Annotated in this window: 50 protein-coding genes and 1 pseudogene (1 of these 51 running past the window's edge); 26 read left to right on the top strand and 25 right to left on the bottom strand. The window is 46.0% G+C overall.

The genetic code is table 11. The annotated features are described in order from the left end of the window. Positions 1 to 99 precede the first annotated feature (99 nt). From ASG02_RS15030 to ASG02_RS15005, 6 genes are all read right to left on the bottom strand, one after another. On the bottom strand, positions 100 to 633 hold the full coding sequence (locus tag ASG02_RS15030) for a DUF420 domain-containing protein (protein WP_056064864.1): 534 nt from the start codon (positions 631 to 633) through the stop codon (positions 100 to 102). Positions 634 to 636: 3 nt separating this feature from the next. Continuing rightward, complete coding sequence (locus ASG02_RS15025) at positions 637 to 2,064, bottom strand: NAD(P)/FAD-dependent oxidoreductase (protein WP_035412058.1); 1,428 nt, start codon at positions 2,062 to 2,064, stop codon at positions 637 to 639. Further along, positions 2,061 to 2,438, bottom strand: a complete 378-nt coding sequence (locus ASG02_RS15020) for a DUF1499 domain-containing protein (RefSeq protein WP_056064860.1) — start codon at positions 2,436 to 2,438, stop codon at positions 2,061 to 2,063. Before ASG02_RS15020 ends, ASG02_RS15025 begins: the two co-directional genes overlap by 4 nt. A gap of 93 nt (positions 2,439 to 2,531) precedes the next feature. Further along, positions 2,532 to 3,917 (bottom strand): cell wall metabolism sensor histidine kinase WalK, encoded by a 1,386-nt coding sequence (locus ASG02_RS15015; protein ID WP_056064858.1) that lies wholly within the window; start codon positions 3,915 to 3,917, stop codon positions 2,532 to 2,534. Beyond that, positions 3,914 to 4,606, bottom strand: a complete 693-nt coding sequence (locus ASG02_RS15010; RefSeq protein WP_035412051.1) for a response regulator transcription factor — start codon at positions 4,604 to 4,606, stop codon at positions 3,914 to 3,916. The genes ASG02_RS15015 and ASG02_RS15010 overlap by 4 nt, the downstream gene beginning before the upstream one ends. 20 nt (positions 4,607 to 4,626) lie before the next feature. Then, positions 4,627 to 5,886: a hypothetical protein gene (locus tag ASG02_RS15005; RefSeq protein WP_235514052.1), complete on the bottom strand. Its 1,260-nt coding sequence runs from the start codon at positions 5,884 to 5,886 to the stop codon at positions 4,627 to 4,629. 124 nt (positions 5,887 to 6,010) lie between these two features. Between ASG02_RS15005 and ASG02_RS15000 the strand changes: the two genes are divergently transcribed. Further along, positions 6,011 to 6,841, top strand: coding sequence for a Cof-type HAD-IIB family hydrolase (locus tag ASG02_RS15000; RefSeq protein ID WP_056064851.1), 831 nt, complete (start codon positions 6,011 to 6,013; stop codon positions 6,839 to 6,841). A 52-nt stretch (positions 6,842 to 6,893) separates the two neighbouring features. Here ASG02_RS15000 and ung read toward each other — a convergent pair whose 3' ends face one another. Next, positions 6,894 to 7,553, bottom strand: coding sequence for a uracil-DNA glycosylase (gene ung, locus ASG02_RS14995; protein WP_197026245.1), 660 nt, complete (start codon positions 7,551 to 7,553; stop codon positions 6,894 to 6,896). Between the two features lie 80 nt (positions 7,554 to 7,633). On the opposite strand from ung, the gene ASG02_RS14990 reads away from it, so the two are divergent. Next, complete coding sequence (locus ASG02_RS14990) at positions 7,634 to 8,359, top strand: WecB/TagA/CpsF family glycosyltransferase (RefSeq protein ID WP_035412042.1); 726 nt, start codon at positions 7,634 to 7,636, stop codon at positions 8,357 to 8,359. A 56-nt stretch (positions 8,360 to 8,415) separates the two neighbouring features. On the opposite strand, the gene ASG02_RS14985 is transcribed toward ASG02_RS14990, so the two are convergent. Next, positions 8,416 to 9,048, bottom strand: a complete 633-nt coding sequence (locus ASG02_RS14985; RefSeq protein ID WP_023469709.1) for an NAD(P)H-dependent oxidoreductase — start codon at positions 9,046 to 9,048, stop codon at positions 8,416 to 8,418. 145 nt (positions 9,049 to 9,193) lie between these two features. Continuing rightward, positions 9,194 to 9,652 carry a MarR family winged helix-turn-helix transcriptional regulator gene (locus ASG02_RS14980; protein WP_035412039.1) on the bottom strand — a complete coding sequence of 153 codons (459 nt, stop codon included), beginning with the start codon at positions 9,650 to 9,652 and terminating at the stop codon, positions 9,194 to 9,196. Between the two features lie 171 nt (positions 9,653 to 9,823). On the opposite strand from ASG02_RS14980, the gene ASG02_RS14975 reads away from it, so the two are divergent. Further along, positions 9,824 to 10,084 (top strand): hypothetical protein, encoded by a 261-nt coding sequence (locus ASG02_RS14975; RefSeq protein WP_035412036.1) that lies wholly within the window; start codon positions 9,824 to 9,826, stop codon positions 10,082 to 10,084. 14 nt (positions 10,085 to 10,098) lie between these two features. Then, positions 10,099 to 11,052 carry a LacI family DNA-binding transcriptional regulator gene (locus tag ASG02_RS14970; RefSeq protein WP_035412034.1) on the top strand — a complete coding sequence of 318 codons (954 nt, stop codon included), beginning with the start codon at positions 10,099 to 10,101 and terminating at the stop codon, positions 11,050 to 11,052. Positions 11,053 to 11,106: 54 nt separating this feature from the next. Here the strand turns inward: ASG02_RS14970 and ASG02_RS14965 are convergent, their stop codons facing one another. The 5 genes and pseudogenes from ASG02_RS14965 to cbpA form a co-directional block, all read right to left on the bottom strand. Beyond that, positions 11,107 to 11,760, bottom strand: coding sequence for a C40 family peptidase (locus ASG02_RS14965; RefSeq protein ID WP_056064848.1), 654 nt, complete (start codon positions 11,758 to 11,760; stop codon positions 11,107 to 11,109). A gap of 220 nt (positions 11,761 to 11,980) precedes the next feature. Further along, positions 11,981 to 15,207, bottom strand: a pseudogene (locus ASG02_RS14960) (efflux RND transporter permease subunit). A gap of 14 nt (positions 15,208 to 15,221) precedes the next feature. Further along, positions 15,222 to 15,779 (bottom strand): TetR/AcrR family transcriptional regulator, encoded by a 558-nt coding sequence (locus ASG02_RS14955; RefSeq protein WP_035412025.1) that lies wholly within the window; start codon positions 15,777 to 15,779, stop codon positions 15,222 to 15,224. 170 nt (positions 15,780 to 15,949) lie between these two features. Further along, complete coding sequence (locus tag ASG02_RS14950; protein ID WP_035412024.1) at positions 15,950 to 16,720, bottom strand: pyrroline-5-carboxylate reductase; 771 nt, start codon at positions 16,718 to 16,720, stop codon at positions 15,950 to 15,952. A gap of 59 nt (positions 16,721 to 16,779) precedes the next feature. After that, a complete protein-coding gene (gene cbpA, locus ASG02_RS14945) occupies positions 16,780 to 17,418 on the bottom strand; it encodes a cyclic di-AMP binding protein CbpA (RefSeq protein WP_035412021.1) in 639 nt (212 codons plus the stop codon). Positions 17,419 to 17,759: 341 nt separating this feature from the next. On the opposite strand from cbpA, the gene ASG02_RS14940 reads away from it, so the two are divergent. The 9 genes from ASG02_RS14940 (at position 17,760) to queF (ending at position 23,917) form a co-directional block, all read left to right on the top strand. Beyond that, positions 17,760 to 18,377 carry a DUF47 domain-containing protein gene (locus ASG02_RS14940; RefSeq protein WP_035412018.1) on the top strand — a complete coding sequence of 206 codons (618 nt, stop codon included), beginning with the start codon at positions 17,760 to 17,762 and terminating at the stop codon, positions 18,375 to 18,377. Positions 18,378 to 18,393: 16 nt separating this feature from the next. Then, positions 18,394 to 19,398: an inorganic phosphate transporter gene (locus ASG02_RS14935; RefSeq protein WP_035412015.1), complete on the top strand. Its 1,005-nt coding sequence runs from the start codon at positions 18,394 to 18,396 to the stop codon at positions 19,396 to 19,398. A 131-nt stretch (positions 19,399 to 19,529) separates the two neighbouring features. Next, positions 19,530 to 20,345 (top strand): pyridoxine/pyridoxal/pyridoxamine kinase, encoded by an 816-nt coding sequence (pdxK, locus tag ASG02_RS14930; protein WP_056064846.1) that lies wholly within the window; start codon positions 19,530 to 19,532, stop codon positions 20,343 to 20,345. Between the two features lie 61 nt (positions 20,346 to 20,406). Further along, complete coding sequence (locus tag ASG02_RS14925; protein WP_056064842.1) at positions 20,407 to 20,775, top strand: YojF family protein; 369 nt, start codon at positions 20,407 to 20,409, stop codon at positions 20,773 to 20,775. Beyond that, the gene (bshB2, locus tag ASG02_RS14920) at positions 20,772 to 21,422 is read left to right on the top strand and encodes a bacillithiol biosynthesis deacetylase BshB2 (RefSeq protein ID WP_056064839.1); all 651 of its coding nucleotides are present in this window, start codon (positions 20,772 to 20,774) and stop codon (positions 21,420 to 21,422) included. The genes ASG02_RS14925 and bshB2 overlap by 4 nt, the downstream gene beginning before the upstream one ends. 171 nt (positions 21,423 to 21,593) lie before the next feature. Beyond that, the gene (gene queC, locus ASG02_RS14915) at positions 21,594 to 22,250 is read left to right on the top strand and encodes a 7-cyano-7-deazaguanine synthase QueC (RefSeq protein WP_023469723.1); all 657 of its coding nucleotides are present in this window, start codon (positions 21,594 to 21,596) and stop codon (positions 22,248 to 22,250) included. Further along, entirely contained in the window at positions 22,247 to 22,702 is a 456-nt protein-coding gene (gene queD, locus ASG02_RS14910; RefSeq protein ID WP_023469724.1) for a 6-carboxytetrahydropterin synthase QueD, read from the top strand. The genes queC and queD overlap by 4 nt, the downstream gene beginning before the upstream one ends. Continuing rightward, entirely contained in the window at positions 22,699 to 23,415 is a 717-nt protein-coding gene (gene queE / locus ASG02_RS14905) for a 7-carboxy-7-deazaguanine synthase QueE (RefSeq protein WP_035412005.1), read from the top strand. Before queD ends, queE begins: the two co-directional genes overlap by 4 nt. A gap of 13 nt (positions 23,416 to 23,428) precedes the next feature. Next, positions 23,429 to 23,917: a preQ(1) synthase gene (gene queF / locus ASG02_RS14900; protein ID WP_035412002.1), complete on the top strand. Its 489-nt coding sequence runs from the start codon at positions 23,429 to 23,431 to the stop codon at positions 23,915 to 23,917. Positions 23,918 to 23,970: 53 nt separating this feature from the next. Here the strand turns inward: queF and ASG02_RS14895 are convergent, their stop codons facing one another. After that, a complete protein-coding gene (locus ASG02_RS14895; RefSeq protein ID WP_056064836.1) occupies positions 23,971 to 24,258 on the bottom strand; it encodes a helix-turn-helix domain-containing protein in 288 nt (95 codons plus the stop codon). Positions 24,259 to 24,518: 260 nt separating this feature from the next. Between ASG02_RS14895 and ASG02_RS14890 the strand changes: the two genes are divergently transcribed. The 5 genes from ASG02_RS14890 (at position 24,519) to ASG02_RS14870 (ending at position 30,544) form a co-directional block, all read left to right on the top strand. Further along, a complete protein-coding gene (locus tag ASG02_RS14890) occupies positions 24,519 to 26,180 on the top strand; it encodes a PTS transporter subunit IIBC (RefSeq protein WP_056064873.1) in 1,662 nt (553 codons plus the stop codon). Between the two features lie 86 nt (positions 26,181 to 26,266). Next, complete coding sequence (locus ASG02_RS14885) at positions 26,267 to 27,070, top strand: endonuclease/exonuclease/phosphatase family protein (protein WP_035411996.1); 804 nt, start codon at positions 26,267 to 26,269, stop codon at positions 27,068 to 27,070. Between the two features lie 171 nt (positions 27,071 to 27,241). Continuing rightward, the gene (locus ASG02_RS14880; protein ID WP_056064833.1) at positions 27,242 to 28,654 is read left to right on the top strand and encodes a sucrose-specific PTS transporter subunit IIBC; all 1,413 of its coding nucleotides are present in this window, start codon (positions 27,242 to 27,244) and stop codon (positions 28,652 to 28,654) included. 110 nt (positions 28,655 to 28,764) lie between these two features. Then, a complete protein-coding gene (locus tag ASG02_RS14875) occupies positions 28,765 to 29,622 on the top strand; it encodes a PRD domain-containing protein (protein ID WP_069201508.1) in 858 nt (285 codons plus the stop codon). Further along, positions 29,609 to 30,544 (top strand): carbohydrate kinase, encoded by a 936-nt coding sequence (locus ASG02_RS14870; protein ID WP_056064831.1) that lies wholly within the window; start codon positions 29,609 to 29,611, stop codon positions 30,542 to 30,544. Before ASG02_RS14875 ends, ASG02_RS14870 begins: the two co-directional genes overlap by 14 nt. 95 nt (positions 30,545 to 30,639) lie before the next feature. On the opposite strand, the gene ASG02_RS14865 is transcribed toward ASG02_RS14870, so the two are convergent. Further along, positions 30,640 to 31,335, bottom strand: coding sequence for an alpha/beta hydrolase (locus tag ASG02_RS14865; RefSeq protein WP_069201507.1), 696 nt, complete (start codon positions 31,333 to 31,335; stop codon positions 30,640 to 30,642). Between the two features lie 158 nt (positions 31,336 to 31,493). Between ASG02_RS14865 and ASG02_RS14860 the strand changes: the two genes are divergently transcribed. Continuing rightward, positions 31,494 to 32,765 carry a purine/pyrimidine permease gene (locus ASG02_RS14860; RefSeq protein WP_056064828.1) on the top strand — a complete coding sequence of 424 codons (1,272 nt, stop codon included), beginning with the start codon at positions 31,494 to 31,496 and terminating at the stop codon, positions 32,763 to 32,765. A 45-nt stretch (positions 32,766 to 32,810) separates the two neighbouring features. Here the strand turns inward: ASG02_RS14860 and ASG02_RS14855 are convergent, their stop codons facing one another. The 4 genes from ASG02_RS14855 to ASG02_RS14840 all read right to left on the bottom strand — a co-directional run bounded on the left by ASG02_RS14855 (position 32,811) and on the right by ASG02_RS14840 (position 36,724). Further along, positions 32,811 to 34,304: a peptide MFS transporter gene (locus ASG02_RS14855; protein ID WP_035411982.1), complete on the bottom strand. Its 1,494-nt coding sequence runs from the start codon at positions 34,302 to 34,304 to the stop codon at positions 32,811 to 32,813. Positions 34,305 to 34,542: 238 nt separating this feature from the next. Then, positions 34,543 to 35,178, bottom strand: coding sequence for a hypothetical protein (locus ASG02_RS14850; RefSeq protein WP_056064825.1), 636 nt, complete (start codon positions 35,176 to 35,178; stop codon positions 34,543 to 34,545). Continuing rightward, positions 35,175 to 36,398 (bottom strand): glutathionylspermidine synthase family protein, encoded by a 1,224-nt coding sequence (locus ASG02_RS14845; protein WP_056064822.1) that lies wholly within the window; start codon positions 36,396 to 36,398, stop codon positions 35,175 to 35,177. Before ASG02_RS14845 ends, ASG02_RS14850 begins: the two co-directional genes overlap by 4 nt. Continuing rightward, a complete protein-coding gene (locus ASG02_RS14840; protein WP_035411974.1) occupies positions 36,395 to 36,724 on the bottom strand; it encodes a hypothetical protein in 330 nt (109 codons plus the stop codon). The genes ASG02_RS14845 and ASG02_RS14840 overlap by 4 nt, the downstream gene beginning before the upstream one ends. 147 nt (positions 36,725 to 36,871) lie before the next feature. On the opposite strand from ASG02_RS14840, the gene ASG02_RS14835 reads away from it, so the two are divergent. From ASG02_RS14835 to ASG02_RS14825, 4 genes are all read left to right on the top strand, one after another. Next, positions 36,872 to 37,315, top strand: a complete 444-nt coding sequence (locus tag ASG02_RS14835; RefSeq protein ID WP_056064819.1) for a hypothetical protein — start codon at positions 36,872 to 36,874, stop codon at positions 37,313 to 37,315. Between the two features lie 86 nt (positions 37,316 to 37,401). Beyond that, positions 37,402 to 37,575, top strand: coding sequence for a hypothetical protein (locus ASG02_RS15745; RefSeq protein WP_023469740.1), 174 nt, complete (start codon positions 37,402 to 37,404; stop codon positions 37,573 to 37,575). Between the two features lie 31 nt (positions 37,576 to 37,606). Further along, positions 37,607 to 39,163 carry an ABC-F family ATP-binding cassette domain-containing protein gene (locus ASG02_RS14830; RefSeq protein ID WP_023469741.1) on the top strand — a complete coding sequence of 519 codons (1,557 nt, stop codon included), beginning with the start codon at positions 37,607 to 37,609 and terminating at the stop codon, positions 39,161 to 39,163. 132 nt (positions 39,164 to 39,295) lie between these two features. Continuing rightward, on the top strand, positions 39,296 to 40,081 hold the full coding sequence (locus tag ASG02_RS14825) for a S9 family peptidase (protein WP_056064817.1): 786 nt from the start codon (positions 39,296 to 39,298) through the stop codon (positions 40,079 to 40,081). A 210-nt stretch (positions 40,082 to 40,291) separates the two neighbouring features. Here ASG02_RS14825 and ASG02_RS14820 read toward each other — a convergent pair whose 3' ends face one another. From ASG02_RS14820 to ASG02_RS14800, 5 genes are all read right to left on the bottom strand, one after another. Beyond that, positions 40,292 to 41,524, bottom strand: coding sequence for a DEAD/DEAH box helicase (locus tag ASG02_RS14820; protein WP_056064814.1), 1,233 nt, complete (start codon positions 41,522 to 41,524; stop codon positions 40,292 to 40,294). Between the two features lie 104 nt (positions 41,525 to 41,628). Then, positions 41,629 to 41,928 carry a DUF3817 domain-containing protein gene (locus tag ASG02_RS14815; protein WP_035411945.1) on the bottom strand — a complete coding sequence of 100 codons (300 nt, stop codon included), beginning with the start codon at positions 41,926 to 41,928 and terminating at the stop codon, positions 41,629 to 41,631. 78 nt (positions 41,929 to 42,006) lie between these two features. Further along, a complete protein-coding gene (locus ASG02_RS14810) occupies positions 42,007 to 42,972 on the bottom strand; it encodes a ring-cleaving dioxygenase (protein ID WP_035411942.1) in 966 nt (321 codons plus the stop codon). 119 nt (positions 42,973 to 43,091) lie between these two features. After that, entirely contained in the window at positions 43,092 to 43,292 is a 201-nt protein-coding gene (locus tag ASG02_RS14805; RefSeq protein ID WP_023469752.1) for a cold-shock protein, read from the bottom strand. Between the two features lie 274 nt (positions 43,293 to 43,566). Continuing rightward, the gene (locus ASG02_RS14800; RefSeq protein ID WP_056064811.1) at positions 43,567 to 45,954 is read right to left on the bottom strand and encodes an immune inhibitor A domain-containing protein; all 2,388 of its coding nucleotides are present in this window, start codon (positions 45,952 to 45,954) and stop codon (positions 43,567 to 43,569) included. A gap of 256 nt (positions 45,955 to 46,210) precedes the next feature. On the opposite strand from ASG02_RS14800, the gene ASG02_RS14795 reads away from it, so the two are divergent. From ASG02_RS14795 to ASG02_RS14785, 3 genes are all read left to right on the top strand, one after another. Continuing rightward, complete coding sequence (locus tag ASG02_RS14795) at positions 46,211 to 47,698, top strand: HD domain-containing phosphohydrolase (RefSeq protein WP_056064808.1); 1,488 nt, start codon at positions 46,211 to 46,213, stop codon at positions 47,696 to 47,698. 19 nt (positions 47,699 to 47,717) lie between these two features. After that, a complete protein-coding gene (locus tag ASG02_RS14790) occupies positions 47,718 to 48,149 on the top strand; it encodes a GyrI-like domain-containing protein (protein ID WP_056064803.1) in 432 nt (143 codons plus the stop codon). 173 nt (positions 48,150 to 48,322) lie between these two features. Further along, a protein-coding gene (locus ASG02_RS14785; RefSeq protein WP_056064800.1) for a M4 family metallopeptidase crosses the window boundary here: on the top strand, positions 48,323 to 49,800 show its 5' portion. 58 nt of this gene lie beyond the right edge of the window; the window shows 1,478 of its 1,536 coding nt (coding positions 1-1,478); the start codon lies at positions 48,323 to 48,325; its stop codon lies beyond the right edge, outside the window.

Genomic DNA, 49,800 nt, shown 5'->3' with positions numbered 1-49,800 from the left:
TATTCAGAATCGGTTTTTCGTCATAGAACAAGGCCCTCGAAACGACTACACGTTTCGAGGGCCTTTCGTTTGTGAAACTGAGTTATGTCCCAGCCTCTTTCAATAATACGGACGAATCATGATATAGACGATGACGCCAGTGAAGCTGACGTATAACCAAAGCGGCATCGTAAAGCGTGTCCATTTTTTATGCTTTTCGAAATTTTGATTCACAGCATGTGCAAGTGACATCAAGACGAGCGGGACGATGACTGCAGCTAGAATGATGTGCGTAATCAAGATGAAGAAATAGATCGGACGAACAAATCCTTCTCCACCAAACTTCGTCGATTCACTGACTGCATGGTACGTGACGTATGAAATCAAGAATAGCGTCGTCGTCGTCATCGCACCACCAATGAAGCGGCGATGATTCACGCGGTTACCGCGACGAATCGAAATCCATGCGCCGAGCAACAGCATGAAGGTAAAACTATTAAAGATGGCGTTCAAAAAAGGAAGTAACGTCCAATCGAATCCTGAGTCGACTTGTACAGGTGGCGCAAAAAATAAGAGAGCCACGAGTAGGTTGATGACAAGAGTCAACAGGATGACGAGTGGGACAAAATTCCGTTTAGTAGCAGGTTGTTGCATGAATCATTCTCCTTGTTTCCAGTCGAAATAACGTTTCAACCATTTTGGGATCGGACCAGCGAATAAACGCTCACGCCAGTAGACATCAGCAGCACGCTGAACAGCAGCACCACGAATCGGATACGGATGCACGACACGTGACAGTTGACCGACCTTATCTTTACGTGCCATTGCATAGACGACTTCTTGCATCCACTCGCCGGCTTGTTCTCCGATCGCATGTGCCCCGATCAGTTTCCCGCGTTTATCGGCGATGAGCTTGACGCGCCCTTCCGTCTGACCATTGATGACGAAACGATCCACTTCATCGAGACCCGTCTGGTAGACTTTGATGTCACCGTGTTTCTTACGTGCTTCTTCTTCTGTCAAACCGAGATGGAACAATTCAGGCGTTGTGAATGTTACCCACGGGACCGCTCGATAATCAGGTTTCGTCCGTAAACCGAACAAAGCATTTGTGACGACGGTTTTTCCTTCTAGTCCTGCGACGTGCGTAAACGGTAAGGAATCAATCGTATCTCCGACGGCAAAGATATGCCGCTGACTTGTCCGGAGCGAACCGTCGACTTGGACGAATCCTTTTTCGACATGAACACCAGCCCGGTCAAGACGTAACGCCTCGATGCGTGGCTTACGACCGACCGCGACAAGAACGGCATCCGTTTCGATGACACGTGATTCCCCATTTGCTTCGACCGTCACTTCGATGCCTCCAGCTGACTTGCGGACATGCGTGACCTTCGTATCGAGATGCAACGTCAATTCTTGCTCGAGCTGACGTTGAATGACTTCGACCATGTCACGATCTTCTTTTCCGAGCAGCGTCTTCATGCCCTCGATAACTGTGACTTCCGTTCCGAGGTGCGCGTAAGCTTGCGACAGCTCAAGACCGATCGCCCCACCACCAATAACGAGCAGCCGCTCAGGACGCTCTGTTAATTCAAAGATCGTCTCGTTCGTTAAATAATCGATCGTATCTAGTCCATCAATCGGTGGAATGATCGGTTGGGATCCTGTTGAGATCGCAAACTTTTCACCAACGACAAGCTGTCCCGCTACTTCGACTTCATGTGCACTAAGGAATGTCGCTTCTCCGATATAGACATCGACACCAAGATCTTCAAATCGTTTCGTTCCATCATGTGATTGAATGATGTTACGCGCACGATCAACGCTTGCTTTCGTTTTGGAATAGACCGCGTCTCCGTTCAGCGTCACGTTGTATTTTTCAGCCGTCCGCTTCATGACGTGCACGTCGTGTGCGGCTTCAATCAAAGCCTTTGAAGGAACACAACCATAATGGAGACAATCTCCACCTAGATGTGCATGACGTTCAATCAGGGCAACATGTGCACCAAGACTTGCTGCACCGGCAGCAATCGTCATTCCGGCTGCACCACCACCGATGACAACTAATTGATAGGTCTTCATCGCAAACCCTCCTCATACCGACGTGTGATGTCTTCCATCCGTTTACGGTTGACGCCCCAGTCAGAGTATCCGACACGTGATGCCGAACGGAAATGAATCACTTGCGCGGCTTCATCGAAGTAAAATTCGACGTCATCCTTGAAGCGAAAGACTTTACTCGTGAAGATGGCATGGATGTATGTTCCTTCCTCCTTAACGATTTTGACTCGGTCGAGGCTTTGTAGAATACGTAAGAGGTGGAACTTCGAATCCGCAAGCGTTCCTTTGAACGGGAGCGGACGCATTTTCATATCCTGTAGATCGGTTTGAGTAGATACCGCATTCGGTTTTCCGGAGAGCGGTTGAAGCGTACCATTTGAAACACCAAGTGCCATGACTGATTCCTCCGTTTCCTATCATCTGATCCATTTCGTACTATAATCCACTTTACTTTACCAGTTTCTGTTTCACTCTGCCTGTCTGAGTGTTTACGCTTTCGTGACAGGGAGCAGAATCGTCGCGATGACGCCGCCTTCTGGCTGATTGTCGATGAATAGCTTGCCTTCATGTGCTTCAACAAGCTCTCGACAAATCGATAGCCCGAGTCCCGTTCCGCCCTTTCCTTTTTGCACTTGATAAAACTTTTCCGTGACATGACGTAGGTGTTCTTTCGGAATACCAGGTCCTTCGTCACTGAAAGAAAGGAATAACACACGCTCGGAACGAACGAGTCGAACCGTAATCGCTCCTCCAATTGGTGAAAAACGGATTGCATTATCAAGCAGGTTCAAGAAGACTTGTTTCAATCGGTTTTCGTCGTATAGACCAATGACTTGCGCCGGTAACTTTTGCACAATCTGAACATTTTTCTCTTCCAGCTTTTGACGTAGTTGCGCTGCGACGGTCTCGATGATTTCCGTTAAGTTGACTTCCTGACGGTATAGGACGAGACGACTCGTCTCGAGTTTTGAGAAATCGAGTAACTGTTCAACGAGCGAAATCAAACGCTCCGTCTCTGAATGAATGATGCCTATCCCAAGCGACGCCTCTTCCGGCAACTGATCCTGTTCGACGAGTAACGTCTCACTCCAGCCTTTGATCGATGTCAACGGTGTCCGTAACTCATGGGAGATACCCGAAATGAATTCATCTTTCAATGTTTCCTGTTGTTTGATCTGTTGCCCCATATAATTGATCGTCCGTGCTAGTTCTCCAAGTTCGAACGAATACTCCTCGTTCACCTTAACGTCGTAATGTTGTTTCGCGATTTGGTCCGACGCACCGATTACCTCTTGGATAGGTCGAACGATCGAAGACACCAGACGTGAGGAATAAATGAAGGCAAGTCCCCAAACTACTGTACCCAAGAGGACGATCGCTAAACAAATTTCAATCACACGTCGGTCGATTCGTTCAAGCGATGTCGTATAACGGAGCGCTCCCGTCGTCTGACCGAATGACACGACAGGTTCCGTCACTTCCAGCAAATGCTCTCCCGTCGCCTCATCGTCATATCGTTTCGTGACGGTTTGACCCGCTCTTACTTGATTGACTGCCTCTCGCGTCAATTTACGTTGCGAAATGAACCCTGTCGAGGAATAACGCGGAATGCCTGTCGCATCCAACACTTCGATTTCTGCATCTGGATAGGCATAAGAATCGAGTACATCATGAATCGTCGCTTCTGAATCCGTGTAATCATAAGCGAGACCACTATTTGCAAACAACACCGCACTCGCATTCGCATGACGTTTCAAGACATCCGTCGCCGTCACGTAATAATAGTTATAGGTCACGAATGAGAGAATCCCGATGACAAGTAGGACCGTCACCGTGATGATCGTCATGAACCGCATTAATATCTGGCGCTTCATTCTTCGTTACGCCACTTGTATCCATGTCCCCACAGTGTCTCGATGAACTTCGGTTCCGCTGGATTTTCTTCGATTTTTTGACGAAGACGGCGAATGTTGACATCGACTGTCTTTCGATCGCCGAAATAGTTCTCGCCCCATACCGCATCGAGTAGTTCATCTCGCGACATGACTTGATCCTCATTTTTAATGAAATGACAAAGTAAATCATATTCAGTCGGCGTCACTTCGACGTCAATGCCGTCTTTTTGGACACGCTTCGCTCCTAAATCAATTCGGAACGGTCCAGAAACAAGTTCACGCGGCTGTTTTCTGCGGCGTAATGTCTCTACCCGTCGTAACAGCGACTGGATACGTGCGAGTAATTCTGCTGGACTGAACGGCTTCGCGATGTAGTCATCCGCCCCTACGCTTAGTCCCATGACTTTATCTTCTTCTCGCGTCCGTGCCGTCAGCATGATGATCCCGACCACTTCATCCTTCGCCCGCGCCTGTTCACAGACAGCGAAACCATCGACTTCCGGCATCATGATATCCAGTAACAGAATATCAAAGGTTTGTTGATCAAATTGCGCGAGTGCCTCTTTTCCGTTTTCCGCTTCAATGACGTCATAGCCTGCCCGTTTCAAATTGATGACGATGAAACTGCGAATCGCGTGTTCATCCTCGGCTACTAGTATTTTGGTCATTCTTTTCTCCCCCTGATTCTTTATTCCACGAGTGTGACACGATTGACGAACATTTCATAATCCTTCGTCGCATCGATCACATAGACATAATCGATGCCCTCTTTAATTTTTCGTTTTTGGTCACTAGCAATGTATTGATTCTTTGGAATGATCTCTAATTCAAAATCAACCTGCTTCGTATCCCGATTGATGAAACGAACGCGATTTTCACGTTTTTCGATCGTTTCCCGTGTCGCCCAATTGGCCGGGAAACGCATAACGAAATTGTATTCCTGATCAATGTACTGCTCTTCCCGTAGTTCGAATCCACTCTCAAGAAATGGCGGATTGTCCGATCCATTCCATGTGTAGTACGCGGTGATACGTGGCTTCGGCTCACCTTCACGCCCTTCACTACCGCCCGGCGTATATTGATGACCGAACTCGACGATTCCGTCTTGATCGACATCCTTCGGAAACGTATACATCGGTTCAACGATCTCATCGACTTGACCGAAGCGCACTTGTTCCAACGTATCGTTCGCTAAACGGAATAATGCGATGTGCATCTTAGCATCACGTGTATAAGAGACAATCAAGCCTTTATTGCGCGCAGCATTGATCGTATCGACTTCAAATAAATCATGTTCTGCGAATAAATCGCCATCTTTTGTCGCTAGCGTCGTCTCTTGACGCTTTTTCGACAAGATATCCTTATAATAGATCAAACGAGATGGACTTCCCTTTTGTAGAAGCACCATATCTCGCTCGCGATCTTGATTCAAATCATCCACCGACAGGCGGTCATACCGATCCACCTTCGTGACATCTCGTTGCTTCGACAACAGCTGTTCAATGATATATAACGTGTTTTCACCATAACTGGTAATCCCGATGACTAAATGGTTTTGTTTATGTTGCGCGTCAGATACGACTTCGAGTCGATCGATGGCTCGCCCATCAGCAACTGTCTGCCGTGTCACAAGTCGCCATTTTTCACCTTGTCGTTCATGAACGAGAAGATGAATCGTGAAACGTCCATCCTGCTCACTACGGTAGAAGGTGATCGCCTCATCCTTACCGTTTCGATCTAAATCAACGAGTTCGTATAGACGGGATACTGCTTGATTTCGTGGCGCCACGATTTCTGCCTGTTTCGGCAAATCGCGGTCAATCCGCTCTTTCAACGACTGCTCCCATGCCGGAAGGGACGGATGTTGGAGTAGAGAGGCGGGATGCGGAAACATCGTACTGCATCCTGCTAATAATAGACTTGATATGATCATGAAGAGATATTTCATAAAGTTGGAATCCTTTCCGTACGGGCTCTGTTTCCACTTTATCATACTCTCTCAATGGAGAGTATATTGTCGAATGGGACACAAGTTGTTACGATATACAGATAATTGAAAGGGGTTTGAATGTATGACGTACAAAATGATTGTTCTCGATTTAGATGATACCTTGTTGACAAGTGATCATACGATTTCACCACGTACGAAAGAAGCCTTACTTGCTGCGCAACGTCGCGGGAAGAAAGTCGTTCTTGCAAGCGGTCGTCCGACATATGCGATGCTTGATCTTGCAGAAGAACTAGAACTCGCACGATACGGAAGCTACATCCTGAGCTTCAACGGAGCTTCGATCATCGATTGCAAAACGAACGAATCACTTTTCCTCAGTACCCTCTCTCCGGAGACGGTCCATCGTCTTTATGATGTAAGTAAACGGGAGGATGTCTACATTCACACGTATGTCGGACATGAGATTCTGACAGAACAGCCGAATGAGTATACGACACTCGAAGGACAATTGACTGGTATGGACATCATTCCCGTCGCTGATTTTAAAACAGCGATTCAAACACCTGTCGTCAAGTGCTTAATGATGGCAGAAGAGACACACCTCGCGCGGGTCGAGCAGACGCTTCAACAAGAGCTTGCAGGGGAACTCGCGGTTGCTCGCTCAAAGCCATTTTTCCTTGAATTCACGGAAGACGGTGTCACAAAAGGCACAAGCCTTGCCTTACTGTCTGAGAAGCTTGGTATCGCTCAGGAAGAAGTCATTGCTTGTGGAGACGGCAACAACGATCTATCGATGATCGAATGGGCAGGTCTTGGCGTCGCGATGTCGAATGCAGCCGATACCGTTAAAGAAAAAGCTCAGTATATGACTGCTTCAAACGATGAAGATGGTGTCGCCCTCGTCGTCGAAAAGTTCATGATGGATGAAGAACCGACTATCTCAAGTCACTGAGTAACTCAAAAAAGCGTGTGTTCCGCATTCAACGGAACACACGCTTTTGATTTTACGATAAACACCAGTCAATTGGTTCTCTTCCCTGCTCTTTCAGCCAAGCATTCGTTTGCGAATAAGGTTTGCTACCGAAAAATCCTCGGCTCGCTGATAAAGGACTTGGATGAACGGCTTCGAGAACAAGATGACGATTCGTATCAATCAGCACCTTTTTACTCTTCGCGTGATTTCCCCATAGGATGAACACGATCGGTTGTGTCTGTGTTCCTAGGACTTCAATGACCCGATCCGTGAATGATGCCCAGCCTTTTTTAGCATGCGATCCCGCTTTTCCTTCTTCAACCGTGAGCGACGTATTCAGTAAAAAGACACCTTGTCGTGACCAAGCTTCGAGATTTCCGGATGTAGGAGCCGGACAACCGATATCCGCGACGAGTTCCTTATACATGTTTCGAAGGGACGGCGGGATCGGAACTCCGTCATGGACAGAAAAGCTGAGTCCGTTCGCTTGTCGTGGACCATGGTAGGGATCTTGTCCTAAAATGACGCACCGGACGTCTTCCGGTGCGACCGCATCAAACGCATGAAAGATCCGCTCTTTCGGAGGATAGACGGTCGTCGTTTGATAGGCTTCCTTCAAAAAAGCCCACAACTCCTGAAAATAAGGTTTTTCCTTTTCTTCTTTTAACACCGTTTGCCAAGATGGATGCACATGGATCCGCTCCTTTTTCAGTCTCAAGTCGCTGTTCGTACGTCTTGATTCTGCTATGATGGATGATGAGGTGGGAAACTATGATTCAGACAAAACAATTATTTGGACTACCATTCGTCGATGCGACACCTTCGCAATGGTATACCCATATTAAAACAATCTTACACGACCGCGGAAAAGCCTTTCTTGTCACGGCGAATCCTGAGCTCGTGTTGCGTGCATTGCGCGAACCTTCTTACGAAGCCATTTTACGGCAGGCGACGTTTATCACACCAGATGGAATTGGTGTGACCGCTGCCAGTAAACGAATGGGAGCGCCCCTCACTGCGACATTGCCAGGGATCGAGACGGCACGTGAACTATTGCGGACGGCAGATGCACTGAAGAAGCGTGTCTTTTTGCTTGGTGGACGCCCGGAAGTTATGAAATCGTTGATCCATCAGTTATCGATTCGTTTTCCGAACATCCGCTTCGTCGGAACGTTTCACGGTTTTGGAAAGACAGAGGAAGCAACGCAAGCGATCGCAGAAGCACAAGCTGATCTTATCCTCGTCGCACTCGGTGCGCCAAAACAGGAGGAATGGATCGCTTCTGTTTATGATCAAGTCGATCACGGCATCTTCATCGGTGTCGGTGGTGCATTCGATGTCTGGTCCGGACATAGTAAGCGTGCTCCAAAATTATTCCGTCGCCTCAAGCTAGAGTGGCTCTATCGTATCTCGACGCATCCCCGCGGCTTTGAGAAATTAAAAGATTTGTTGCTCTTCCTGACGCTTGTGCTTCGCAAAAAATCAACGCTCTCTTAACTCAATACAAATACAAAAAGGCTCCCGACACGGCGGGAGCCTTTTTTACGCTTATCTTATGCGTTGACAGTCGAGAATGAACGACCGAGTTCTTTCGCTTTTGCGATTGCTGCTTCTTTGATTTCTTCTGCTTTTTCTGGGTTCATCGCCATACCTTCGATGAAGAGGGCATCGTAGTCTGTTACACCAGTGAAAGCAAGTGCTTGACGGAGGTAGTCATCACCGAAGTTAAGACCAGATCCTGTGTACACGCCACCTGTCGCTTGGATGTGGAGTGCTTTTTTGCCTTCCATCAAACCTTTAGGACCTTCTGCAGTGTAAGCGAATGTTTTACCTGCAAGAAGTACGCTGTCGATGTACATTTTGAGACGTGCTGGGAAAGAGAAGTTCCACATTGGTGTGACGAAGACATACTCATCTGCTTCCATGTATTGTTCGAGATGTTTTGTCATCGTACCAACTTTTGCGATCTCCACTTCTGTTAATTCTTCGCCTGTTGCGAATTTGCCCCATGCGCTTAACACGTCTGTGTCGATTTCTTGGACTGTTTCGTTATATAGGTCAAGAACTTCTACTTCAGCTGAAGGATTCGCTGCTTTGTAGCTTTCGAGGAATGCTTCACCGACTTGAAGGCTGAAAGAGTGTTCTGTAGCTTTTGGGTTAACAGTTACATAAAGTAATTTAGTCATTATTATTTCTCCCTTTTATTTAAAGTAAATTCTGTAACTAAACATACCAACCGCCTTTTCGTTTGTCAATTAGTTTGACTTCTGATTGTAGAAAAAAAGCTCAAGTCCGTGACTTGAGCTTTTTCCATCATATGAGTGCTAATCCTTATGCATTTTCGAGCGGCGTATAATGTTCGGCTCGTAAACCGATTCGTTTCAATTGATCAATCAACTGTTCCTTTTCCGACACTGACAAATCCTTGAACAAGTCTGCTAAAAAGGCTTCATGCTTCGGGAATGTCTCTTCCATCAGTTCGCGTCCAGCTTCCGTTAATGTTCCAAACGTGACACGACGATCCGTCGCACATGATTTTCGCGCAATCAATCCACGCTTTTCGAGTTTATCGACGACATACGTCACACTGCCGCTCGTTAACAGAATTTTATCGCCAATCTGTTGTAAAGGCGTATCCCCTTTGTGGTAAAGCAATTCCAGGACTCCGAATTCCGATAAATTCAACTGATGTGTTTTGATGTCTGCCTTTACTTGCTCCGTCACCGCATGCATCGTCCGAGATAGAACAACGAGCATTTTTAATGCCAGCTTCGAGTCTGTCGATTCCATTTTACGTTCGCCCCTCTTTGTGTTGTATCGTCACAATCATAGACTTCTTTGTCTACTCGGTCAATTCTTGCTGAATTTTCTCAATCAATCCATTGCTCAAAAATAGTTCTTGCCGTGAAACGCGTTTCATACCCTATCGTCTTGATATACACTAAAAAGGAGGTAATCATCATGTCGATCCATACTCGGTTAACCCAGCTATTCAAGCGGAATGTTGCTTTTGAATGGGCGATTGAACAATTGCACACACCAGCAGGCTATTATTTGTGTCAACACACGTTGGTTGATCAATATCCTGATTTGTCTCCTCAAGAAAAAACACGACTGCTCTCAAAAATCAATGAATTGGCTGAACAGACATCTCCATTCTCGGCTCCCGTCTCCCGACAGGATTGGCGCCGACTTGAACAACGATTATCTCGCCAGACCTAAAGGAGGGATGCGCGATGACGAACATCCGAGACTTGGCACGTGAAGCAAACGTGTCCGTCACGACAGTCTCACGTGTACTAAATGATCACCCATACGTGGCGAACGAGAAGCGACAAGCTGTCCGAGAAGCGATAGTAAAACTTGGCTATATCCGTAATCAAACCGCTGTCCATCTTTCGACGGGCATGACGAAGACGGTCGGTGTCATGCTCCCATTCGTTGATCATCCATATCACGCCGCCATTCTCCAAGGCATCGCACAAGCGGCTTTTGACGCCAGTTATCGTTTCTTGACATGGCAAACGAATTATGTGGAAACGCATGAGCAACTCGCTCTTGATGCGCTAGCGCAACAGGAGATCGACGCACTCATCGTCGTGTCGCACAGCCTTCCGTTATCAGCGATTTTACCGTACGAACGCTATGGACCGATTGTCTTTTGTGAACACCACGAAGACGTCGCTGCTGTCTATATCGATCACTATACGGCCTTTCAACAGGGACTTGCACATCTACGACAACAAGGACATACAAGCATTGGTATTTGTCTCTGGCGCCCCGACAGTACGAATAGTTTGGCGCGTAAACATGCGTATCAAGAAGTTGTCAGTGACGCGTTCGTCTATGAACAGACCTTGACGATCGAAGATGGTGCGAACGTCGCAAGGCGCTGGATGCAACAGAAACAACGACCGAGCGCCATCTTGACTGCCAGTGATCACGTTGCCGCGGGACTGATCTTGGAACTACGAAAACAAGGCTATCAGGTCCCGGGAGATCTCTCTGTCATTGGCTTTGATGGAAGTGAACTCGCTGAAGTCTTATCGATGACAACGATCGCGATTCCGTATGCCACGATCGGACGACATGCTTTTCAGCTAACAGTTCGAAACGATATGAATATTCGTCCGCAAATCGAAGTACCGTCAACGTTCATTGCTGGAACGACCGTTCTTCCTTATACCTGAATCCATATAAAAAAGCGACGAGTTCATCGATTTGAATTCGTCGCTTCATTTCGTTTAAAGTGCCCCTGCTGCTACATACCGTGATCCCCAGTAGCCTCCACGGAACGATTCTTTGACAACTCTTCCATAATACGAGTTCGCATTGATCATCGTACTCCCATCGACAGCGATCCCAACGTGCTGAATGCCACTACCGTGTGTAAAGAAGACGAAATCTCCGGCGCCAGGAGCTGTACGTTTCGTCGATGAATACTGAGCAGCTGCTGTGCGCGGAAGTGATTTTCCTAGTGCTTGATAGACGTAACGTGTAAATCCAGAGCAATCGAAGCTAACTGGTCCTGTCGCGCCAAAAACATAAGGACGTCCTTTAAGACCTTCCGCTACCGATACGATTGTTGACCCTGTTTTGCTCAATCCTTTTGTTGCTTTTGCATTGTATGCTTTCGTATACATCGAAGCGATATACGCTGTTTTTCCTTGATGACGAATTTGGTACCAATCTTTCACTTTTCCGCTCACTTCCACGGACTGTCCAAGTTTCAATTGACCGACTCGCTTACTCGATGCTGTCGCTTTCGCTCGGATATTTAACACATCCACGGAGATCGTGACTTTCTTACTCGTTGCGGCTTGTGTTGATGACGGAACGAGTGTCCAGCTACTGATTAGTAACGTTAAGGTTAGCAAAACGCGAGTGACAGTTTTCATCGATTCATTCTCCTCTTATGTATGAGTATAATATGCACTTGAATTGTCAGATAATTTCTGTTTTTATCCTATCACGTTCCAGATTTTCATCATGTTACAATTATTTAACGCGAATTCTTTCTTGTAATACTTTTGTAACAAAACAAAAAAACAGATATGCTGAATGGCTTATTCTCGCCATTTCTGCATATCTGTCCGTTTTAGTGATTTAATCGTTTTTTCAAGAATCAATTGACTTCTTTTTTCGGAAACGTGCTAAGAATTCGTACACGATTGGAACGATAAGAAGTGTCAACAATGTCGAACTTGTAAGTCCACCGATGACCGTCACGCCTAATCCTTTTGAAATTAATGCGCCACCTTCGAGTCCAAGGGCGAGTGGTGCAAGGGCACCGATCGTCGCAAGGGCTGTCATCAAGATTGGACGTAAACGTGTACCTGCTGCATCGAGTAGTGCTTGACGCGTCGATAAACCTTCTGCTTCTTTATGAATGACACGGTCGATCAAGACGATCGCATTTGTCACGACGATCCCAATCAACATCAAGGCACCGATTAAGGACGATACAGAAATCGTCTCGCCTGTAATCAGAAGTGCAACGAGCCCACCGATGATTGCGAATGGAAGTGAGAACAAGATGACGAGTGGCGTCAATGCTCCTCCGAACGTAATGACAAGGACGAGATAGACGATGGCTACAGCTGCTGCCATTGCTAGACCGAGTTGTGTGAATGATTCTTGGATCTGTTCAGTAACTCCGCCTTGCTCATATGAGACACCCGTTGGACGATCGATATTCTTGACGGATTTTTCAATCGCTTGAGAAGCTTCTGTTGCTTTATCCGTTTTCAGTTCTGCTGTCACAGTAGCAACGAGTTTTCCATCGCGTTCGTTGAGTGAGTCAGGTGTCGTTCCTTTTTTCACTTCAACAAAATCGGACAGTTTACGAACACCAAGTGGTGTCACGACATCTGTCTCTTCCAAGTCTCGTATCGAATCATATGTCGTTTGTTCGTTTGGAACGATGACATCGAGTTCCTTCCCATCCACCTTAATAGTAGAAAGTGGTTTTTCCTCACCTTGGACATTCGCGATACCTTGTGCGAGTTGTGCTGTTGAAACACCGAACTCAGCCGCTTTTTGCTGATCGACTTCGAACGTATACTGCGTATAAGCTTCTTTTAAATCTGTCGTTACTTTTCGAACATATTTCGTTTCGCCTTCGATCGCATCGACGAATTTCGGTGTAACTTTTTCTAAATCTTCAATGTTATTCGCGAAGATCGAGTACGAGACACCTGACGACGCAGCTCCACCACTAAAGTCTTGCTCTTTCCATTCTCCTGTCGGAATGTCGGCATTCAACTGCTTGATTGCTGTCTGTTTAACATCTGCGAAATCTTCTGTGTCTGGATCATACTGGACGATGAAGACACCTTGTTTTGTATTCCCTGGGTTCAATGGATTTTCTCCACCGACGGTAAACTGAAGATTGTCGATATTTTTTTGTTTGTTGAAATAATCTTCTGCTTGATCAGCTGCTTTTAACGAATCATCCAACGTTTGTCCTGGTTTTGGATTGTACGTGACATATAGTGTTTTTTCTCCTTCTTGATTCAAGAAGTTGACACCAATTGTTGGTACAAGTGCAAAACTTCCGATCAATAGTAGGACGGATAGTCCAAAGACGATGAATTTATGGTTCAACGACCAATTCAGCATACGACGATAACCGTTCGCTAACTTCCCACCTTCTTCTTTTTCTGGTTTTGGTGCCTTACCGCGCTTAAAGAGCGAGTCCGCAAACATCGGAACGACCGTGACCGCTACGATCAAGGACGCAAATAGTGCAAAGACGACTGTCAATGCGAACGGTAAGAAGAGTTCTCCGACGAATCCCGTAACAAATCCGAGCGGTAAGAATACAGCAATCGTAACGACCGTTGACGATGCGATTGGAATGAATACTTCTCGTGTTGCACTGATGATCAGTTCTTTTCCTTTTAACTTTTCTGTCGGATCCGTCAAACGACGGTAAATATTTTCGATGACGACGATGGAATCATCAACGACTCGACCAATTGCGACCGTCATTGCCCCAAGCGTCATGATATTTAAAGAAATATCCATCTGCTTCAGCACAAGAATCGCCATCAGAAGAGATAGTGGAATCGAAATGACTGCGATGATCGTTGATTTGATGTTTCGAAGGAACAGCAAAATGATGACGATGGCAAATAATGCACCAATCAGTGCCTTACTAATCATCGTTGAAACGGATTCCTCGATTGGTTTTCCTTGATCAAGTGTCACAGATGCATTGACCGAACCGTTTTCTTTTTCAAAGTCTTTAATCGTCTGCTTGACGCCATTGACGACATCAACCGTATTTGCGTCCTGCGATTTCGTCACTTGAACACCGATCGATCTTTCGCCATTCGAACGAGAAATCGATTCTTCAATCCCTTTGTCTTCAATCGTCGCGACTTGCGACAACGTGACAGTTGGTACTTGTGTTGGTACTTGTGTTGGTGCTTGAGTTGCTTGTCCCGACGTAGCACCTGTCAACGGTGTCGTTTGGGATGCCCTGCTTGCCCTGCTTGCCCTGCTTGCCCTGCTTGCCCTGCTTGCCCTGCTTGCCCTGCTTGCCCTGCTTGCCCTGCTTGCCCTGCTTGCCCTGCTTCAGGAGTATTCGCTTCTGGCGGTGTATATGGAAGACGAAGATCTTTTAATTCTTTGACCGTCGTTGCTTTTCCATCTAGTACAACTGCCTGTTCTTTATCTCCTAGCTCGTACAAACCAAGCGCTAAACGTGAATCATTAGCTTGAATTAATTGTTTCGCATTCTCTTCTGTTAAACCGTAACGTTCGAGTTTTTTCTCATCAAATTGAATCTCAATTCGACGAATTTCTTGACCTGCAACTTGAACCGTTTGAGCACCTTCGATTCCCTCAAGCTTCGGTTGAAGTTCGTTTTCGACGAGTTTCGTCAACTCAGACAGAGAGCGTTCCTTGTCTGAGACAGCGAATCCGATGACTGGAAATGCATCAAAGGAAATCCGTGATACTTGTGGCTCTTGGACACCTTCTGGTAGTTCTACGTTTGAAAGAGCTTCTTTTACCTTTTGCTCTGCTTCTTCCATGTCTGTACTGAAGTTGTAGTCAATTTGTAAGTTCGATGCATTTTGGAAGGACGTCGAACGTACAGTATCGACACCTGGTAAATTTTCGACCTTACTTTCAAGTTCTCGACTGACTTCATCTAAAACCTGTTCTGGTGTAGCACCCGGATAAATCGTCGTCACGGACACGGTTGGTGTCGTGATGTCTGGCAATGTCTCAAGCTTCATCGATGTTCCCGCATAAATACCGGCAACTGTGATGATGATCGTCATAAGCCAGAGGGCAAACTTATTGTTCACCGAAAACTGGATGATCTTTTTCATCGTATGGTTCTCCTTCACTCTTCAATTTGCTTGTCTAATTGTCGTGCACGTTCTATTAATTGCTGAATCAATCGTTGTCGGATAGTCGGAGAAGGTGCACCGAACTGAAAATGCTCCGACAGTTTCAAACCGTCTAATGTAAAACGAATCGATAACACCTCAACCGGATCCATCTGTTCTGTCAGTTGGCGGAAGAAATGCTCAACTTGTCGCTTTCGTTCCTCGACGAACGTCGCGTGATCCTTTAACAAGGACAATAAGTAAAGAAGCGCATCCATGTCGAGGTGGAATTCCTCTTGCTGCTGGATTTGCAACGTCACGAACGCTTCCATCGGTCCCATCGTCAACTGATGCTGTTCGTACAGTTCAAATTGACGTGCTTCTTGCGCTTCGATGACTCCCATCAGCAACGCTTCTTTCGAAGCAAAATGATACAATAGTCCACCTTTCGAGACATTTGCCTGTTTCGCGACTTCATCGAGCGTTAGCTGAGTAAAGCCTTGTTGCAATATGATCGCTGTCGTTGCTTCAAGAATCCGGCGACGTGTCTCTTGTGCTTTTGCACTAGCCAAAAGCCTCCCCCTTTTCCTATCTATTTTACTGTACCGTCTGGACGGTTTCTTTTTATAGTGTACGGATTCTCATTTCGAGATGCAATCGCTTTGCTTATGTTTCACGTGAAACTTTCGTGAACAAAAAAAACGCTTACGCATTTTATTATACGTAAGCGTTCTGAAGTGGATTATTCGTTTGCTTCACGTGCACTCTCTCGTAGCGCCGCTTGCATCGTTTCGAACAGGTGACGCTCCCGTAACACTTGGACACCACGATCCGTCGGTCCACCAGGTGCTGCAACGTCAGCAATGAGACGATCTGTGCTCTCATTAGAACGCATGAGAATTTCAGCTGAACCTTTCATCGCTTGAGCAACGATTCGACGTGCATTTCCCTCTTCAAAACCGGCATCCGTCAAAACTGGTACCATACCAGCTACGATTTCATAGAAGAATGCTGGACTACATCCAGCTGCCGCCATGAACGCTGGCATCGTTGTTTCATTTGCCTCCGCGATTTCTCCGACACGTTCAAATAATGCCTCGACTACACTTCGGATCTCTTCGTTCACGCGTGAGCCGAACCATAGTCCAGTCATTCCTAATCGATGGGCAACGGGTGTATTCGGCATGACAGCAACTGTCGGACGTTCCGTTAACCGTTCGATTTCGTCCGGTGTAATATGAGCCGCAATCGAAACGATCGTTTGATGCGTCCATTGTTGGTTTGCTACGTAGGCAAGTACACCATCGGGTTGCATGCCAAGCATGACGACATCATATAAGGAGACATCTTCTTGCTCGACTGTTTGAATGCCGTGTCGCGCCGCGACTTCCGTCAAGCGTGCTCCACCACTGCGATTCGTCATCGTAATGTCCTCACGCTTAAATCCAGAAGCGACCCACCCTTGAACGAGCGCCTCACTCATCGCACCTGCTCCTACTACTAATAGTTTCATCGTCTATCCTTCCTTTCCCTCAAAAAAAGACCAGTCATGACTGGTCTTATGCGGGTCCATTATACACGAACAGCTAAATCTTCAACAGCGACGACACGAAGACCCTTGTCGTCAAGTTTCTTCACGATTTTTTTCTTCGTCTTCTCGTCACAATCCGTTGGTAACGTAATTAATACGCGACGCATGACACTACTCTTTGCATCGAGAGTCATCAGACTCGCCACCGTTGAATATTTGTTAACGATCTTCGAAATTTTCTCGAGCGCCCCTTTTTGTTCACTTAAGGCTACCGTTAAGACGTAACTTCCCGAATCACGATTCCACGCTTCCTCAAGCATTCCAAGCATCTTCCCGTGCGGTAAGATACCGAAGAAATGACCGTCGTCATTTAAGACCGCAATATACGGTAATTCCTTAATTGAGAAGAAGACTTCAAAGAAATTACTTCCTGTATAGATGTATTTGGATGTATTCTTAATCAGCGACATGACATTGTCGTCTAAACTGCCACCATTCATCCCATGACGATAAATGTGCATCTTATAGATATTCCCCTTGAAATCCTGTCCTGTCTGACTAAGAACCGGGACACATCGGTATCCGGTTTTTTCAAGCGTGTCAAGCGCTTCACGGATCGTCGCTGTTTCGGAAATCGTGACACATTGGTGCTTCGGGATACATAAACTTTGAACGAGCATAATAAAATCCTCCTCTTTTACCTAATTACGCAGACTTAATCATATCATTCGATTTTCATACGCCATATCCTCTTTTCCCACTTCTGATGCGCTTTTATTCTTACAATCACAAGACATTCGCTTGTAATCACAACGCAATCCAACCTATTTCAATTAAGTACACATGTAATCTCCTATTGTCAGATAATTTATTAAATCTACAATCACCTTCATATTAAGATTTATTAAGATTTCGTAAAGACGCTTCATAAATGTATTCTTTTACAATACCGTCTGCTACAATCGAACTCGTGAAGTTGCTTCACTATTCTATTCTTGTTCTTAATATGGAGGCAGAAGAAATGTTTAGTAAAAAACAAGATCCATTCGCAGTTAAATTATCAGAAATCGCAGGACACTTAAAAACGACTTCGCAATTCTTCGTTGACTTTAAAATCAACGGCATCGCGGATGTAAAAGAATTTGCACATAAAGTAAAAGACTTCGAAACAGCTGGGGACGATTTGATGCATCAGTTGATCATCGACTTGAACAACGCGTTCATCACGCCAATCGATCGCGAAGACTTACTCGCACTCGCTAACGCACTCGATGACGTCTTAGATGGCTTTGAAGAATGTTCTGCTATTTTCGAAATCTACAATATCGTTCAAGCAGACGAGCACATGATTAAGTTCGTTGATGAAATCAACATCGCTGTTTCAGAACTCGCAACGTCAATGGATCTTCTTGTTGCACGTAAATTGCAACCGATGCGTGAACACGTCATTAAAATCAAAGAACAAGAGACGATTTGTGACAACTTACGCCGTAAATCAATCAAAGCATTGTTCGCAACAGAAACAGATCCAATTAAAATCATTCAATACAAAGAAATCTATGAATCGCTCGAATCAATCGCGGACTACTGCCAAGACGCAGCTAACGTCATTGAAACGATCATCATGAAAAACGCTTAAGTGAGGAGCTAACGAGATGGATAGCCTGTTTATCATCACCGCCATAATCGTGATTCTCGCACTTAGCTTCGACTTCATCAACGGTTTCCACGATACAGCGAACTCAATCGCGACTGCTGTATCGACTCGCGCTTTGAAACCACGCCATGCCATCATTTTGGCTGCATCGATGAACTTCCTAGGTGCAATCACATTCACTGGAGTCGCAAAAACGATCTCTGGTGACATCGTTGACCCGTCAACACTTGAACACGGGAGCTATGTCGTCATCGCTGCCTTGATTTCAGCCATTGCTTGGAATCTCTTGACTTGGTACTTTGGTATTCCGTCAAGTTCGTCGCATACACTGATTGGTTCGATTGCTGGTGCAGCTGTTGCCTCTGTTGGATTTGGTGGCATCGAAGCAAAAGGGTTCTTGAAAATCGTTGAAGCTTTGCTGATTTCACCAGTACTCGCCTTTACACTCGGTTTCATCGTATATGCAGTCTTTAAAATCATCTTCAAAAAAGGAAATTTGGCGAAAACGAATCGTCGCTTCCGCCACGTCCAAATCGCAACTGCTGCATTACAATCGTACACACACGGTACGAATGATGCGCAAAAAGCGATGGGGATCATCACACTCGCTTTGATTTCGTCTGGTTTCCAAACGGATCACGAAGTTGCCACTTGGGTTAAACTTTCCTGTGCGATCGCAATGGGTCTCGGAACATCTGTCGGTGGATGGCGCATCATCAAAACCGTCGGTGGTCAAATTATGAAAATCCGTCCAGTCAATGGTGTAGCAGCTGACTTAACATCAGCAGCAATCATTTTTGGTGCAACGGCGATTCATCTTCCTGTTTCGACGACACACGTCATCTCATCTGCCATCTTAGGTGTAGGTACATCGCACCGTAAGAAAGGTGTCAAGTGGGGAACAGCGCAACGCATGCTTATCACATGGGTCATCACATTGCCGATTTCAATGGCTTTAGCTGCTATGATCTACTATATTCTCGACTTCTTATTCATTAAATAAGTACGCACCCCGCCTATTCAAGATAGGTGGGGTTTTGTCTACGCTAGAAGCGTCGACAGTTGTTGTTTTTCCCATAATTCGCTATCATGAAGAACAAGAAGGATTGTCTATTTCTTTAGGAGGAATGCCCCATGACAAAACGTAAAGCCTTAACGATTGCTGGTTCCGACACGAGTGGTGGAGCTGGCATTCAAGCTGATTTAAAGACGTTCCAAGAACTTGGCGTCTACGGAATGAATGCCTTGACGGTCATCGTCGCTCAAGATCCTGATCACTCTTGGCATCATGCGGTTTACCCAATCGACACAGAACTCGTCCGGACACAAATCCACACGGTCCTTGGAGGTATTGGTGTTGATGCGATGAAGACGGGAATGCTCCCGACTGTCGAAATCATTGAAGCCGTTGCCGAAAAAATCAAATCATCCGGCGTCCAAAACGTCGTCATCGATCCTGTTATGGTCTGTAAAGGCGAGGATGAGGTGCTAAACCCTGATACAGCGAACGCACTTCGTGATATCTTGACACCACTTGCGACAGTCGTCACACCGAACGTCTTTGAAGCAGGTCAATTATCGGGTCTTGGTAAAACGCCAGCAACGATAGACGAAATGAAACTTGCAGCAGCGCGGATTCATGAAAAAGGTGCGCAATACGTTCTTGTTAAAGGTGGCAGTAAGATTGACCATCCACAAGCAGTTGACGTGCTTTATGACGGAAAAGAGTTTATCCTGATTGAGGACGAACGAATCGAGACACCGTACACGCACGGTGCCGGCTGCACGTACTCTGCAGCAATCACGGCCGAACTCGCAAAAGGTGCATCGGTAGAAGCTGCTGTCCGTACAGCAAAATCTTTTATCACTTCTGCGATTCGTCATTCATTCCGTTTGAATGAATACGTCGGACCAACTGATCACGCTGCACATCGTACAGTCCAGTCTTGATCCGCTTAAGAAGTCCGCGATATCCGCGGACTTCTTTCTGTATAGGAGAGGAGAATGATTTATGCAAGCCATTGATTTACAAGAGATACAGCGTTATATCGACGAACATGCGAATACACCGTTATACGTACACGTTGAGACGACGAACGGTGCCTACGCGACGCACCAAGATCCGACCTTCCATAGCGCAGGGATGTTTTTCCGTAATGCGGAAATCACTTACGAACGTGGTTTGATCACAGGAAACGGTCCTTACCGGATCGGTTTGAAACTTGTACACGGCTGGTTATACGGTGAGGGATTAACTGATTTCGAATTTGCTGGGGATCAATTGTTGATTGCCGGTCACGATGTCGAAGGACGTCTTGCGATTGCTTTTGAACTTAGCCCGACACCATTTGCTCAAGGTGCAGAGGAGGTAGACGCATGACACACGAAGATCATTTACTCGTCGTCTTCCCTCACCCGGATGACGAAGCCTTCAGTTCTGCTGGTACGATCATCGAGCACGCAGAAAATCGTGGTCCTGTCACATATGCTTGTTTGACGCTCGGTGAGATGGGCCGTAACATGGGACGCCCTGTCTTTACGAACCGGGAACAGCTCGCAACGATTCGCAAACGTGAGTTGATCGATGCAGCTGAAAAAATGAAGATTTCGGATCTCCAAATGTGGGGACTTCGCGATAAGACCGTTGAATTCGAGGATGAAGCGGCACTTGCTGACCGTATCTTTACGTTGATTCAACAGACGCGCCCGACTCGCTTGATTTCATTTTATCCGGGTTACGCGGTCCATCCCGATCACGAAGCGACAGCTCGCGCCGTCGTTCGTGCCCTTCGGATGATGGATCCTGCCAATCGCCCTGAGTTCCTTGCGGTCGCTTTTGCGAACAATACGAAAGAAGAGCTTGGAGAAGGAACATTCATTCACGATGTCAGTGCCTATACGGATCAAAAGATCAAGGCACTCGAAGCACACGCTTCTCAAACAGGTGGTTTGATGAAAGTCATCTCGGAAGACTCGAACATCCGTGACCTGCTCGTCAAAGAACGCTATTACCACTATCCGCTGTAATTTCCTATTAAGAGATGCCGATCGTCCGAGCGACAATCAGCATCTCTTTTTTGGCCTTCATTAGAAAACGTCGACTTTTTTGATGGCTTCTGCTAGTGTGAATAGTTGAGACTACGTCTCCGGAGTTCGTAACCTCCTCCGTTATAAAAACTAGGAATGGAAGTGTACATTATGAAAAACGAACGTGCTCTTGTCGTCTTCAGTGGCGGCCAAGACTCAACGACTTGTCTGTTTCAGGCACTGAAACAGTACGAAGAAGTCGAAGTCGTGACGTTTAATTACGGACAACGTCATGCACAAGAACTCGAAGTCGCACGCGACATCGCCTCTGAGCTCGGTGTCAAACACCATGAGCTTGATCTCTCTCTTCTCAGTCAACTAACGAGTAACGCCTTGACTGACCACAGCCAAACCATCACGACGAACGAAGATGGTCTCCCTTCTACTTTTGTAGATGGACGGAACCACCTGTTTCTTTCGTTCGCAGCCGTCCTCGCGAAAGGACGCGGAATCCGTCATATCGTCACTGGCGTATGTGAAACGGACTTTTCTGGTTACCCAGACTGCCGTGATGCCTTCATCAAGTCACTGAATGTGACATTGAACCTTGCAATGGACTATCCATTCGTACTGCACACGCCACTCATGTGGCTCGACAAAAAAGAAACGTGGGCGCTTGCCGACTCGCTCGGTGCGTTTGATTTCGTTCGAAATCGCACGTTGACGTGTTACAACGGCGTCATTGGAGATGGTTGCGGCGAATGCCCGGCCTGTGAATTACGAAAAAATGGATTAGATGCATACATCAAGGAGGTTCAACACACATGACATTCAATTACGAAGCACCTGAAACGGTCGAGCGCCCGACTGGCGACTCGCTTATCTATACGAAATCCCGCGTCATGATCGTAAAAAAATTAACGTTTGACGCAGCACACCACCTATATGATTACGATGGGAAATGCCGTGCGCTTCATGGTCATACGTACCATGTCGATATGGGCATCAGTGGTTTTCTTGATCACCGCGGTATGACACTTGATTTTGGTGATCTTAAGAAAATCTTTAAAACACATCTCGAACCACTTCTCGATCACCGTTATTTAAATGAATCATTACCATACATGAATACGACAGCTGAAAACATGGCGGCGTGGATTTTTGAGACGCTCGGACAACACCTTCCAGACGAACGTGGACTTCGTGTCGAATTCGTCAAACTTTATGAGACGCCGACTGCTTTTGCTGAAGTCCGTCGTGAGTGGATGAACGAAGCATGAGTGCCTTAACGAAAACGCCAAAAATTCCGGTTCTCGAGATTTTCGGACCAACGTTCCAAGGGGAAGGACGATCAATCGGTCAAAAGACGATGTTCGTCCGAACCGGTGGCTGCGACTATTCCTGTTCATGGTGTGACTCCGCCTTCACATGGGATGGTTCTGAAAAACCTGAACTCTTGACGGCAGAGACGATCATGGAACGCCTCGATGCACTCGGCTCTTACGGACATGTCACGATTTCTGGTGGGAACCCGTTACTTCATGCTTCGATCGGTACGCTGGTTGAGGCATTAAAAGAACGAAACATCACGATGTCGGTTGAGACACAAGGTTCTTACTGGCAAAATTGGTTACTTGATATCGATGACGTCACACTCAGTCCTAAACCGCCTTCAAGTGGCATGAACATCGATTTTGATCGTTTGGATGTTTTTTTCAAGCGTCTACCAGAACAACAGCGTGCCGTTAAAATCGTCATTTTTGATGAAGCAGATCTTGATTTCGCGGCGATGATTTCAGAGCGATATGCCTTAAAAACGCTCTATCTATCACTCGGAAATCCGGATCCGCACGAAGAAGGTACGATCGCCCCACGGATGCTACACGATTTAAAAACACTTTGGGAACGCGTTGCTCGTGATGAACGTTTTAATCACGCACGTGTCCTACCACAACTACACGCCCTCGTTTTCGCGAACGATCGTGGCGTCTAAGGAGAAATGATTCATGCGCCCTGAAGATCTAAACGACTTATCGTTACTCGGCCAAAAAGCCGTTCCATACATTTTCGAATACCAACCCGAAGTTCTCGAAGCATTCCCGAACCGCCATCCGGAAAATGATTACTTCGTAAAATTCAATGCACCAGAATTTACGAGCCTTTGCCCGATTACGAATCAACCGGACTTCGCGACGATCTACATTTCGTATATCCCGGATGAAAAACTCGTCGAATCGAAATCACTTAAATTGTATCTATTCAGCTTCCGTAATCACGGTGATTTCCACGAGAACTGCATCAACGTCATCGGGAAAGATCTCGTGAAATTGATGGAACCGCGCTACCTCGAAGTGTGGGGGAAATTTACGCCACGTGGGGGAATTTCGATTGACCCGTACTACAACTACGGAAAACCTGGTACAAAATATGAACGAATGGCAGAACATCGTCTATTCAATCACGATCTCTATCCTGAGACTGTCGATAATCGTTAAACGCTCAAAAGAGGAACAGTGGACTTTTCCACCGTTCCTCTTTTTCATACCCATTAACTCGATGGGATGTCGATCAAGGTCGTACGATCGTGCTGACAGATGACTTCAGATGACCAAATATAAATATGCCGTAACAAATGATCCGAAGGAATCTGCAAAGCACGGACCAGCCGCTCAATCATCGAAAAAGACGGATTCACAATGCTATTTTCGATACATTGAATCATCTCAAGTGTCATTTTAGTCAATTCAGCTAATGTATGCTGATCTAACTGATGACGTTCTCGTAATGTACGAATCCGCTGACCGTACTGCCCGATCGGTTGAATCCATTCTTTCATCCGCCCAACATCTTTTCTTTTTTGAAACCAAACAATGTTCACTGTAGCCTTTTTCTCTTTTTTTTTTAATTTGAATACCTTTCCGAACTGTCATTTTTCCACTGAAATAAATTTCCGAATGTTTTTCTTATAAAACACTAGCTTTTTAAAAAGTTATCGCTTACAATTTTATATGCAAACGGTTGCATTAATCGCTTACATTATTGCACTGTTCTTACACAAATATTAGAGAAAAAGAGATCCAAAAGGAGTGAATGATCTTGAAAAATGCTATTTCGTTCGATTTTTGGCAAAAACTCGGTAAAGCGTTGATGGTCGTCATCGCTGTTATGCCTGCTGCAGGAATCATGATCTCGGTCGGGAAACTGATCGGCATGTACGGAGGCGACATCGTATTAATGCAAACGATTGCCCGGATCGTTGAGGATTTAGGTTGGGCTATTATTACGAATCTCCACGTCTTATTCGCTGTCGCGATTGGTGGATCGTGGGCAAAAGAACGTGCTGGTGGTGCGTTCGCAGCGTTACTCGCCTTCATTTTGATCAACCGTGTCACAGGCGCTATCTTTGGCGTCAATGCTGACATGATCGCGGACCCAAAAGCAACGGTCAATTCATTGCTTGGTTCTGAGCTCATCGTAAAAGATTATTTCACTTCAGTTTTAGGGGCACCTGCGCTTAACATGGGGGTCTTCGTCGGAATCATTTCTGGTTTCCTTGGTGCCGTTCTCTTTAATAAATTTTATAACTTCAGTAAATTGCCAGATGCGCTCGCCTTCTTTAACGGAAAACGTTTTGTTCCATTCGTCGTCATCGGTGGATCGGTTGTTGCAGCATTCGCATTGTCACTCGTTTGGCCGTTCGTCCAAGGATTGTTGAATGACTTCGGGCGCTGGATTGCCTCTTCACGTGATTCTGCACCGATCATTGCACCGTTCGTATACGGTACACTGGAACGTCTATTACTTCCGTTCGGTCTGCACCATATGTTGACTGTACCGATGAACTACACGGAATTAGGTGGAACGTACAAAATCTTGACAGGTGCTGCTCAAGGATCGACGGTTGCTGGTCAAGATCCGCTTTGGCTCGCTTGGATCACTGACCTTGTCAACTTAAAGCAAGCCGGTAACACACAAGGATACAATGACTTAATCAACAGTGTCGTTCCTGCCCGCTTCAAAGAAGGACAAGTCGTCACATCACTTGCTTCATTGATCGGTATTGCTGTCGCAATGTACATGTCAGTCGATGAAGATAAGAAAAAAGCATACAAACCGGTCTTCCTATCTGCAGGACTCGCTGTCTTCTTGACAGGTGTCACAGAGCCAATCGAGTTCATGTTCATGTTCATCGCTCCTGTTCTTTACGTCATCTATGCTGTACTAACAGGTGTTGCCTTCGCACTAGCGGATGTCATGCATCTTCGGATTCATGCGTTTGGTGCGATCGAACTTCTGACACGCATTCCATTGATTGCAAAAGCTGGTTTGATTGGTGACTTAATTCGTTTCATCGGTGTGTGTGTGTTCTTCTTCTTCTTGAACTTCTTTACTTTCCGTTTCGTCATCAAGAAGTTCAACTATGCGACACCAGGTCGTAACGGGAACTATCTGGACGATATCAACGTATCGACTACTGAAGCTTCAGATGAGGCTGCTGCGACATCCGCTCCTGCCGATGGTTCACAAGCTTCTCAAATCATTGATTTACTGGGTGGACAGCAGAACATCGAAGACGTCGATGCCTGCATGACACGTCTTCGTGTCACCGTTAAGAATCCAGCGCTTGTCGCACAAGAAGCGGACTGGAAAGCAAACGGTGCACTTGGTCTGATCCTTAAGAACAATGGCGTGCAAGCCATCTACGGTCCAAAAGCCGATATCTTAAAATCAGATATCCAAGACCGGATCGGCGCATAAACCTGCGAGATTAGGGAACTACCTAAAGGTGAAGCTCTTTCATAAGAGTTTCACCTTTCTTATTTGAAAAATCAGGAGGATCACTCATGCGTCTACTCACATTGAACTGTCATTCGTGGCAAGAAGAACAGCCACTCGAAAAATTAAAGCAGATCGTCCAACAGATCCTCGCACAAGATTATGATGTAATCGCACTGCAAGAAGTCAGTCAATTAATGGATACACCGATCGTCCATGATGAGGTGCGTAATGATAATTTTGCTTATTTAATTCAGCAAGCCTTAAAGGAACAAGGTCAAACCTACTCCCTCATCTGGGATTTTGCCCATATCGGATACGATAAATACGAAGAAGGACTCGCCTTATTGACGAAACACCCGATCTTGAAGTCAGACAGTTATTATGTCAGCCGTAGTCAGGATACACTCGATTGGAAATCACGGAAGATCGTCCGTGCCACGATCCAAGTCGACGGAACACCCATCACGTTCAATACCTGTCATCTCGGCTGGTGGGCAGATGAAGTCGAGCCGTTCCAGGAACAATTCAACCACTTGATGGCTCGGATGGATCCACTTGAATGGACGTTTTTCCTCGGGGATTTCAACAATGATGCCTTAGAACGAAATACAGGGTATGACTATATGATGCAACGAGGATTACATGACGTTTTTCTGCTTGCTAAGGAAACGGTCGGGATTGAAACGATCGATGGCAACATCGATGGATGGGAAGACAATCAACAAGGATTACGCATCGATCTTGTCTTATCGAACCGAAAGATCGATGTCGAGCGCGTCGGTGTCGTCTTCGATGGGATTCACGGACCCGTCGTTTCCGATCACTACGGGGTTGAGGTTGATATTCGGATTCAAAAAAATGAAAATTGATTGTTGACAACGCTTTCTTTTCTGCTTTATGATGAAATCAAATCAATAGTGCGGATTGTGACAGTATGGCTGGCAAGACCGAAATGACACCTTCTTAGGAGAGGTGTCGTTCGGTCTTGCCTTTTTTTTGTCTCATCTAGCGTGTTTCACGAAAAAAGGAGGACTTTTCAGATGGACTATCAACAAACTGCTAAACGTGTACTTGAACTTGTCGGTGGACGCGAGAACATCATTACTGCCGCTCACTGTGCGACACGCTTACGCCTTGTTTTACATGACGAATCAAAGGTAGATCAAGCGGCACTTGAAGATTTGGATGGTGTAAGTGGTGCCTTCTCGAGCTCTGGTCAATATCAAATCATCTTCGGGACCGGTACCGTTAATAAGGTATTCGCTGCGTTTGCACCACTCGCTGGTGTGAAAGTCGATGGAGAAGAGCCACTCGACGTTAAAAAGGCTGCATCTCAAAAATTAAACCCGTTCGCCCGTCTTGCCCGTTCCCTTTCGAACGTCTTCGTTCCACTCATTCCGGCCATTGTCGCAGCTGGTCTCTTGATGGGATTACTCGGTATGATCAAAGCATTCGGTTGGGTCGAGGGCGATTCGCCGATTGTTCAACTACTTGATATGTTCTCGTCTTCAGCCTTCATCATCTTACCGATTCTGATCGGTTTCTCGGCAGCTCGTGAATTCGGTGCAAATCCGTATCTCGGTGCCGTCATCGGGGGGATTATGACACACCCGTCCCTCTTGAATCCATGGACACTTGGGAACAGTGATCCTGAAGTCATGAAATTCCTCGGAATGAACATCGAGTTAATCGGATACCAAGGAACGGTCTTCCCGGTTCTCTTAACTGTCTGGGTCATGGCAAAGATTGAACAACAAGTCCGGAAACGAACACCTGAAACGCTCGACTTACTCGTCACACCATTCGTTACGGTCCTCGTCACTGGTTTCCTAGCATTGATCGTCATCGGTCCAATCGGAACGTTGCTCGGGAAAGGAATCTCATTCGTACTCGTCTTCTTCTACGAACAGTTCTCAGTCGTCGCTGGTCTCCTCTTTGGTGGACTTTACTCGACGATTGTCATCACTGGGATGCATCACAGTTTCCATGCAATCGAAGCAGGGTTACTTGCCGATAAAAGTATCGGAAAGAACTTCCTTTTACCGATTTGGTCGATGGCGAACGTCGCTCAAGGCGGTGCCGGACTTGCCGTCTACTTCTTGACAAAGAACGTCAAACTCAAAGCACTTGCCCTACCGTCTGCGTTCTCAGCCTTTCTCGGTATCACGGAACCTGTCATCTACGGCGTCAACTTACGTCTTGGAAAACCATTCATCGGTGGTGCAATCGGTGGTGCGATTGGTGGCGGTTATGTCGTCTTGACGCAAGTCGCGGCGAACGCCTACGGACTAACTGGAATCCCGATGATCGCGATCGTCACCCCGCTCGGTGCAACGAATTTGATCAACTACCTCGTTGGATTCGCGATTGCGGTCGTCACTGCTTTTGTTTCGACTGTCGTCTTGATGCGTCTTGATGCACGTAAACAAAAAGAAACAGACATTGCTGCTTAATCCTTCATGCGACCAAACCGGGTCCACTGACTCGGTGGTCGCATTTGTCGGTTCGCAAAGCTCTACGTTCGCTTTATAATAAAGAAAAGACTGGAAAGGAGGACGTCAGGCTGATTATTCATAAAATCCTCAACAACAATGCAGTTGTCGTTAAAGAAAATGGACAAGAACGCATCATCATGGGACCCGGTATCGCCTTTGGAAAAAAGAAAAAAGATCCGATCCAAGCGACGAAGATCGAAAAAATGTTCATCCCTTCGTTTGAAAATGCGGAACAGTTCAAAGAGATTCTGACGACGACACCACTTGAGATCATCGACTTATCCGAACGCATCATCTCGCATGCAGAAGGTGAACTTCAGACGCCGTTTCATGACTATATTCATGTCAGTCTGACGGATCACCTCGCTCATGCCGTACGGCTAGCACGTGAACAACTCGTCGTGCATAATAGACTAGCAGAAGAGATTCGTCTTTTATATGGACCAGAATATGCGATCGGAGAATGGGCAGTCCTTGAAATCGAACGCGCGTTACAGTTCACCCTCCCTAAAGAAGAAGCAGCGAACATCGCGCTTCACTTATATAATGCACGCCAGACTCATCCGAACATGGCAACTGCTTTGCAGACGGTCACGTTACTCAATGAACTGCGTGAACAGATTGAAGTCTTTTTTGGAAAAACGATCGAAACATCGTCGATGACGTACTATCGTTTCTTCACGCATATGAAATTGGTCCTCGCTCGGATCGAACAGGGAGAAACGTTACACGACATGGATGACGTAATTCTATCAGCTGTCAAAACCCGTTATGCAGACGCCTACGCCTGTGCGAATCAGATGGGAGACTGGCTGGCAGTCGAACTCGATACGCGTGTCCCTGAATCAGAAATTGGTTATATGGCTTTACACATTGAACGGATTCGTCCCGACCTTGAAAGGAGTTCTACGTATGAAAATCTTTAGTTTAGGGGAAGCACTGATTGATTTGATTCCTCTTGATGCCGAGAACATGACATTTCAAAAAAATCCTGGGGGTGCTCCTGCCAATGTCTCCGTCGGACTCGCTCGATTAGGCGCAGACAGTTATTTTCTTGGAGCGGTCGGAGATGATTCGATGGGCCACTTCTTGAAAGATACGTTACATCACTATGGCGTCCGCACGGATTACCTCATCCATGATTCAACACAAAAGACAGGTCTTGTCCTCGTCACGAATGGGCAGGATGGCGAGCGGTCATTTGAGTTCATCAATGCGGAACGCGCTGATATGCATTTTCACGAAACACATGTACCAGAGGACTTCGAGTCTGTCGATTTATTACACATCGGCTCTATCTCTTTGATCACTGGTGAAGCCGTAAACGCTACACGAACAGCTATCGCTCGTGCGAAAGAACACCAAGTGCCTGTCTCGTATGATCCGAACTTGCGTGAATCGTTATGGCCAAATCTCGATGAAGCACGGACGACGATCCGGTCCGTCCTACCGGATGCACAAATCGTCAAACTCGCCGAGGAAGAGTTAACGTTTTTAACAGGACAAACAGACCTTGATGACGGGGCTGCCGAATTGTTAGCTGAATACCCGATCCGTCTTCTCGCTATCACGCGTGGAAGTGAAGGGTCGATTCTGTATACGGATCACGCGATGGCTGTCATCGATGCGATTACGGTCGACGCGATTGATACGACAGGAGCTGGGGATGCTTTCATGTCCGGGTTACTCTATCAGTGTGCGTTACGTGATTTTTCATTCGCTTGGTCAGCAGATGAACTTCATGATATCGGACGATTCGCAGCGATTTCAGGTGGGCTTGCTGCTTCCGTCAAAGGTGCAATGGCTGCCTTGCCAACACTTGATGAAGTCGCTCATCGCTTGAGTTAAATCCGTAAAAAAAGACGGAGAGATTCCGGACGCAGTGCCGGAATCTCTCCGTCTTTTTCGTTTGGTTGATGAATCGTTTCTTCCTAAAGAATCGATCAAGGCATATCGATAAATTGTTTGATTTCGTCTAACGCCTCATCTTGTTGCTCTTTTGACGTCAATGGGCTCCTGTTGTCCCCTTTTTGTGGTCCATACATACCAAAGTTCGCATGATTTCCTTGTTTGATTTCATGGAATACCGCATCTTTTCGAACATTCTGCTTACTTTTTTCGATATCAGCGATTGGTAAGACACCATCTTGTCCACCATAGACCGTTAGTGAGGGCACATCAATCGAATCAATCGGATAGGATGCGAGGAAGATGATTCCTTTAATCTTCGAATGTTGTTCGATGATTGTCGAAGCCGCGCTTCCACCTAGTGAATGCCCGATCAGATACCACTTTTTGACCTGCGGATATTCCTCGACGATATCGAGTCCTTCGTTTGCATCGAGCAAGGCAATCCGAAACGGTAGCTTCGGTATGATGACAAAATGTCCATCTTTCGCTAGTTGATTACCATAATAACTGTAAGCAGCTGCATCGACTTTTGCCCCTTGATAAAAGATGAATCCGACGTCACTCGTCTCTTTTCCAAACGTGACTTCACGTGGTGTTTCCGTCTCCACGTAAGACGCCGCTTGCTGCGAAGCGTCATAATCGAATTGTGCCCAAATCATAAAGGCAAATACGAGTAGCGCAAGTACTGCAACAATCGTTCCAAGGATTCGTTTACTCCATTTTTTCATGTCATTCCCTCCCTATAGCGTTATACCCATTATTATGTGTTAAATCACATATGAAAACAAATGATAGAATTTTCAGTCATTGTAAGCATCCCTATCTCTTTTTCATGAATTGGTTTAAGATAAAGTCACTATTGTTTTTTCGAAAGGAGATTTACGTTTTGCCGCGTACCCTTGTGTCTACGATTCAATGGTTTTTATTCATCATCTGTACCAACATTGCCCCACCCCTTGCCATCGCAGCATCGTTTGAACTCTCGGGTGCCGAGACGCTTTCCTTTTTATCTCGTTGTCTATTCGTATTTGCCATCTTAAGTCTATTTCAAGTCCTACTCGGACACCGTCTTCCAATCATGGAAGGTCCTGCTGGAATTTGGTGGGGAGTATTCGCTCTCTATTCATCGATTGGTGTCACACTGTACGGCAGTTATTCGAACACGCTACAATCGCTCGGATTCTTACTCTTACTCAGCGGAATCATCTGTATCATCTTGACGGTGACAGGTGTCTTACGACGCTTAGTTCCGCTCTTCACTCCACAAGTCATTGGTGTTTATATGTTATTGCTGTCGGCACAGCTGTCGGGATCCGTCATGAAAGGATTGTTGAATATCGAAGACGGACGGATTCAAGCATTACCTGCCGTCATCTCGATTTTGACCGTCTTGATCTCGCTCTATTTAGAACGCAGTGATCGCTTACGACAATATGCTTTATTGATTACACTACTTGTCGGTTGGAGTATGTTCGCACTGATCGGACGTGCTGAGATGCCGAGCTTTGATGGTCCACTGTTCACTTTACCGAGCCTATTACCATTCGGCGGTATTCATATCGATTGGAGCCTATTACCGACTGCTATCATCATCTCGTTACTCTTGATGACGAACGTCTTAGCGAACATCAAGGTCATTGAACGAATCATCAGTGCGAAGCGCGGAGAAACGGTCAAAGGACAAGTCGGGACGGCTGGTATCACGGCTGGTATCGGACAACTCTTCGCCGGTCTGTTCGGTACAGTGGGTCCTGTTGCTATTTCCGGAACGGCTGGATTCATCGCCTCAACGGATAATACGGACCGCAAAGCGTTCGTTTATGCGAATATCACGTGTCTCTTCCTCAGTATCGTGACACCGTTCGTCGGTTTGATTGCTAAAATCCCTGTCGCTGTTGGTTATGCGATGGTCGCCCCGATCGTTGCCGGCATGGCAATCATCGGCGTCACGGAAGCGGCTCGCGATTTGAATCGTCAAACAGCGATGATCACAGTTGGTCTTCCAGTTCTCGTCGGCATCGGTGCGTTGTTGTTACCGAAAGAAGCAACGGCCGATTTACCACCACTCATGACGACACTGATGTCGAACGGTCTCGTCCTCGGAACGTTAGTCGCCTTGCTTGCAGAGGCCTTACGCCATATCCGGACGAATGATTAATAAAAAGACGCTTTCTCGATCGAGAAAGCGTCTTTTTTGAATATCTTAACGAATGCCGCGCATGTATTTTTGAAGTTTTGGTGCGAAAGCGAATAAGAGTAATCCGAAGATGACGGCAACGATACCTGTGATACCGAAATATAGAATCTCTGTATCCGCTTTATAGTACTTAACGATTTGCGCGTTGACCGCTTGTCCCGTTGCGTTCGTCAAGAACCATAGACTCATTGTTTGCGCTGAGAAGGCTGCCGGCGCCAATTTTGTCGTTGCCGATAAACCGACTGGTGACAAGAAGAGCTCACCGATGACGACGAGGAAGAAGCTGAGCGTCAGCCAGAGCGGACTAACTGTTGTTTCAACACCGAATAGGATACCTGGTAGTGTCATGACGATGAACGAAAGCCCTGCAAACAGAAGACCGAACGAAAACTTTTGCATCGTCGTCGGTTGACGATCCCCTAGCTTGACCCAGAAGCTTGCAAATACAGGTGCTAATACGATGATGAAGAGCGGATTCAACGATTGGAAGAATGCCGGTTGAATCTCAAATCCTAAGAATGAAAGGTTCGTCCGTTCACTTGCAAAGATCGAGAGGACATATGAACCTTGTTCTTGGATCGCCCAGAAAATCGCTGCTGCGATAAAGAGCGGAATATAAGCAATCAAGCGCGATCGTTCGTCATCTGTAATCTTTGGACTACGAAGCATGACTGTGAAATAGGCGATTGGAATCAAGATTCCGAGAATCGTGACCATCAAGGTAAAGCGAGAAATCGTCAACAATCCTGTCATCGATGCAATGACACCGAGAACCGCAATGACGACGACAACGATCGACGCAATCGTGATGAAGCGTTTTTTCTCGTCCCCTTTTAATGGGTTTAAGACATACGTACCTGCTTGACCAAGGTTTTTCTTTTTCGTCAGGACGAAGACGATAAGTCCTGCGAACATTCCGATGGCGGCGAGTGCGAAACCAGCATGGTACCCACCACGGTCAGCCACTTCACCGACGACGAGTGGTGAAAGGAATGCCCCAGCGTTGATCCCCATGTAGAAGATACTAAATCCAGCATCACGACGATTATCCGTCTTACTGTACAAATCTCCGACGATATTCGATACGTTCGGTTTCAAGAAACCGGTACCGATGACGATGAGTCCCATCGAGACGAAGAGTGCCGTAATGCCTGCTGGTAAAGCAAGAACGATATGCCCCAGCATTATCAAGATACCACCATAGAATACAGTTCGAGACGTACCGAGCAAACGGTCAGCTACCCATCCACCAATGATCCCAGACATGTAGACGAGTGAACCGTAAACGGCCATGATTGACGCAGCTGTCGTCTTGTCAATTCCTAGACCACCATTTGCGACTGAGTCGTACATATAGAAGATAAGGATGGCACGCATACCATAGTAGGAGAAACGCTCCCAAAACTCGGTGAAGAAGAGGGTGAATAACCCTTTCGGATTTCCAAAGAATCCTTTTTGCGGAACGGTCTTATAGACCTGATCGCGATCAAACTCTGCCATATGATTGGCTCCTTTCATCTGCCCTGAATAAGTGCATAATCCATCATCTTTTCCCGCTTTCCCCAAACGATAAGCGTGACGAAACAGATAGGATACGAATACACTGTTTTGCCTGAATTGTCTCACTTCTTTTTTTATATATGAGACAGCACTTTACCATTCAACCGCAAATCATTTGATGAGTCAAATATTATTTATATTACAAGAATAATAAAAGAGCAACCGACAAGTCGGCTGCTCAAGATTGCATCTGTTTTGATTCGATGATCGTAATTCCAGGCGGCGCATGTAGCGTTTCATGAATCATCGCCGCAGCGACTTGACCGGCTTCGATCGGAGCGATGGCACTGCGTTTTAATAACGGTCGTAACACCGTCGAAATTTTCGCAGCTGCCTGTTCGCCTAAACGAAACTCGTCTCTTTCTCCTAACAAGAGCGAAGGTCTGAAAATTAGTAATGCATCGTATCCTAGTACGCGTAGTCCATTTTCCGTATCCCCTTTTACGCGATTGTAGAAGGTTTTGGCATTCGGATGGGCACCAAGAGCTGAAATCAAAGCAAAACGTGTCGCACCGAGATCTAACAGTTCACGACCAAGTTCAACCGGATACGTATAATCAACTAGACGGAATGCATCTTGCGAGCCTGCTTGTTTAATCGTCGTACCTAGTGCACAGTAGACGTGATCAACGACAGGCAATTCGATTTCTGTCACACGATCAAAATCAATCACCCATTCTTCAAGTTTCGGATGAAAACGGCGTATCGGTCGGCGAACAAGAACATGTACCTCGCTATATGCCTCTTCTGCCAACAAACGGTCTACGAGTTCTTGGCCAACTAGACCGGATGCTCCTAAAATGGCTGCTTTCATATGTTTTCCCCTCCTTCATGCTGTCGACCGATTGGTACGAAATAGGAACGATTCCCAGTAATCCGTTCTCCAGCACGTACACCAATCGCACTCGGTCTTCCACCTAAAATAAAAACACCGTACATATACGCGACGTCTCCCTCTTCTTGAAGTGGATACGTCGGTAATTCTCGATACGCTTGATAGACAGCCGGTTGATCAAGAAACGTATGCTGTTCATTCTTTAGCAGCACTTCTCCCTGTCCGTCATGGACCGTTACAGTGTCCCCTTCGCGTCCAAAGATCGGTTTCTTGACGAACGGTTGTCGGCTTGAGATGAATGCATCTTCTGATAAGTATGTCGGTAAAAAATAACGTGCAATCATCGTATGATCCATTTCGCTCAAGTATGGATGCTTGGTTTCGTGTAACATCCAGATCAACGCAAGAACCGACTTGGCTTGCATTAAAAAAGCGGACGGTGGATTGATGATTTCTAGCCGCCCTGTCTCGACAAGTTGCAACAATAACTGTCCTAGGTTTCGCCCCTCTTCATCCCGGTCCAGCAAAGCCATCTCGATTGGAAAGGTTTGCCGATATAAAATATCAATTCTTTTACCTGTCTCATCGTACAAGCCCTCTTCCGGGCGAATCTCTAGTGCATCAAGCGGACAATAGACCGCGCTACTCCAGAACGACTGCAAATACTCAGACGTCAGCCGATCTTCGATATGGTCGCCATGTGAAGTGAAGACGACATGCGGATCCTGCTTCGTCCGATATGTCGCTGCTTCGATTGCACGACGGACAGCTTCCTTGAGCCATTCGTTTTCTCCATCATTGACACGTTTAAATCCTTGTTTCTCTGCTACGACATCGTTGACTTCAAATACTTCCTTAATGAAGGTCGGCGTATCGGCATTCCATTCCATGAGTGAAATGCGATCAGCCGTCACAATGAAATCAAAGCGCCCGATGACGGTCAGCGGTCGCATCGTCTCGAGTCGTAAGAAGGCAAGACTTTCGACTGGGAAGCCAAGTTCAAGTAGTGCCTGATCATCCATTGAGCGAAGAATCGGAAGTACTTTTTCAAATATCCGATACACTTCTTGCGCCGCGATATGCAGTTGATCGATTCGTTTGTCCGAGATCGGCATGATTTCCGTGACAGCGTACGGTTCCCCGTCTAGCACATCCCAAAAACGATCGATGTCTCCATAAAAGGTCTGTCGTTTATTCATCCGCCGAAAAAGCCGGAGGACGAGCCCGTTCCGAATCCTTTTGTTTTCGTATTGTAACTCTTTACTTTTTTCGATTTCGGCGTATATCCTTTCGTTCGCATCGCACTGTGCATCAAGGCACGTGAAGCGAAATAACTACCACCCCAGTAATAGTAGCCTGAATGAGTCGACGAACTATCATCACAGTACCAGACACCTTCATCGTTATCATATTCATAGTCATCACAATCCGGATCATCTGGTCGTTCCGCTCGCGCATCATCCGATCCACACCCACTTAATGTCGTTCCGATCAACAGTGTCGCAGCTAGTGTAGCTTGTTTCATCCAATTCACCTTCTCAGTCCCCTTTCCTTTTACTCTCGTTATGGATAGTATACGCTTTTTCGAAGAGAAAAGTTTCTTTGTTCTGCCGGAACTTTTTTTATCAAAATGTGGTAATAGTATCTATAGAATGAAAAGGAGGATTTACGCATGTCACTTGCCTACTATGTTGAAGAAAATAGTGAATTCCAGCCGATCTATCAATATGATCGTTATGCGATCGAACCGGAAGAAATCATCGCCCACCAACTCTGCGAATTCCATATCATCGAAGGACATCAATACGAGCTTCGTTCCAATGAGATGGCAGGTGAATACGATCAATTGATTGTCGACCACATCAAAGCATCACCGCGTGCGACGGAAGAACGTGTTTATCCACCGCATCAAATTCATATTGAATTCAGACAGTATCTATCCGACAGCGCCCAACCGCTTTTAAAGACATCAACGGTTCCAAATCACATCCAAGCGATGCGTTTTTTGATCAAAGACAAGATTGAAGTCGAAGGACACGGTATTTTTGAGCGTGACAGCTGTGAAATTGATATCGATCGGAATTGTTATGTCGTCTATCTTGCAGATACACTTTGAGATGTAAAATCGAGTCTCTTCATTTCCAAGAGACGTTTTTTTTGGCATACTAGAAGGTAAGAACGAATCAATCGAGGTGAACGAACATGAGTGAACAACCAAAAAAACTATCATTGCAAGAGGCAATGATCGAGCGCTTGAAAGCAAAAAAACAAGCGCAAACTAAACGTCCGACTGGCTTACAAGGAACACAAACGAAACAATTGACGAGCCAACAGACGAAAAAAGCGAATAACCAGAAAAAACGGACAGGCGTCTAAGTCACAGGAATTCATGAAATAAGGAGCAATTATGAGTATTTTAACGGTATCTAACTTAAGTCACGGATTCGGTGACCGCGCCATTTTCGAAAATGTCTCCTTCCGCCTGTTAAAAGGCGAGCACATCGGTCTCGTTGGTGCGAACGGTGAGGGGAAATCGACGTTCATGAATATCATCACGTCGCAACTTGAGCCGGATGAAGGGAAAGTTGAATGGGCGAAGCATGTGCGCGTCGGCTATTTAGACCAGCACGCTGTCCTTGAAAAAGGATTAACGATTCGGGATGCTCTCAAAGGTGCATTCCAGTACATGTTCGATATCGAACAGGAAATCAATGATTTGTACGGTAAAATGGGTGAAGTCGAGCCAGAAGAACTCGAAAAAATGCTCGAAGAAGTCGGTGTCTTACAAGACATTTTGACAAATAACGACTTCTATACGATTGATGCAAAAGTCGAAGAAATCGCACGCGGTCTTGGTCTCGATGAAATCGGACTTGACCGGGATGTACAGGAGCTCAGTGGTGGACAGCGGACGAAAATTCTGCTTGCGAAACTCCTTCTTGAAAAACCAGATATTCTCTTACTTGATGAGCCGACCAACTATCTCGATGTCCAGCATATCGAGTGGTTAAAACGCTATTTAAATGAATATGAGAATGCATTCATCTTGATTTCGCACGATATTCCATTCCTCAATAGCGTCATCAACTTGATTTATCATATGGAAAATCAAGAATTGAACCGTTATGTCGGTGACTACGACAACTTCGTCACGATCCACGAAGCGAAGAAAAAACAACTTGAGTCTGCATTCAAGCGTCAACAGCAGGAAATCTCTGAGTTGAAGGATTTCGTTGCCCGGAACAAGGCGCGTGTCTCAACACGGAACATGGCGATGTCACGTCAGAAAAAGCTTGATAAGATGGATGTCATCGAACTCGCACAGGAACGGCCAAAACCAGAGTTCCACTTTCTCCAAGCACGGACACCAAGTAAATTGATGTTCGAAGCAAAAGGTCTTGTCATCGGATACGATGAGCCACTGTCTCGTCCTCTTGATTTGACGATCGAACGCGGACAGAAGATCGCCTTGCACGGTGCGAACGGAATCGGGAAATCGACGTTGCTCAAGAGTTTACTCGGTGAAATCCCGGCTGTCTCGGGTGTCGTTGAGCGGGGAGAGAACTTGCATATCGGGTACTTCGAGCAAGAAGTCAAAGAGAAGAACTCGAATACGTGTATCGAAGAGATCTGGAATACGTTCCCGTCTCTGACACAACAGCAAGTCCGCGCCATGCTCGCGAAGTGTGGTTTGATGACGAAACACATCGAATCGAAAATCGAAGTACTCAGCGGTGGAGAAAAAGCGAAGGTCCGTCTTTGTAAATTGATGAACACGGAATCGAACATCCTCGTACTCGATGAGCCGACGAACCACTTGGACGTCGAAGCAAAAGAAGAATTAAAACGTGCGTTACAAGAGTACAAAGGAACCGTCCTCTTAATCTCACACGAACCAGAATTCTATGAAGCTGTTGCAACAGACTTATGGAACTGTGAATCATGGACGACAAAAGTATTCTAAGCCATGCTTTACAAAAGATGGGATGCCCAGACGGGTATCCCATCTTTTTAGTTCATACACTTAATCATTGCATGATTGTGCATCTTCACGCACACTAAGACTTAGAAAATGGTTATGAAGGAGCGTGTTTTTTTGGAAACGATCACGAAAAAAGCAACTTTATCCTATTTACATGTTCCAAGCGGTGGTTCGGAACAATTGATTGCCCGCCTCTATTCACCTGAACATACAGAGGATGCTCCATTAATTGTCCTCTTTCACGGATTTCCCGGGAAACAGTTAAACATGGACTGGGCAGTACAACTTCAAAGCGCAGGATACCATGTGCTTGTCACGTCATATCGTGGAACGATCGGAAGTCCCGGAACCTTCCGATTCCAACATGTTCTGGAAGACGCAACGGCAACTTTACGTTACGTCTGCTCCAAGTCTTTCACTACTGAACACGGTATCAAGGCTGATCAGATTACCGTTGTCGGTCATAGCATGGGTGGGTTCGCCGGTCTTCATGCTTTTGCTGAGACACCGGAGGCTGCACATTATGTCGGGATTTCTCCGTTTAATTTTGGACTCGTCGGTCAGCTCGTCCTCGAACATCCGGAATACGAGCCTGTGCTTCATGGTATTCTCGAGCGAGGAGCTGCTTTCCTAAATGACGCCACTGCTGACGCGTTACTTGACGAGTTAAAGCACCATCATACGACATGGAACTTACTGACGCTAAAAGAACGTCTAGCCGATCGCTCGATGTTGCTCATGACGTCAGAACGAGACGAAACATCGATTAAAGCGCTCCATCATGACTTATTGGTATCGGACAGTCCGTTTGAGGAAGCGATCGTCGATAGTGATCACAACTATATTGAGAATCGGAATGCTGCCTTTAACGAATGGACAGCTTGGCTCGCCCGACAATGAAGTAGAGACTAATCGTTCCTAGTGCATTACAAAGGGGTTCATAAGAACCTTGCCCTGGAATCAAGATTTCAAATATCGTCGATAGTGAGCTATTCGCTCACACTGAACACCTCGGTGGAATGATGGTATATGCAAAATAAAACTAGAGCCAGTCTATTTTCTCCATTTATTAGAGAAGTAGACTGGCTCTTTTATCGCACCTTTATTTATTTATTTACGATGTGCGCGTCCCGGACGACGGTTATTCGAACGACGTGTGTTTCCACGTCCTTCTGTCGTCTTCCGAGATCCTTTACTCTGGTCGTGCTGTGCGCGAATCGCCTCTTCAGACAATTCGACGACGATTGGCGTGACCGAGATGTTTAATTCACGTTCCATATCACGGAACGTCCGACCATCTTTTGGTGTCACGATCGAGACGGCAATTCCATCGTTCCCAGCACGTCCTGTCCGACCGATCCGGTGAACATAACTTTCGGCATCGTCCGGTAAATCGTAGTTGAAGACGTGTGTCACACCTGTCACATCGAGTCCACGGGAAGCGACGTCTGTTGCAATAAGGAATTGTGTTTTTCCTTGATAGAACTTCGCCATTGCCTTTTCCCGTTTCCCTTGCGTCAACCCACCATGCAGTTCATCCGTCGGATACCCTTGCATCTGCATTTCTTCGTTTAATTTACTGACACGACGTTGCGTACGGCAGAAAATGATGGCTGCATATGGACGCATCTCGTCAAGCATCGTCCGTAGTGTCGCCTGCTTACGACGATCCGTCGTCTCGACGACGAACTGCTCGATCGCTTCTACAGTGATGCTTTCCGCTTCTACCTGCACTTCGACTGGGTTACGCAAATACGTTTTCGCCAGTTCCTCTACTTTAGGTGGCATCGTTGCTGATAACATGATGAACTGGCGATCAACAGGTGCTGCCTCAATGATATCTTCAATTTCTGGCAAGAAACCGATTTGAAGCATTTGGTCTGCCTCATCTAAGACGAGTGTACGTAATTCGCTTAAGTCTAGTGTGCCGCGACCGACATGATCGAGAATCCGTCCTGGTGTTCCGATGATGATTTGTGGCATCCGTCCGAGTCGTTGAATCTGTTTAAAGACGTCTTGTCCGCCATATACTGCGAGAGCACGGTACTGTTCCGTATTGCGAATCAGCTTATGGGTCTCATCTGCGATTTGACGCGCGAGTTCGCGAGTCGGTGCGACGATCAATGCTTGGACCGTTTGCGATTCGACATCGATTTGCTCAAGAATCGGTAAGAGGAACGCTAGTGTCTTTCCTGTTCCGGTTTGCGCCTGTCCAATCAAGTCGCGTCCGTCAAGTAATGATGGAATCGCTTGTTCTTGAATCGGTGTCGGCTCCTTGATGCCTTGTTTTTGTAATTTTTTTATCCACAGGTCACTGATGTGTAATGTTTCAAATGTTGACATAATATATCCTCCTAAAAATTATCCACAGAAAAAAGCTGTGGATAACCTGCTTCGCATAGACAAAAACAGTTATCCACAGCCGTGCTCTATTCAGTATACACAATTTACGCGTTTGTTGCTTCCTGTTTTAACTTCCGATCGAGTATGAACGTGCCGAACGGGATGAATGATGCGATGAACGCAATACCCGCCTTGATGATCGACCAATCGTATTTGAATTTCACAACGGCGAGCCAGATCGCGTACATGACGAATAAGACACCGTGAAGTGCACCAACGACCGAAACTGCTTGTGGAATGTCCGCCATATATTTCAGCGGCATCGCAATCAACAGTAAGACTAAAAACGAAATTCCTTCTAATATCGCAATCATCCGGAATTGCCCAAGCGTAGTTCTTAACATCCCGTCACTCCTTTTTCCTGATTCCTGCTCTTAGTATACGGGATGGACGATCCATCTGTGACCTGTGTCACAGGATTGTCAGATTTCGAGTGGTCGTAACCGAGCTTCGATGGCAGCTCGTTTTGGCTCAAGAAACGGAGGTAACGCAAGTGTCTCCCCTAATGTTTCAACCGACTCATCCGTCGCAAATCCTGGTGTATCTGTCGAGAGTTCAAATAAGATATGATTCGGTTCCCGGAAGTAAAGGGCTTGGAAATAGTGACGATCGACTTTACCGGAGTTCGGTAAGTGATAAGCATTCAGACGTTCGACCCACTTCTCGTACTCCTCACTGTTCGGTACACGGAACGCGACATGGTGCACACCACCACGACCTAAACGTTCCCGATCAAGGTCTGGACGCGCTTCGACGTGGACTTCTGCTCCGATTCCCCCTTCTCCTGTCGCATAGACTTCGATTGGAGCAAAGTCACCTGCTAGTGAAGGATAGCGACCAACGTTCCGGAAACCCATCACTTCCGTCAGCACGCGGACCGTTAGTGTCGGATCGTTAACCGTCAATGTCACGGCTCCAAGTCCAACAATGGCATGTTCAGAAGGAATCTCTTCTTGCGGCCATGGGACACCGCCTGCGACACCTACTTCGCCATCTTCCGCGACAAGAATCAAACGCGTTCCTTCCTGATCACGAAACGCCAGTGTCTGTCGTCCAGCACGCTCAATGATTTCGTCATGCTCAACGTCCTTTTCCTCAAACCGTTTTTTCCAAAATTGAAGAGCGGCTGTTGTTTTGACACGAAGAGATGTCGAAGAAATACTCGATGCTCCTGGTACACCCGTTCCAAGATGTGGAATATCGAAAAACGTCAAATCTGTTCCAGGATTCCCTTCCGCATCTCCATAAAACAAATGATACGATGTCGTGTCATCTTGATTTACTGTCTTTTTAATCAAACGCATTCCGAGTACTTTCGTATAAAATTGATAATTTCGCTCTGCCATGCCTGTTAAGATTGATACATGATGAATTCCAAGTAGCTCCATCTTCGTCACTCCCTGTAAATGATTTGGTAATTGAAGTATAACGCACTAATATCTTGAATTCAAGATATTAGTCTAATAAAAAACCGCCCCTCCGAAAAGGGACGATTGAATAGTTGAAATTAAAGTTTTACGACGTTAGCAGCTTGTGCTCCACGTGCGCCTTCAGTGATTTCGAACTCAACTTCTTGACCTTCGTCAAGTGTTTTGAAGCCTTCACCAGTGATTGCTGAGAAATGTACGAATACGTCTTCTCCGCCTTCAACTTCGATGAAACCGAAACCTTTTTCTGCGTTAAACCATTTTACTTTACCTGTGTTCATGGGAACAACCTCCAAAAATAAATTACTTAATACATATGCTGAGCATATGAAAGGAATTCATTATTGTCCCGAAATACATGGAGCAACGAAAAGATTGTTCGTGACACGATGTGAATCCGTAATGACAATAACAATATTAAGCTAACGTAAGTATAAAATGGATGCGCTTTAAAAGTCAAGTTGCCAGACCAATGTTTTTCCAATTGATTCCACTTCTTCTACGTAACTCAAATAAAAAACAGGTTCAGCTGAAACTGAACCTGTTCTTCTGTTTTTAACGGTGGATCCAGACTGCTCCAGCAGAGTTATCTTTTGCTTCACCGATGACTTGAATTTTCAATCCATTGTTCGGAAGCAATTTCCCTGCATCCGGAATCAACTGGTTGATATACGATTTTGAATCATCAAACTTCGTCACACCTGGAAGACCTTTATAGTCGTAAAGTCCACGTGATGGTGAATCGATGAGCCATGCAGGTGCTTTATCATAACTGAAAGCAGCATCTGCGATTTGGTAACGTGTGCTGTCCTTAACCGTCGGTTGTCCTTTCAACGTGCCGACGATCGCTTCCGGATGCGAATCAACGACACCGAGGAATCCTTCACCTGGGTGCTTACCGACCCAGTTGTCGTCAAAGCTAGAATCACCATACCAAACGACAAGGCCTGTGTTGTACTTCACGCCTCGTGCATGTTCGAGCGCTTTGTCAGAACCTGCATAGTTGCGCCATTCAAGGTAGTACGCGTTATCTGCATACGTGAAGCCGTTCGATGCGACGAAACCATCTAATTTGAATTTAGGTGTTCCCTCGGCATCATCTTCAAAGACGACTTTACCATCGACTGTCAGCGTAGCATTATCGAGCGCGAAACCATCAAGCGCGAGTCCTGCGTCAGTGACATATTCAAATTTCAGCGTGACTTTTTTACCAGCAAATTCACTGAGGTCGTATGATTTATCTACCCATGCGCCTTTAGTAGAATCGGCTCGCTCATCGCCATCCGTGTCCTTTTTACCGATCGTTTCCAGTACTTTTGACTGGCCATCGGCTGTAGCAGTGACTGTCAGGAAATCGTAGTTGAATTCAACGTCATAGTACGCTTTAAAGTCAAATTTTGCTTGTTTAGCATTCGTCAGATCAAATTCAGGAGACGTCATCGATGTATGAAGATCGTTCCCTTTTGTACTGTAGTAGTACTTCTTGCCGAACGCTGGAGCAATTCCTTTCACTGGCTTTTGTGGAAGATTGACTTTGATGATCCCTGGATTTTTTGATTTCGTGACACTCTGATCGAGGTACGAAGCTGTTCCAGCTTTCGTGAGCGAATCAAAATCGATTGTTTGGATGTTTGCCCAGTTTCCGCCCATGACTGTCTGGAAGAATTCCTTGTTTTGCGGAGAGAAGCTCGTCGGCTCTGTTCCGGCAATTTTACCATTCCAGCTACCACCACTCATGATGGACCAAGAAGCGACTGGCTCCCCTTGACCTGTGTATTGCGTGTCGTATTCATCGGGAAGTCCGAGGTCATGTCCGAATTCGTGCGCGAAGACTCCGACTGCGCCGTCCTCAGGTTGAATCGTATAGTCGTAAGCTGCCATCTTCCCACCCCAGCGTGTCGGAACGTTTGATGTCGTGTTTTCGACTGGATAAACGCTATCGAGCGTCCAGCGGTGCGACCAGATTGCGTCATCCCCTAATTTACCGCCACCCGCTTCTTGCCCCGTTCCTGCGTGAATGATCATCAAGTGATCAACGAGACCATCTGGTTCATTTAAGTTACCGTCGCCATCTAAGTCATACTGGTCGAACTGATCGTACTCAGCTAAATTGATGCCTGCCTTGACGGCAGCATTCAAGGCATCCTTGACGAGTCCACGCGGCCCTTTTGCTCCTGACAAGTTATCATTTCCGCCTTTTGGACTATCAGCACCATAATCCTTAGCTGTTCCCGGAACTTTTAACCAGTTCGAAACCGTCCCATCGACCGAATAGCTTCCACCCGATTGTTCTTCATAATACTGCTTGAACGTTTTAACCTTTTCTCCGTTGAACAGTTCAAATTCTTTATCCCCGAACATCAAATCTTGATAATGCTTTTGGTTAAAGTCTTTAGCGTACATATAACCTGGCTCTTGAACGACGTTATTGTGCGCGAAGTCACTGTACTCGACAAGCAGTACCAATACCTTGTCCGTCCGTGTCGTACCGTTATACTTTGCTTGCTTAGCTTTGTCTACTTTGACGAAGCCGTTCGGATTGCCTTTTTTGTAGTTATCATGCTTTTTGTCCAGCTGTTTTGCTAACTTCTCCTTTTGCTTCGTCAAGAAATCCTTTGTTTTCTTGTCGAAGGCTGCTTCTTTACCCGATGCATGCGCATGATCAGGAGCTGGTTTTCCGTTCGCCTTTTGGTCAAGATACTTTTGGACTGCTTTTTGCTTCGCTTCTACGGAAGCGGCTTTTGAAACGACCCCACGTTTTTCCAAGACTTTCAACAATCTGTCTTGATCGACTGTGCTTAAATCCATTGGTGCACCAGAGGCTGCTTTTTCTGCTGCTTGTACGGATTTTACCTGCCCACCAGGTAAGACCGGACCGACAGCAAAAGCAGCTGCCGTAATTCCAGACAGTACGGCTAAGCTAAGCTGTTTCTTTTTTCCCACGTGAATTGACCCCCTATGTAGTAGTGAAAAGTAAAAGATTACTATACTTTTCTGAATATTCAAATCTTAGTTTATTTTACTTCCTTAATCAATCTTTTTTAAGATAATTAGTGCTTTATGACCATACCTATTTTTGAGTATTAATTTCAAAAGATTTTCAAAAGATTCTTTCACCTTTTTTTCAAAAAAACATCCTTCCACCGTTTTAGAAAACGGTACGCTGAAAGCACTCTAATTCACTAAAGGGGAGGATACAATGAGCGCTTTACAACGTTTTGAACGCCACTTACTAAGAAACTATCTGCTCGGTTCATTCATCGCGGTGTTCGGCGTCGGGTGTCTGTTTATTTTTGAGACCCTTACCTTCACGAGGAATGAACAGTTGATTTTAATGGGTATCATGGGTTTATCTGTCAGTCTGATGTTCTTACTAGAATATATGATTTATTCTCGGCACATCGGTGCCTTACGACGCTTCTTCCAAAACGAGATTCCTTCACTCGCCTCTTTCCAAGAGGCTTATCAAACGACCCATCACTTTCCGGTTCTGACTGTTCAACGCATCATGGGACCACACTTCTTAGGTCTCTCAGTTCCCGCATCACTCCTGACAGCACTCGCAATCTCTCAAGAGTGGTTAAAGATGCCGTACTACTTGATTGGTCTCGCCTGTTTTGGTGCTGTTCTCGTCGCGATTTTACACGGTCTGATTGAATTTTTTCTAACCTACCGCGTTACGGAGCATATGCTCCTCACGTTAGAGAAGTATGCCTTCGAACATGGCTTTGATGTTCCAAGAAAAACGACGGTCGTCACGTTAAAGCAAAAAATGCTGATCAGCACATTGATTATCGGTGTTTTTCCGATCATGCTGTTCGTGCTCGCCTCAGCCGTTCAGTTAACGGAAAATGAAAGCCTCCGCTCTTATTGGAGCTGGTCGACGCTTATTTTAATCGTCATCTTGTCCGTCGCGACGTTTTGTAGTCTTCTTCTTTATGAGAACATTCGAAAACCGATTGCGATTCTTCAACAAGGCATTCAAGATGTCGAAAACAATCGTCTCGTCTCGTTACCGAATCCGTATTCTGATGAATTCTCGCACCTCGTCTCTGGTTTTAACCTGATGATGGAAGGAATCAAAAAACGCGATGAACAAAATGAGCAATTGCTGGACAGTCTATTTACGTTATTTGCCGCAACACTTGATGCCCGGGATCCTTATACGGCAGGACACTCGCTTCGTGTCGCTGCTTATTCAGTGGAAATCGCTACGGCTGCCAACCTACCTTACGAACAAATCGAGTTATTGCGCAAATCAGCTTTGTTGCACGATATCGGAAAAATCGGCATTCGTGACGATGTGTTATTAAAAGAAGGTCGCCTGACTGACGAAGAATTTCAGATCATTCAGCAACACCCGGTCATCGGTGTGCATATTCTATCGCAAGTTCAGCTTCCAAAGACGTTATATCCGATTCTTCCTGGGGTAAAGTATCATCACGAACGCTATGACGGAAAGGGGTATCCGGAAGGTCTCGCAGGAGAGGACATTCCACTCTTCGGTCGGATCATGGCGATTGCTGATGCCTACGATGCGATGACATCTGACCGTCCTTATCGTAAGGGAATGCCAGTGGAAAAAGCTTTATCCATCTTAGAAGAGGGCATGGGTACACAATGGGACGCCACTTTTACGCGTCTTTTTCTAGACTTGAAACGTTCGCCGATTGAAGACGTGTCGTAAGTATGGAAAGGAGTTTCTCATGCATCCTAAAATCGTGGAACGTCATGAATTTTATTTTGTTGGTCTTGGACTGACATGTGAAGAAAACGAATTGCATACGTTGATGCCGGAACTCTGGCGTGAATTTTCAAGACGCTCACATGAGATTCCTGCAAAACCAGATAGCTATCCGCTCGATATCTCACTTGAACGAAACGGAACCAAATACTCGCAATGTGTCGGGTATCCGGTCTCGTCACTCGACGGTATTCCAAAAGGAATGAAAGGTCACCGTATTCCTGCTGCACGTTATGTTTTTTGGAAACATGAAGGACCTGATATCGAAATTTGGAAGTCCTTCGAAAAAATTCAACGTTTTGCCTCTAAGCAAGGGATTGAACTTGATCCTAATGACTTTAAGATTGATGAGACTCGGGACGATGTCCACCATCTCTACCAACGGATTCGTTGAACCATTCGCTTGAATGGTTCTTTTTTTGCGTTGAAATATCTTTCATACTTAATAATTCAGTACAGGTACTACGGACTATATTCAGAAAATTCGATTTAATTCGAATGACTTATTCTCGCTTTCTTAATTCTTTGGCATAGTTAGACTCAACCCAAACAAGGAGGCGATTTATTTTGAAAAAGTTTCTCGCTACATCGCTTGTCGCAAGTGTACTTGTCGTTCCTACGGTCGTAGGTGCAGAAGGTCTTCAAGCTGGTAAACTCACGAAAGCTTCGTCAGAACCAGCTGCAACAATCGTTAAAGATTTCGTGAACAAAAAAGGTGACTTTGCTGTTCAGAATGTCGAAAAAGACGGATCTTCGCAGATCGTACGTCTCCAACAAGAAGTGGATGGCGTCCCTGTCTTTGGTAGTGTCGTCGTCGGGAACGTCGCGAAAGACGGTACTTTGAAAGCAATCGTAAACGATGCGATCAACGTCAAAGGAAAACCAGGTCTCGCGAAAAAAGCAACTCTTTCTGAAAAGAAAGCAATCAAGTTATACCAAAAAGCAATCAAGGCTTCTGAATTTGAAGTCGCTCCAAAAGCAGAACTCGTCATCTATCCTGTTAAAAATGATGCAGTCTATGCGTATAAAGTGACATCGACGGTCCTCGCTGGTAAAGAACCATCACGCTGGACATATTTCATTGATGCAAACTCAGGTAAAGTACTTAATAAATTCGACCAACTGGCACATGCGAAGCCGGTCAACACAGTTACAGGAACAAATGCAGTCGGTACTGGAACAACAGTCCTTGGCACGAGCGCATCATTTAATACAGTGAAGAGTGGCTCGTACTACTATCTTCAAGATTCAACTCGCGGTAAAGGCATCTACACATATGATGCGAAGAACCGGAACACACTTCCAGGAACACTCTGGGCTGACCTCGATAACCAGTTCAATACGACATATGACCGCGCTGCTGTCAGCGCACATGTCAACGCTGCGAAAACATATGATTTCTACAAAAACACATATGGTCGCAACAGTTATGACAACGCAGGTGCTGCCTTAAACTCATCTGTCCACTATTCAACAAGCTACAACAATGCATTCTGGGATGGAACGAAGATGGTCTACGGTGACGGAGACGGTTCAACGTTCACATATCTCTCAGGCGCACTTGACGTCGTAGCGCATGAATTGACACACGCTGTCACAGAATACACAGCTGGTCTCGTTTACCAAAACGAATCAGGTGCAATTAACGAAGCAGTTTCGGATATCATGGGTACGGTTGCTGAATACTCAGTCGGTTCGAACTTCGACTGGCTCGTAGGAGAAGACATCTACACGCCTGGTGTCAGCGGTGACGCACTCCGTTCAATGTCGAACCCAGCTGCTTACGGCGATCCAGATCACTACTCAAAACGCTACACAGGTACACAAGATAACGGTGGTGTCCACACGAACTCTGGTATCGTCAACAAAGCTGCTTACCTCCTTGGTAACGGTGGAACATTCTATAATGTATCTGTCACAGGTGTCGGTGTACCGAAACTTGGAGCAATCTACTACCGTGCTCTTAGCGTCTATTTGACTCCGAACTCGAACTTCAGCGCACTTCGCGCAGCAGTCGTTCAATCGGCAAAAGACCTGTACGGTTC

It is taken from the genome of Exiguobacterium sp. Leaf196, from assembly GCF_001423965.1.
Classification (GTDB): domain Bacteria; phylum Bacillota; class Bacilli; order Exiguobacteriales; family Exiguobacteriaceae; genus Exiguobacterium_A.
This window is presented reverse-complemented; position numbering and strand designations above follow the sequence as displayed.

What these genes read in the sequence shown, in the direction of transcription:
- ASG02_RS15030 (WP_056064864.1), bottom strand. Translation starts at nt 633, where the DNA reads ATGCAACAACCTGCTACTAAACGGAATTTTGTCCCACTCGTCATCCTG.
- ASG02_RS15025 (WP_035412058.1), bottom strand. Translation starts at nt 2,064, where the DNA reads ATGAAGACCTATCAATTAGTTGTCATCGGTGGTGGTGCAGCCGGAATG.
- ASG02_RS15020 (WP_056064860.1), bottom strand. Translation starts at nt 2,438, where the DNA reads ATGGCACTTGGTGTTTCAAATGGTACGCTTCAACCGCTCTCCGGAAAA.
- ASG02_RS15015 (WP_056064858.1), bottom strand. Translation starts at nt 3,917, where the DNA reads ATGAAGCGCCAGATATTAATGCGGTTCATGACGATCATCACGGTGACG.
- ASG02_RS15010 (WP_035412051.1), bottom strand. Translation starts at nt 4,606, where the DNA reads ATGACCAAAATACTAGTAGCCGAGGATGAACACGCGATTCGCAGTTTC.
- ASG02_RS15005 (WP_235514052.1), bottom strand. Translation starts at nt 5,886, where the DNA reads ATGAAATATCTCTTCATGATCATATCAAGTCTATTATTAGCAGGATGC.
- ASG02_RS15000 (WP_056064851.1), top strand. Translation starts at nt 6,011, where the DNA reads ATGACGTACAAAATGATTGTTCTCGATTTAGATGATACCTTGTTGACA.
- ASG02_RS14990 (WP_035412042.1), top strand. Translation starts at nt 7,634, where the DNA reads ATGATTCAGACAAAACAATTATTTGGACTACCATTCGTCGATGCGACA.
- ASG02_RS14985 (WP_023469709.1), bottom strand. Translation starts at nt 9,048, where the DNA reads ATGACTAAATTACTTTATGTAACTGTTAACCCAAAAGCTACAGAACAC.
- ASG02_RS14980 (WP_035412039.1), bottom strand. Translation starts at nt 9,652, where the DNA reads ATGGAATCGACAGACTCGAAGCTGGCATTAAAAATGCTCGTTGTTCTA.
- ASG02_RS14975 (WP_035412036.1), top strand. Translation starts at nt 9,824, where the DNA reads ATGTCGATCCATACTCGGTTAACCCAGCTATTCAAGCGGAATGTTGCT.
- ASG02_RS14970 (WP_035412034.1), top strand. Translation starts at nt 10,099, where the DNA reads ATGACGAACATCCGAGACTTGGCACGTGAAGCAAACGTGTCCGTCACG.
- ASG02_RS14965 (WP_056064848.1), bottom strand. Translation starts at nt 11,760, where the DNA reads ATGAAAACTGTCACTCGCGTTTTGCTAACCTTAACGTTACTAATCAGT.
- ASG02_RS14950 (WP_035412024.1), bottom strand. Translation starts at nt 16,720, where the DNA reads ATGAAACTATTAGTAGTAGGAGCAGGTGCGATGAGTGAGGCGCTCGTT.
- cbpA (WP_035412021.1), bottom strand. Translation starts at nt 17,418, where the DNA reads ATGCTCGTTCAAAGTTTATGTATCCCGAAGCACCAATGTGTCACGATT.
- ASG02_RS14940 (WP_035412018.1), top strand. Translation starts at nt 17,760, where the DNA reads ATGTTTAGTAAAAAACAAGATCCATTCGCAGTTAAATTATCAGAAATC.
- ASG02_RS14935 (WP_035412015.1), top strand. Translation starts at nt 18,394, where the DNA reads ATGGATAGCCTGTTTATCATCACCGCCATAATCGTGATTCTCGCACTT.
- pdxK (WP_056064846.1), top strand. Translation starts at nt 19,530, where the DNA reads ATGACAAAACGTAAAGCCTTAACGATTGCTGGTTCCGACACGAGTGGT.
- ASG02_RS14925 (WP_056064842.1), top strand. Translation starts at nt 20,407, where the DNA reads ATGCAAGCCATTGATTTACAAGAGATACAGCGTTATATCGACGAACAT.
- bshB2 (WP_056064839.1), top strand. Translation starts at nt 20,772, where the DNA reads ATGACACACGAAGATCATTTACTCGTCGTCTTCCCTCACCCGGATGAC.
- queC (WP_023469723.1), top strand. Translation starts at nt 21,594, where the DNA reads ATGAAAAACGAACGTGCTCTTGTCGTCTTCAGTGGCGGCCAAGACTCA.
- queD (WP_023469724.1), top strand. Translation starts at nt 22,247, where the DNA reads ATGACATTCAATTACGAAGCACCTGAAACGGTCGAGCGCCCGACTGGC.
- queE (WP_035412005.1), top strand. Translation starts at nt 22,699, where the DNA reads ATGAGTGCCTTAACGAAAACGCCAAAAATTCCGGTTCTCGAGATTTTC.
- queF (WP_035412002.1), top strand. Translation starts at nt 23,429, where the DNA reads ATGCGCCCTGAAGATCTAAACGACTTATCGTTACTCGGCCAAAAAGCC.
- ASG02_RS14895 (WP_056064836.1), bottom strand. Translation starts at nt 24,258, where the DNA reads ATGAAAGAATGGATTCAACCGATCGGGCAGTACGGTCAGCGGATTCGT.
- ASG02_RS14885 (WP_035411996.1), top strand. Translation starts at nt 26,267, where the DNA reads ATGCGTCTACTCACATTGAACTGTCATTCGTGGCAAGAAGAACAGCCA.
- ASG02_RS14880 (WP_056064833.1), top strand. Translation starts at nt 27,242, where the DNA reads ATGGACTATCAACAAACTGCTAAACGTGTACTTGAACTTGTCGGTGGA.
- ASG02_RS14870 (WP_056064831.1), top strand. Translation starts at nt 29,609, where the DNA reads ATGAAAATCTTTAGTTTAGGGGAAGCACTGATTGATTTGATTCCTCTT.
- ASG02_RS14865 (WP_069201507.1), bottom strand. Translation starts at nt 31,335, where the DNA reads ATGAAAAAATGGAGTAAACGAATCCTTGGAACGATTGTTGCAGTACTT.
- ASG02_RS14855 (WP_035411982.1), bottom strand. Translation starts at nt 34,304, where the DNA reads ATGGCAGAGTTTGATCGCGATCAGGTCTATAAGACCGTTCCGCAAAAA.
- ASG02_RS14850 (WP_056064825.1), bottom strand. Translation starts at nt 35,178, where the DNA reads ATGAAAGCAGCCATTTTAGGAGCATCCGGTCTAGTTGGCCAAGAACTC.
- ASG02_RS14845 (WP_056064822.1), bottom strand. Translation starts at nt 36,398, where the DNA reads ATGAATAAACGACAGACCTTTTATGGAGACATCGATCGTTTTTGGGAT.
- ASG02_RS14840 (WP_035411974.1), bottom strand. Translation starts at nt 36,724, where the DNA reads ATGAAACAAGCTACACTAGCTGCGACACTGTTGATCGGAACGACATTA.
- ASG02_RS14835 (WP_056064819.1), top strand. Translation starts at nt 36,872, where the DNA reads ATGTCACTTGCCTACTATGTTGAAGAAAATAGTGAATTCCAGCCGATC.
- ASG02_RS15745 (WP_023469740.1), top strand. Translation starts at nt 37,402, where the DNA reads ATGAGTGAACAACCAAAAAAACTATCATTGCAAGAGGCAATGATCGAG.
- ASG02_RS14830 (WP_023469741.1), top strand. Translation starts at nt 37,607, where the DNA reads ATGAGTATTTTAACGGTATCTAACTTAAGTCACGGATTCGGTGACCGC.
- ASG02_RS14820 (WP_056064814.1), bottom strand. Translation starts at nt 41,524, where the DNA reads ATGTCAACATTTGAAACATTACACATCAGTGACCTGTGGATAAAAAAA.
- ASG02_RS14815 (WP_035411945.1), bottom strand. Translation starts at nt 41,928, where the DNA reads ATGTTAAGAACTACGCTTGGGCAATTCCGGATGATTGCGATATTAGAA.
- ASG02_RS14810 (WP_035411942.1), bottom strand. Translation starts at nt 42,972, where the DNA reads ATGGAGCTACTTGGAATTCATCATGTATCAATCTTAACAGGCATGGCA.
- ASG02_RS14805 (WP_023469752.1), bottom strand. Translation starts at nt 43,292, where the DNA reads ATGAACACAGGTAAAGTAAAATGGTTTAACGCAGAAAAAGGTTTCGGT.
- ASG02_RS14795 (WP_056064808.1), top strand. Translation starts at nt 46,211, where the DNA reads ATGAGCGCTTTACAACGTTTTGAACGCCACTTACTAAGAAACTATCTG.
- ASG02_RS14790 (WP_056064803.1), top strand. Translation starts at nt 47,718, where the DNA reads ATGCATCCTAAAATCGTGGAACGTCATGAATTTTATTTTGTTGGTCTT.